46 protein-coding genes, 1 tRNA gene and 2 pseudogenes are annotated in these 48,440 nt (G+C 65.2%); 30 read left to right on the plus strand and 19 right to left on the minus strand.

All coding sequences use genetic code 11. The features are described 5' to 3' along the window. Window positions 1-80: 80 nt before the first annotated feature. From WG922_RS21120 to WG922_RS21165, 10 genes and pseudogenes are all read right to left on the minus strand, one after another. On the minus strand, window positions 81-491 hold the full coding sequence (locus WG922_RS21120) for a transposase (RefSeq protein WP_340285009.1): 411 nt from the start codon (window positions 489-491) through the stop codon (window positions 81-83). Window positions 492-584: 93 nt separating this feature from the next. Then, the gene (locus tag WG922_RS21125) at window positions 585-1,142 is read right to left on the minus strand and encodes an acyloxyacyl hydrolase (RefSeq protein WP_340285010.1); all 558 of its coding nucleotides are present in this window, start codon (window positions 1,140-1,142) and stop codon (window positions 585-587) included. A 113-nt stretch (window positions 1,143-1,255) separates the two neighbouring features. Then, on the minus strand, window positions 1,256-2,191 hold the full coding sequence (locus WG922_RS21130) for a hypothetical protein (RefSeq protein ID WP_340285011.1): 936 nt from the start codon (window positions 2,189-2,191) through the stop codon (window positions 1,256-1,258). A 32-nt stretch (window positions 2,192-2,223) separates the two neighbouring features. Next, on the minus strand, window positions 2,224-3,228 hold the full coding sequence (locus tag WG922_RS21135; RefSeq protein ID WP_340285012.1) for a phospholipase A: 1,005 nt from the start codon (window positions 3,226-3,228) through the stop codon (window positions 2,224-2,226). Between the two features lie 286 nt (window positions 3,229-3,514). After that, window positions 3,515-3,958 carry an SDR family NAD(P)-dependent oxidoreductase gene (locus WG922_RS21140; protein WP_340285013.1) on the minus strand — a complete coding sequence of 148 codons (444 nt, stop codon included), beginning with the start codon at window positions 3,956-3,958 and terminating at the stop codon, window positions 3,515-3,517. A gap of 8 nt (window positions 3,959-3,966) precedes the next feature. Beyond that, a pseudogene (locus WG922_RS21145) lies at window positions 3,967-4,362 on the minus strand (aldo/keto reductase); the annotation flags it as partial. Beyond that, window positions 4,359-5,387, minus strand: a complete 1,029-nt coding sequence (locus WG922_RS21150) for an alcohol dehydrogenase (protein ID WP_340285054.1) — start codon at window positions 5,385-5,387, stop codon at window positions 4,359-4,361. The gene WG922_RS21150 and the pseudogene WG922_RS21145, both read right to left, overlap by 4 nt. A gap of 352 nt (window positions 5,388-5,739) precedes the next feature. Beyond that, window positions 5,740-5,907: a four-helix bundle copper-binding protein gene (locus WG922_RS21155; RefSeq protein ID WP_340285055.1), complete on the minus strand. Its 168-nt coding sequence runs from the start codon at window positions 5,905-5,907 to the stop codon at window positions 5,740-5,742. Window positions 5,908-5,975: 68 nt separating this feature from the next. Next, window positions 5,976-6,233: a hypothetical protein gene (locus WG922_RS21160; RefSeq protein ID WP_340285014.1), complete on the minus strand. Its 258-nt coding sequence runs from the start codon at window positions 6,231-6,233 to the stop codon at window positions 5,976-5,978. A gap of 1,142 nt (window positions 6,234-7,375) precedes the next feature. Next, window positions 7,376-8,302, minus strand: a complete 927-nt coding sequence (locus tag WG922_RS21165) for a LysR family transcriptional regulator (protein ID WP_340285015.1) — start codon at window positions 8,300-8,302, stop codon at window positions 7,376-7,378. A gap of 214 nt (window positions 8,303-8,516) precedes the next feature. Between WG922_RS21165 and WG922_RS21170 the strand changes: the two genes are divergently transcribed. From WG922_RS21170 to WG922_RS21230, 13 genes and pseudogenes are all read left to right on the plus strand, one after another. Further along, on the plus strand, window positions 8,517-9,140 hold the full coding sequence (locus WG922_RS21170) for a cupin domain-containing protein (protein WP_340285016.1): 624 nt from the start codon (window positions 8,517-8,519) through the stop codon (window positions 9,138-9,140). Window positions 9,141-9,144: 4 nt separating this feature from the next. Next, a complete protein-coding gene (locus tag WG922_RS21175; protein WP_340285017.1) occupies window positions 9,145-9,930 on the plus strand; it encodes an alpha/beta fold hydrolase in 786 nt (261 codons plus the stop codon). Window positions 9,931-9,956: 26 nt separating this feature from the next. Then, complete coding sequence (gene dctP, locus WG922_RS21180) at window positions 9,957-11,012, plus strand: TRAP transporter substrate-binding protein DctP (RefSeq protein ID WP_340285018.1); 1,056 nt, start codon at window positions 9,957-9,959, stop codon at window positions 11,010-11,012. Then, window positions 10,957-12,729, plus strand: coding sequence for an MFS transporter (locus tag WG922_RS21185; protein ID WP_340285019.1), 1,773 nt, complete (start codon window positions 10,957-10,959; stop codon window positions 12,727-12,729). The genes dctP and WG922_RS21185 overlap by 56 nt, the downstream gene beginning before the upstream one ends. A gap of 16 nt (window positions 12,730-12,745) precedes the next feature. Further along, the gene (locus WG922_RS21190) at window positions 12,746-14,044 is read left to right on the plus strand and encodes a TRAP transporter large permease (RefSeq protein WP_340285020.1); all 1,299 of its coding nucleotides are present in this window, start codon (window positions 12,746-12,748) and stop codon (window positions 14,042-14,044) included. Window positions 14,045-14,387: 343 nt separating this feature from the next. Beyond that, window positions 14,388-14,633 (plus strand): annotated as a pseudogene (locus WG922_RS21195) (integrase core domain-containing protein); the annotation flags it as partial. 2,067 nt (window positions 14,634-16,700) lie between these two features. Beyond that, window positions 16,701-17,312, plus strand: coding sequence for a MobA/MobL family protein (locus tag WG922_RS21200; RefSeq protein WP_340285022.1), 612 nt, complete (start codon window positions 16,701-16,703; stop codon window positions 17,310-17,312). A 353-nt stretch (window positions 17,313-17,665) separates the two neighbouring features. Then, window positions 17,666-18,115 (plus strand): hypothetical protein, encoded by a 450-nt coding sequence (locus WG922_RS21205; RefSeq protein WP_340285024.1) that lies wholly within the window; start codon window positions 17,666-17,668, stop codon window positions 18,113-18,115. 9 nt (window positions 18,116-18,124) lie between these two features. Further along, window positions 18,125-19,096: a DUF932 domain-containing protein gene (locus WG922_RS21210; RefSeq protein ID WP_340285025.1), complete on the plus strand. Its 972-nt coding sequence runs from the start codon at window positions 18,125-18,127 to the stop codon at window positions 19,094-19,096. A 163-nt stretch (window positions 19,097-19,259) separates the two neighbouring features. Further along, window positions 19,260-20,189 (plus strand): YqaJ viral recombinase family nuclease, encoded by a 930-nt coding sequence (locus WG922_RS21215; RefSeq protein ID WP_340285056.1) that lies wholly within the window; start codon window positions 19,260-19,262, stop codon window positions 20,187-20,189. A 57-nt stretch (window positions 20,190-20,246) separates the two neighbouring features. After that, window positions 20,247-21,188: a recombination directionality factor gene (locus tag WG922_RS21220; protein ID WP_340285026.1), complete on the plus strand. Its 942-nt coding sequence runs from the start codon at window positions 20,247-20,249 to the stop codon at window positions 21,186-21,188. Then, window positions 21,188-21,655: a JAB domain-containing protein gene (locus tag WG922_RS21225; RefSeq protein WP_445322867.1), complete on the plus strand. Its 468-nt coding sequence runs from the start codon at window positions 21,188-21,190 to the stop codon at window positions 21,653-21,655. The genes WG922_RS21220 and WG922_RS21225 overlap by 1 nt, the downstream gene beginning before the upstream one ends. A gap of 990 nt (window positions 21,656-22,645) precedes the next feature. Continuing rightward, entirely contained in the window at window positions 22,646-23,011 is a 366-nt protein-coding gene (locus tag WG922_RS21230) for a hypothetical protein (RefSeq protein ID WP_340285027.1), read from the plus strand. A gap of 413 nt (window positions 23,012-23,424) precedes the next feature. Here WG922_RS21230 and WG922_RS21235 read toward each other — a convergent pair whose 3' ends face one another. Next, entirely contained in the window at window positions 23,425-24,720 is a 1,296-nt protein-coding gene (locus tag WG922_RS21235; RefSeq protein WP_340285028.1) for a hypothetical protein, read from the minus strand. Between the two features lie 9 nt (window positions 24,721-24,729). Continuing rightward, window positions 24,730-24,918, minus strand: coding sequence for a DNA-binding protein (locus WG922_RS21240; RefSeq protein WP_340285029.1), 189 nt, complete (start codon window positions 24,916-24,918; stop codon window positions 24,730-24,732). 132 nt (window positions 24,919-25,050) lie between these two features. Here WG922_RS21240 and WG922_RS21245 point away from each other — a divergent pair, with 132 nt between their 5' ends. Next, window positions 25,051-26,034 (plus strand): hypothetical protein, encoded by a 984-nt coding sequence (locus WG922_RS21245; protein WP_340285030.1) that lies wholly within the window; start codon window positions 25,051-25,053, stop codon window positions 26,032-26,034. Window positions 26,035-26,113: 79 nt separating this feature from the next. Here WG922_RS21245 and WG922_RS21250 read toward each other — a convergent pair. After that, window positions 26,114-26,189: transfer RNA gene (locus WG922_RS21250), tRNA-Arg, on the minus strand. 130 nt (window positions 26,190-26,319) lie between these two features. Here WG922_RS21250 and WG922_RS21255 point away from each other — a divergent pair. Continuing rightward, on the plus strand, window positions 26,320-27,267 hold the full coding sequence (locus WG922_RS21255) for a c-type cytochrome (RefSeq protein ID WP_340285031.1): 948 nt from the start codon (window positions 26,320-26,322) through the stop codon (window positions 27,265-27,267). Here the strand turns inward: WG922_RS21255 and WG922_RS21260 are convergent. The 3 genes from WG922_RS21260 to WG922_RS21270 form a co-directional block, all read right to left on the minus strand. Then, entirely contained in the window at window positions 27,260-27,820 is a 561-nt protein-coding gene (locus WG922_RS21260; protein WP_340285032.1) for a DUF2946 family protein, read from the minus strand. The genes WG922_RS21255 and WG922_RS21260 overlap by 8 nt on opposite strands. Before the next feature lie 35 nt (window positions 27,821-27,855). Next, entirely contained in the window at window positions 27,856-28,614 is a 759-nt protein-coding gene (locus WG922_RS21265; RefSeq protein WP_340285033.1) for a sulfite exporter TauE/SafE family protein, read from the minus strand. Between the two features lie 526 nt (window positions 28,615-29,140). Next, window positions 29,141-30,766, minus strand: a complete 1,626-nt coding sequence (locus WG922_RS21270; protein ID WP_340285034.1) for a GMC family oxidoreductase — start codon at window positions 30,764-30,766, stop codon at window positions 29,141-29,143. 255 nt (window positions 30,767-31,021) lie between these two features. Here WG922_RS21270 and WG922_RS21275 point away from each other — a divergent pair, with 255 nt between their 5' ends. The 6 genes from WG922_RS21275 (at window position 31,022) to WG922_RS21300 (ending at window position 36,901) form a co-directional block, all read left to right on the plus strand. Beyond that, complete coding sequence (locus WG922_RS21275; protein ID WP_445322868.1) at window positions 31,022-32,137, plus strand: MlaE family ABC transporter permease; 1,116 nt, start codon at window positions 31,022-31,024, stop codon at window positions 32,135-32,137. Between the two features lie 61 nt (window positions 32,138-32,198). Then, entirely contained in the window at window positions 32,199-33,011 is an 813-nt protein-coding gene (locus WG922_RS21280) for an ABC transporter ATP-binding protein (RefSeq protein ID WP_340285036.1), read from the plus strand. A 5-nt stretch (window positions 33,012-33,016) separates the two neighbouring features. Continuing rightward, window positions 33,017-33,994 carry an MlaD family protein gene (locus WG922_RS21285; protein ID WP_340285037.1) on the plus strand — a complete coding sequence of 326 codons (978 nt, stop codon included), beginning with the start codon at window positions 33,017-33,019 and terminating at the stop codon, window positions 33,992-33,994. Beyond that, window positions 33,991-34,692 (plus strand): ABC-type transport auxiliary lipoprotein family protein, encoded by a 702-nt coding sequence (locus WG922_RS21290; protein WP_340285038.1) that lies wholly within the window; start codon window positions 33,991-33,993, stop codon window positions 34,690-34,692. Before WG922_RS21285 ends, WG922_RS21290 begins: the two co-directional genes overlap by 4 nt. Before the next feature lie 101 nt (window positions 34,693-34,793). Further along, window positions 34,794-36,314: a class I SAM-dependent methyltransferase gene (locus WG922_RS21295; protein WP_340285039.1), complete on the plus strand. Its 1,521-nt coding sequence runs from the start codon at window positions 34,794-34,796 to the stop codon at window positions 36,312-36,314. Then, on the plus strand, window positions 36,311-36,901 hold the full coding sequence (locus WG922_RS21300; protein ID WP_340285041.1) for a GNAT family N-acetyltransferase: 591 nt from the start codon (window positions 36,311-36,313) through the stop codon (window positions 36,899-36,901). The genes WG922_RS21295 and WG922_RS21300 overlap by 4 nt, the downstream gene beginning before the upstream one ends. A 50-nt stretch (window positions 36,902-36,951) precedes the next feature. Here the strand turns inward: WG922_RS21300 and WG922_RS21305 are convergent, their stop codons facing one another. Continuing rightward, on the minus strand, window positions 36,952-37,698 hold the full coding sequence (locus tag WG922_RS21305) for an SDR family oxidoreductase (protein WP_340285042.1): 747 nt from the start codon (window positions 37,696-37,698) through the stop codon (window positions 36,952-36,954). 243 nt (window positions 37,699-37,941) lie between these two features. On the opposite strand from WG922_RS21305, the gene WG922_RS21310 reads away from it, so the two are divergent. Continuing rightward, the gene (locus WG922_RS21310) at window positions 37,942-38,628 is read left to right on the plus strand and encodes a dienelactone hydrolase family protein (RefSeq protein WP_340285043.1); all 687 of its coding nucleotides are present in this window, start codon (window positions 37,942-37,944) and stop codon (window positions 38,626-38,628) included. Window positions 38,629-38,664: 36 nt separating this feature from the next. Here WG922_RS21310 and WG922_RS21315 read toward each other — a convergent pair whose 3' ends face one another. Together WG922_RS21315 and hemB are read right to left on the minus strand one after the other, a co-directional pair. Continuing rightward, window positions 38,665-39,777 (minus strand): magnesium transporter CorA family protein, encoded by a 1,113-nt coding sequence (locus WG922_RS21315; RefSeq protein WP_340285044.1) that lies wholly within the window; start codon window positions 39,775-39,777, stop codon window positions 38,665-38,667. 8 nt (window positions 39,778-39,785) lie between these two features. Beyond that, window positions 39,786-40,787: a porphobilinogen synthase gene (gene hemB / locus WG922_RS21320; RefSeq protein ID WP_340285045.1), complete on the minus strand. Its 1,002-nt coding sequence runs from the start codon at window positions 40,785-40,787 to the stop codon at window positions 39,786-39,788. Window positions 40,788-41,103: 316 nt separating this feature from the next. On the opposite strand from hemB, the gene WG922_RS21325 reads away from it, so the two are divergent. From WG922_RS21325 to fusA, 8 genes are all read left to right on the plus strand, one after another. Beyond that, window positions 41,104-41,532 carry a CopD family protein gene (locus WG922_RS21325; protein WP_340285046.1) on the plus strand — a complete coding sequence of 143 codons (429 nt, stop codon included), beginning with the start codon at window positions 41,104-41,106 and terminating at the stop codon, window positions 41,530-41,532. 4 nt (window positions 41,533-41,536) lie between these two features. Continuing rightward, window positions 41,537-42,754 carry a VanZ family protein gene (locus WG922_RS21330; RefSeq protein ID WP_340285047.1) on the plus strand — a complete coding sequence of 406 codons (1,218 nt, stop codon included), beginning with the start codon at window positions 41,537-41,539 and terminating at the stop codon, window positions 42,752-42,754. A gap of 27 nt (window positions 42,755-42,781) precedes the next feature. Then, the gene (locus tag WG922_RS21335; protein WP_340285048.1) at window positions 42,782-43,105 is read left to right on the plus strand and encodes a (2Fe-2S) ferredoxin domain-containing protein; all 324 of its coding nucleotides are present in this window, start codon (window positions 42,782-42,784) and stop codon (window positions 43,103-43,105) included. 2 nt (window positions 43,106-43,107) lie between these two features. Further along, complete coding sequence (locus tag WG922_RS21340; RefSeq protein WP_340285049.1) at window positions 43,108-43,734, plus strand: alpha/beta hydrolase; 627 nt, start codon at window positions 43,108-43,110, stop codon at window positions 43,732-43,734. A gap of 19 nt (window positions 43,735-43,753) precedes the next feature. Next, complete coding sequence (locus WG922_RS21345; RefSeq protein WP_340285050.1) at window positions 43,754-44,914, plus strand: D-alanyl-D-alanine carboxypeptidase family protein; 1,161 nt, start codon at window positions 43,754-43,756, stop codon at window positions 44,912-44,914. A 159-nt stretch (window positions 44,915-45,073) separates the two neighbouring features. Continuing rightward, window positions 45,074-45,451 (plus strand): 30S ribosomal protein S12, encoded by a 378-nt coding sequence (gene rpsL / locus WG922_RS21350; RefSeq protein ID WP_340285051.1) that lies wholly within the window; start codon window positions 45,074-45,076, stop codon window positions 45,449-45,451. A 158-nt stretch (window positions 45,452-45,609) separates the two neighbouring features. Next, window positions 45,610-46,083, plus strand: a complete 474-nt coding sequence (gene rpsG / locus WG922_RS21355; RefSeq protein WP_340285052.1) for a 30S ribosomal protein S7 — start codon at window positions 45,610-45,612, stop codon at window positions 46,081-46,083. Window positions 46,084-46,155: 72 nt separating this feature from the next. Continuing rightward, complete coding sequence (fusA, locus tag WG922_RS21360; protein WP_340285053.1) at window positions 46,156-48,258, plus strand: elongation factor G; 2,103 nt, start codon at window positions 46,156-46,158, stop codon at window positions 48,256-48,258. Window positions 48,259-48,440 lie beyond the last annotated feature (182 nt).

Consider the following 48,440-nt stretch of genomic DNA (forward strand, 5'->3'; position numbering starts at 1 on the left):
TACCACCCGCGCCAACGCCGACTCGGTGCCCGCGCGCATGTCCAACGGCTCGCACGCCAGCCATATCGCCTCGATTCGGATCACCGCAGCAGCTCACGCAGCCACAGCGCGCAGTCCGAGGCCGACGACGACGGCCAACTGACCGTGACCTGCAGGTCACCGCGCCGCGCCTCGATGCGCACATCGCTGCCGCACGGCTTGTCCTGCGGCGCGCTGGCCTGCGTTGGCTCTGGCATCGCCAACGCGATGAATCGCTGCTGCCCCGGCCTCACTGCCATCGTGCCGTTGGCCGTGACTGTCTCGATGATCGCGGCGTCCTCACACTGCTTGACCCCTCGACCACGACGCCACTGCCTCACCAAGTTGGCATTCAGGCCGAACGACAAGGCCACTGCAGCGATTGATGCGCCTGGTTCACCACAGGCCGCCAAGACCTCCCGCTTCAACTGCGTGCTATGCCGGCGCCGCGGGAGATTGCGATAGGAATCCATTTGCTGTCCACCTAACTTTGATGGACAGCAATCGTGCGCCCTCAGCGCTCAAACTCAAGATGGGATGCCCGGCCGCTTACCTTTGTCCGGCTGTCAGAACCGCCGTACATAGCGTAGGTGCAAAAAGTCTTCGCCAGGGTTTGGCTTACGGATCCCGGCATTGGACACGTGTACCAAACGCAGTCCCAGCTCATGCTCTCGCTTTTCGCCGAAACTGTGACCAATGCCGAGCATGTCGTAGAAGTTCCAGCGCGTGCTGAAGGCCTTATCGGGCGTGATGTAGTCCTTGCCCAGGTAACTTGCCCCGATGCCGAATTCGATGAACCACGGCGACTCGCCGCGCGCCAGCCGCATGCGCAGTGATGGCAGCAGCACCACCTGGACCAGCCGCTGATTGCCGCCCCCAACGTCATCGGCTCGCCAGCCGCTGACCATCAACTCTGTGTGTGCCGTCAGCTCCGCCTTGCGGCGCAATTGCTGGAACTTCCAGTCCCAGATGACCCCGACGCCCACTGTGTCCACCCCGGCCCGCCCCGCCCCTGCCTGCACCGAGACAGCATCGGGCGTGAAGTCGATAGCGCGCGCGGACAGGAGAGTGCCGGCGAGCAGAACGCCGGCCATCGAGCGAGCGAAGAGCGAAACGCTGGTCATGTTTTGTTCTCGGCCGGTGCACCAGGTATCCGCGATTGGTGTTGGTGATTGTATGTAGACGCCCGTGGCGTAGGCGTCTGGCGACCACAGGGCAATGTGCTGCACGTGCGGCGTCAGTGACGATCTGAGAGGCTGGCGCGCGGGCCCAGCGAACTCTGAGCCGCAGCCAGCAAAGCGAACATCGGCAGAGAGAGTTCGAGCACCTCTTCCGATGCGAGCATGACGTGAAGCAGTGGTGCGGGCGCGTCGGAGACCAGGCCGAGCACAGCAGGCGCTCGGTCTAGCATCTTGGCGATGACCGCAATCGCGATCAGCATTGCTGTGGTGGTCATTGCCACACTCCATTGCGACCAAGGTCGCAGCCAGCGCCGTGCATACCGGTGCAGCAACCATGCAGCTGCGGCGGCAAAGGGCGCTAGGACGCACAACGCGCCCAAGACCTGGTGCGGTGGCGCATCCAGGTAGAACCGCGCCTTCAGGATGCTGATGCCGTACATCGCAGTGTGCAGGTCGGCTTCCCGGGCGCCCATGGCCACCAGCACGACGCTGACCGCGAGCACATCGCGCGAGGGCATCTGTGGACTGGGCAGGAGGTGGATGCCCAGCACCGCCGCCAGGTAGGCGAAGAGGGTCACGATCTCGATCACACCGCCTTCTTCCACGAACTGCAGAGGCACTGTATTTGGTATGGCCAAGCCGATGCACACGGCGACCGCTGCGACAAGCAGTGCGGCAGCACCCGCCGTGCGCGGATGCATCATGACCCTGCCGAGCTGGCGCGCACCAGTACCCGCTATGCACGGGTGACCAGCACCGCGCTCGCCATCGTTCGCCCGTGGCGTCAACGCCGTTTTCGGCTTTCCATCAAGCACTTTGGACCTCAGCCGGTACCACCGACTGCTCATATCTTCGATCACGTTTAGCAATTGCATCATCCGCTCTGGCCGTTGCTTGGAGGCGCCCGTCTCCCAGAGCCGGTCGAACTCGACAATCGCCCTTTGATACTCGGCTCCTCTGTGCAAAAGGGTCTCGATCCTGGTCTCGTTCATGAATCGATCAAAGCGGCAATAGGCCTCCCGCGTCAGAACGCGACACGGAGGCCTAGCCCGAGCACTCTCTGGAAGTCGTTGTAGTCAACAAGGGTGTATCCGTACCCACTGAAGTATTGAACATACCCCTGGAGGTGCTTCGCCAGCGGGAAGGCCCACCCGAACTGGAGTGCCCCCTTGCCAGATCGCGGGTTACAGCGGCCCATCAATTCGTACTCGTGGCCATTTCTGTTTAGGGTTCCCACAATCTCACCCCGGCCCATGTAGCGGACGATGTCCGGGTTGTCATCGTCATCGCCTTCGCTGTCGATGCGGCGCCAGGTCCGGAAGCTGACGGACAGGTCGCCCGCTTCGATGCCGGCTTGCAGATACAAGCGATTCCAGCTACGTGACAGGATTGTGCCCTGCCCATTGGACTGATGAGCCACAGCGAGATTGAGGAATTTGAGCTTCAGATCACCCATGCCCCAGTTCACCGGGAGAACCAGCATCAACTCAGGTTCGTAGTTGGTTTCCCGGAATGGGCTTGATGCCTCTCGATTGCTCGCCTGCCAGAAGCTCCTCTGCGTATACCCGAACCAAAGGTCCAGCGGAGACCCTTGCACGCCCTCCAGGAGCTTCAGCTTGAACCCGAGCTGATAAGCCAACTCGAATTTCGACAAGCCATCCGCCTGGGGGTCCAGCTGGAACAAAGGCCGATAGGGCGTGTTGTTGGGCGACCGGTTGTAAGTCGCAAGCAGGTAGTTCGGCCGGTGCTCTGTGAACCGGAGGGTTCCCTGCTTGTCCTGGGGACGCAACTCCCAGTGTTCGGCGAACTTGGAACGTGCAGGTACGGGCATAGACGGCGCCAAGGGGACCTGTTCGGACGGCGTGCTCGTGTCGTGTGTTGGACCCCCGCGCCCGGCAATGCTGTCATAACACCGTAGCCTCTCTGAATCGCGCGCCATGGCTGCGCAGTCGTCCAGCGAAGCCGCTGACACGCCTTGATAGCTCAAAAAAGCGCTGATGGCAAAGCTTGCACCTGTAATTCTGCTCACGTGGGTTCGCCTCTTTTCTTGTTCTCAGGAACACGCGGTTCAATTGCGTTTTGCCTGCGGCAGCAGTTCGGCTGCACTCAGGATACGATCTCCCGGACGCGGCCTCGCTGCCAGCTACGGCCAGGGTTGCAGAAGGACTCCGCTGGACTAGCGCAACGGATTTTCTCTCGGCTGCACCGAGTGGACGCCAACACTCAATGGCTGAGTTTCCAGCCGGATCAGCCGCGCACCCAGCCCGCATCGTCCAATGCCGCGTTGGGCGTGCCCGCGTCCCAGCGGCTGGCATCTAGCCGACGGCCGTTGATGCGTCGGCAGCGGGCGAGACCAGCCAAAGCAGGGGCGGCACGATCACCTCGGGCGCAAGCAGCTGACTCTTCACCATTTCCGCTAGGCCCGCCGGGATCATACCGGTAGCGGTGGCGCCGCCGGGGAGCAAGGCATTGACGGTGATGCCGCTGCCGGCCAGGTCCTGCGCCCAAATCGCGGTGGCCGATTCCAGTGCCGCCTTGGACGGGCCATACGGCGAGAAGCCGCGGCGGCGCATGGTCTCGTGGTTCATCGAGATGTTGATGATGCGGCCCCAGCCGGCGCGCAGCAGGTGCGGCAGGGCCGCGCGCGCCATCAGAAAGGGACCATTCACGTTAGTCTCGATCACCACCTGCCAGGTCTGCGGGTCCACGTCCCAGAACCGGGTCGGCTCGCTGAGGAATCGCTCGCTGACGTACTTCATGCCGCGCCCGGCGTTTTGGGGTCCACCCGGTGCTGATAGTACGGGTCGATATGGTCGATGCCCAGCCGCTGCAACGACGCATCGCAGGCATGCCGCACGTACTCCGGATCGCCGCGCACACCGAGGAACTCGCCGTTCTCGCCTCGCACGTTGGCGAACTTGGTCGCCAGGACCACTCGGTCACGACGGCCGGCGAGCGCCTTGCCGACCAGGCGTTCGTTGGTGAAGGGGCCGTACATGTCGGCGGTGTCGAGGAAGTTGATGCCCAGATCGAGCGCGCGGTGGATAGTCGCGATCGATTCGGCCTCGTCTCCGGTGCCGTAGAACTCCGACATGCCCATGCAGCCCAGCCCGAGTGCCGATACCTCCAGCCCCTGCCGGCCCAGCGCGCGTGTTTCCATCATCTTCTCCCAACCGGCGAACCATCCATCTTCAGCACCACGCGAAATCGGGCGCCTCCGCTCATCATGCGCTCGTAAGCCTCGGCGGCGCGTTCCAGCGGGTACTCCTCGATCATCGGTCGAACCTGCGCCATCGCGCTGAACGCCAGCGTCTCCGTGGAGTCCTGGGCCGTGCCGGAGGGCCAGCCCTGGATGGATGCGCGGTTCATGATCATTGCGACGGTCGGCACCTGCACCGGCTCCATGGCAACTCCGACGATCAGCAGTTTCCCGTTGCGCCCCAGGCCGGGAATGACAGCGCTCATCGCATCGCCGCTGGTCACGGTCGCAAGGATGACCCTGGCGCCGCCCATTGCCTTGAGGGCTTCGGCCGGGTCTCCGGCCGTGCTGTCGATGTAATCGTGAGCACCAAGCTGCCGGGCCAAAGGCTCCTTGTCCTTCCCACGTGCGATCGCCACCGTGCGGAATCCCATCTTCGCGGCGTACTGCACACCTAGATGGCCGAGCCCGCCGATCCCATGGATCGCCACCAGGTCGCCGGCGCGCGCGCCGCTGTTGCGCAGCGCGTTGAAGGTCGTGATGCCGGCGCACAGCAGAGGCGCAGCATCGACATCCGAAAGGTCCTGCGGGATGCGCGCGAGCGCATCCACCGGAGCCACCATGTATTGCGCATAGCCGCCGTCATAGCTGATGCCCGGCACCTGGCCTTGCTCGCATACAACGAAGTCACCGGAACGGCAGGCGGCACAGCGCCCGCAATGGCCGCCGTACCAGCCCACGCCCACTCGGGCGCCGGTCTGCCACCCTTCGACGCCGGGGCCCAGGGCGTCGATGACGCCGGCGATCTCGTGGCCGGGCACCCGCGGATACTGCAGCCCTGGCCACAGTCCCTCCTTGGTGAGCGCATCGCTGTGGCAGATGCCGCAAGCCTGGACCTTCACCAGCACCTGGCCGGCACCCGGCTGCGGCACGTCGCGCTCTACCACCTGAATAGGGCCTTTGGGTTCGGTGATGACAGCCGCCCTCATCTTGCGCACGGAGAACTCCTTGGATTTGGTGGTCAAAAGGTCAAAACAGTAGGCGCGTGAGAGGGAACGGTTTGTAGGTGTGTGCCGCGTCAGCATTGCCGCCCGGCAACGGTCCAGCTGTGCACACGCCGAGCGCGGCGCCGGAAGGCATGCGACCCGTCCGGCCCGGCTTTTGCGCCACCTCCATCAGGTGATCCACCGTGTCGTCGATCCGCCGCAATAAGGAGCATGCCGTGCGGCGCCTGGCCGTGTCGGGGGAGGCGCGGCAAGTCAACCTGCGAAAGTGTCTGCATGAGACGACTGCTGATCCTGTACAGGCGCGCGGGCTTGCGCGTGCGCGCCCGCTGAACCGTCAGACCGTAGCGGCCATCCTGCGGCACTCATCGGCGCACCGCTTGCAGGCTTGCGCACACTGCTGGCAATGGTCCATCTGGTGCTTGGCGCATTCCTCGCCGCACATCTCGCAGACCTCCGCGCAAGCCCGGCACACATTCTTTGAAGACTCGCTTGCACGAGCCATGACAGCCGCGGCCAGTTCACAGATCTGAGCGCAGTCGATAGCCACTCCCTTGATCCAACAATTCGGTTTCAATCATGAGCGCGGCATCGCCTGGCCTGCTTGGCGGGTGGCGTCCACTGCGTCAGCGCTCTTTCGCCGGGGGAGATCAGGTCGTCCACGAAGGATTGGACTTGAGGCCGGTTGGCGGCGCGGTCGGGCTCGTCGATGTTCGCGAACAGGTCCGCGATGCTCGCCGCGATCACACGCGCGGAATCGGCCGGCCACCACTTGCTCAACTCCTCAAGGATTCGGTCCTGCTGGATCCCATCGCCGCCGAAGACGAGCATTGCGCGCGCGAGGTAGTGCAGTTCCGGTCCACGCTGGCGAAAAGGTATCGTGTGCTTCCGTCCGTCGCCTAGTTGGCGCGGCGCACGAAGTCGCTCAGATGGATAGTGTCCCAAGCGGCATTCTTCGTCCCTTCGATCGTGCGGCCCCGGTCCGGCGACTGCAATTGCTTCAAGAGGCCCTTGCGAGCAGGCGAGTTCGGACGAAGTAGATGCACGCAAGCATCGCCGCGGGACCAGCGACCATGAAGTCCCGGTGCATCCACTGCAGGAGGGCCATGATGCTATCCAAGTGCGGCAGGCCGCCAGCTCGAGCTCGCCAATCTTTAGGGCGACGATGTAGTTCCGGCGCCAACGTCGGATCGGCTCGGCTAGGGTCCAATTCGTCGATGGAAGCCGGCGAGCAGTCTCGAAGGCGTCGCCGTCCCTCTTCTACTCCAATTTCTCGCGAAAGCCGTAGGAAGGGGCTTAGGGTCCGGTGAGGCTCTTTACTCATCCACTGTGAGAACTACCCGCGTGTAAAGCTCTACTGATGAGCAACGGTCAGTGCCCATCTATGCAATCCTGCCGCCCGAACGAGGAGCAGCATCGATGGGTGAGAGCGAAAAGGAACGGAGTTCTGGGGAGGGCGCAGAGTCAGCTTTGGAGCGGATGAGGCAGCAACGTGGAGCCCGCGAGAGGGGCTCTCCTGGCCGAAAGCAGCAAGCGCAGGACACAAACCAAGGCAGCACTTCCAACGGGAACGACGCAGGTGACGGCGGAGGCGACTAGCGCAGGAAGCAAAAGGGCCCTGAGGGCGCCCTGAAGGTGCTTTCCAGTGGTGCGCCACCAGGTCCTTCCAGCTCCACGTCCAGTACCGCTCGAAGTCCTTGCAGCGGATGAACAGTGAGCACCGACGGAACTCCATCCCGAAGTACTTGCCGCGAATGATCGTTATGTTCGGCAATGATACTCAAGGTGACCGTGTATGGCTACGCCGCGTGGGTTGTCAGCGCAAGATTGGCCGCAAGCTACACGAGGATCTCGCCTCTCGCGTTCTCATCCTCGCAAGTTCCCCGTGCATCGCATCATCAGCGACTTCCGAACCTTGCACGCCCACATGCTCAAGGCCGGGAACTTGCGATGCAGCCGCTCCCCTCCCCTGCTTAACTCGCCTCGTCCAGCGGCCCTGCGCACAGTTCGACAACCTGCTGGCGGAACCAACGGTGCAGTGGGTTCGTGTGCGTACGTTCGTGCCACAGCAGCACCACGTTCAGGGGTTCCAGCGCGAGCGGCGGATCGAAGATGTCTACTTTCGTGAAACGAGCGAAGCCGCGTGCGACACGTTCCGGTAGTGTTGCGAGCAAGTCGGTTGCTTCGACGATGAAAGGCACTCCCAGAAACGTCGGTTTGGACAAGACAATCCGCCGGCTGCGGCCTTGACTTGCAAGCCGCTGATCGAGGAGAGCGTTGTACATCGTCGCCTCTCCCGGCTCTACCGTGACGTGCCGGTGCTTGCAGAACGCGTCCAGGTCGCTGACCTGGCCAAAGAAGGGATGGCCCCGGCGTGCAATCCCGACCAGCCTGTCCGTGAATACGGGGCGAACGCGCAGGCTTGCTGGAGGATTGGGGAAATAGGACACTGATACATCGACTTCCCCCGCGCTGAACACCTCGCCAAGGCGCTTCGGGTTGGGCCCCACCACGCGCAGCACCACTCCCGGGGCCTTGTGGGACATCAGCTCCACGAGCAGAGGCACCAACACAAAGTCGATGTAGTCCGTGACGATCAGCGTGATGGTGTCGCGTGCATGGGCGGGGTCGAAGTCCTGCTGTACGTGCAGGAGCCCCTCTACGTTTCGCAGAGCCTCCGAAAGAGGAGCAGCCAGTTCACGCGCCTGCGCGGTGAGCACCAACCCGTTGCCGCCCTTGACCAGCAGTGGATCGTTGAACAAGGCGCGCAGCTTCGAAAGCGCCAGACTCATGGAAGACTGACTCATGTCGAGGCGAGCGGCCGCGCGCGAGACATGCACTTCTCTCAGCAGCGCATCCAGCGCAACCAGCAGATTCAGGTCGAGATCCCGCAGTCGCATGTCGAAACTCCGATAGGGACCATCGGCGCAGCGAATTGCGCGGCAGGTGCTCACTCGACTTTAATTGATCCAGATCAAGAAGCTAGGAGACAAGTAGTGGCTGCAATTTCCGGGTTTCAGCGAGCGCTGCGCAGATCGCGCCAGCCCGGACGCGTGTAGCTCTCCCCTTTCCTCCCCGATCCTCATTTTTCAATGGTTCCGCAGCATCCGCTGCGTGGGCACGCGCACCCGCGCCGGTGTCCGATCTCAAGGAGAAAACGTGATGCAACCCAAGATTCCGACCATCCGCGTTACCCGCGAAGAGATGCGCAAGCGCGTGGCCTTCTTCAGCGAGATCCAAGGCCATGATGGAGGTCTGCCAGACAGCCGCCATCCGACGGCGCTGCGCAAGCTGTACAACATCATCGGCTTCCAGCCGCCCGCCCGGAACGAGGGCGGCCTGCCCATCGTTTCTCCCGTGGGTGACGAGGCCGCGGAGCACGCGCACATCAAGATCAGCGAGGGGTTCAACCTCGGGTTCTGCGAGACATCGCCGGGCAAGGGCCCGATGATGCACAACCACGACACGAACGAAACCTTCATGCCCATGACGGGCAAGTGGCGCTGTTCATGGGAAGTCGATGGAACGGTGGAGGCCTTCGATCTAGGTCCGTTCGATGTGATTTCCTTTCCGCCGGGCGTGCAGCGCCGCTTCGAGAACATCACCTTCGACGAACCGGGCAAGACACACTGGCTGCTGTTCGTGATTGGCGGCGATGCGCCGCAGGCCGAATTCTCGCCGCAGGCGCATTCGCTCCTGGTGGAAGAAGGCTTCATGACACCCGACGGGAAGTACTGAGCGAATGCACGACCTGATCGATAGGCTCGAAAGCCGCTACCGCTGGTCGTCCCTCGACTGCGAAGGCGTCACATGGCGCTGGCTTGATACAGCCGGCCATGGTCCTGCCGTGATCCTGCTGCCCGGCTCCGTTGGCGACGCCGCCATGTTCGTGCGCACCATCCTGTCTGCAGGCGAGCGGATGCGCCTGATCGCGATCACGTACCCGGAGCTTCCCGATCCGCGGCGTCTGAGCGCCGGTCTGAAGGCGGTTTGCGAGCATCTGGGGCTCCCGCCGGCGGTCGTCGTGGGCTCGTCGTTCGCAGCGTGGTGGATCCAATTTTTTGCGCTGCACTACCCGGAGCAGGTGCGAAAGCTCGTGATCGGCAACGGCTTCACCGACGGCAGCGACCTGGCGGCCAACCCCCTGTTCGATGCCGCCTGGGTTGGCAGTGTGTCGCCACAGGCGCTGCACGCAACATGGTTGGAACGCGTGCAGAAAACCCCCGTTTCGCCGCTTCAACAGCTACAGAAACTCATGCTCGAACAGCGGCAGTCGCCCGAGAACCTGTACGCGCGGTTTCTGGGTGTCGTCAAGGCGCAGGCTTGCCCCGAGCTTCCAGTGGCGAGCAAAGACATCGTGGTACTCGACTGCCTCGACGATCCGCTGATTCCTCCGGCGGCGCAGGAGCGGCTGCGCATGCGCTATCCCAATTCCAGGCATGTCCGCCTGCCTTCCGGGGGACATTACCCCCACGTTCTTAATCCCGATCGCTACGAGGGCGTCCTGCTCGACGTGGCTTTCGAATGACCTCGTAGAAAACATAGGAGACGATGATGAAACTGATTCCTTCCCTCTTGGCCGCGGCGGCCCTTGCCGCGAGCGCCGGCGTCGCGAACGCCGAAACCTTCACGCTGCGCATGGGCGGTGGCCACACCACCGGTACCACTTACGTAAAGGTGTTCGATACGTTCTTCGCGGACGAAGTCGCGAAACGGGTGAAGGCACAGACGGATCACGAGGTCCGCTTCATCAAAGCTTGGGGCGGAAGTGTCGCCAAGGTCGATGGCGCGGTCGAGGCCGTTCAGAAAGGATCGCTGGACATCGGCCTGTCGCCCATCGGCTTCGAACAGGCTCGCGCCGGACTCCTGAACTACAGCGCCTACATGCCCTTCACTTCGGACGATCCGGTGCTGCAGCAGAAGGTTGCCACCCGCATGCTGAAGGAGGTGCCGGCGCTGCAAGCGAGCATGAAGCCCTACAACGCGCACGTGCTCGCGCAGATGGTGACAGAGGCCTACAGCATTGCCACCACGTTCGATGTCCAGAAAATCGAGGACCTCAACGGCAAGCGCATTGCCATGACTGGTACGAATGCGCCGTTATTCATCCCGACCGGCGCCGTCCCCGTGACCCTGGGTATCGGCGACCACTACCAAGCCATCCAGAACGGCCTGGCCGAAGGCAGCCTGTTCTGGGTTTCGGGCATGGAAGCCTTCAAGCTCCGCGAGGTAGCCAAGGTGTGGACCAAAACGGGCTTCGGCTCCTACAGCACTCTGGCCGCGTTCATGAATCTGGACACGCGCGCCCGTCTGCCCAAGGAGGTGGTTTCCATCATCGACAAGGTCGCTGCCGAGGCGACAATCAAGGTCGCTGAAATGAGCAAGCAGCGCGATGCCGATGTCGAGGCCGCTATTCGTGACAAGGGCGTAAAGGTCCACACCCTGAGCACCCAGGAACGGGGTCGCTGGGCCCAGCTTATCAAGGACCTGCCGTCCAAGGCCGCCAAGGAGCTCGATGCCAAGGGTCAGCCGGCTACCGAGGTCTTGAAGACCTATGTGCGCTTCCTGGGCGAAGCCGGGTACAAGTTCCCGTTCGAGTACCCGCTCTGAGCTTGGTCTATCAAGCTACGTCAGCATGAGTGCCTCGGGCCGCCTGGCCGCCGAAACCCTGATTGCGCGCCCCCCGAGCATGCTTTACGTGGCTTCGGTGGCAGCACTGTCTCCGATGGGCCTGAACGCCGCCGTTGGGCTTGCGCCCGTCCTGGATGGCGCGCCGCTCGACGGAGCCAGCAGGGCAGCGACAGTGGCGCTTTTTACGCTCGGTCTGGGGCTCGGGCAGCCGCTCTTCGGCGACCTGGCCGACCGGTGGGGGCGGCGCCCCAGCCTTCTTGCAGGGCTGGCCTTGGCCAGCGTCGGCGCCATTCTCGCGGCGGCTGCAAGCGATTGGCTCGTGCTGCTTATCGGGCGCTTGGCTACCGGCCTGGGGCTTTCCACCTGCCTGGTGGTTCCGCGTGCGCTCATGCGAGACCTGCACCAAGGTGCCGAACTGCAGCGAAACATGGCGGTCCTTGCCTCTGTTTTCGCATTGATGCCGGCGATCACGCCTCCCATTGCATGGCTGCTTGGGGCTACGTTCTCCTGGCGGGCTCCCATGGCGTTGGTGGCCGTGCTGGTTCTGCTGCTGGCTGCGGTGGCGTGGCGCACGCACCGGGAAACTCGGCCAAGCGCAACCCTCGTGCCTGGGCGGGCGGCGTGGACGGCGCTCGCGCGCAATCGCGGCGTGCAACGCGCGACCCTCGCTTTCACAGGCGCGGCCGCGCCTTTCTTCGTCGTGGCCGCCGCCGGCCCTCAGGCGCTGCGGGATTCCACCGGCGCCAGCGAAGGGCTCGTGGCCGTCGTGCTGGGCGCGACCTATCTCGGCTTCGGCGCGGGCAGCTACTGGGTTCGCCGCCTGGCGCGCTTACCCGGTGCGTTTCACATGAGTTGCGGTCTGGGCCTCGTGGGCGTGGGCTGCGCGCTGCTGCTCGCCACGCTGGCATGGCCCGCGCTCTGGCTCTGGGGGCTCGCGCTGGCGCTGCATGCGGTCGGACACGGAATCGTCTTCCCTGCGACCTTTGCGCTGGTGCTGCAGCATGAGCCGCGGCAATCAGGTCTTGCCACCGCGGCGGTGGGTACCGTGCACATGAGCGGCGGAGCGCTCGCGGCCACCGCTGCCGGCATGCTGCCGCTGTCCACTCACCTGTCAGTGGTTGTTATGGCCGCGGCCATGGTCGCCGTCGGGTGCGCGGCCTGGTTCCTGCTCCCCCCCGAAGGATCACTCATGAATTCCTGGATCGACCGCGCGATGCTGGCGCTGCATGCGCTCGGCGCCGCAGTTCTGGCCGCGATGGTGGCTGTCATCTGCTACGACGTACTCGGACGACTTCTTTTCAATAGGCCGTTCGCTGGGACGGCCGAGCTCACCGGGGCAGGGCTGGTGCTGGTGACTTTCCTGCAGGCACCGCACGTCATCCGAGAGGGCAAGCTGCTGCGGGTGACCTTCCTTGTTGAGCGGGTGCCGACGGTGCTGCGCAGTGCGCTGGGCGTGCTGGCCTGGAGCGTGGGTGCAGCCGTGTTCACGGTCTTTGCGCTCGCCGGCTGGGAGCCCGCGCTGTCGGGTTGGGCCCGCGGCGAGTTCTACGGAAACGACGCGTTCCGCCTTCCGGCTTCGCCGCTTCGCTTCGCTACGCTGATCCTCTGGATCCTGGGCGCCGCCGTGTGCATCGGGCTGGCCGTCAAGGCCGTGCCGGGTCGCGGTACGACAAAGTCCAGTCCTCCGCACGCCTGAAGAGAGGAGGCAGGACATGTTCATCGAAACCTGGGCGGCCGTATTGGTGCTGGTGGCGCTGGTTGTCGCGGGCGTACCCGTGGTGTTTGCCTTTGCGGGTAGCTCTCTTTTCGGTCTGGTCATCGCGTTGGGCGGGGCGTGGCCCGCCATGGACCTGGTGGGACAGACTGCGCTGAGCGGCATCAAGGACTACAACTTCGTCGTCATTCCGTGCTTCACCGTGATGGGCATGCTGATCGCACACAGCGGGGCGGCCAGCGACCTGTTCAACGTCGTGAATCGTCGGCTGCGCGGCGTGCCTGGCCGCCTTGCGGTGGCTACTGTCGGCGGCAATGCTGTCTTCGCTGCAGTGACAGGCGTGGGTGTTGCGGCCGCCGCCGCCTTCAGCCACGTTGCCTATCCGGTCATGCGCGCAAACCGTTATAGCCGCAGCTTCGCCACGGGCTGCATCGCAGGCAGTTCGGTTCTCGGACTCCTCATCCCTCCTTCCGTCTTCATGATTGTCTGGGCCATCCTCACCGAGCAGTCGGTGGGCCGCCTGTTCGCCGCGGGCGTCGTGCCTGGACTGCTGCTGGCGGGGATGTACGCGCTCTACTGCGCGGCCTTTGCCACCTTGCGTCCGGCGTCGGCACCCGAGTCGGAACGCGTGGTGCAGGCGCCTTCGAGAAGCGAGAGCCTCGGCGCGTTGTATGTCGGCCTACTGATCGTCATCACGCTGGGGGGCATCTGGTTTGGCTTTTTCACGCCCACCGAAGGTAGCGCGGTCGGGCTGGTTGGCGCACTGCTGGTGGCATGGGCGAAGGGGATGCGCTGGCGCGGCATTCACCAGGCGTTCATCGAATCCGGCCGCACGGTGACGCCGATCATGTTGCTGCTACTGACCGCCACGATGTTCAGCAAACTGGTGGCCCTCAACGGCTTGCCGCAGGAAGTGCAAAGCATTCTCGAATCCTGGGGACTCGGGCTCAGCGGCACGATGATGTTCATGGTGGCCGTATGGTTCATCCTCGGCTGCATGATCGACAGCATCTCCATCATGCTGCTCACGGTGCCGATCTTCTGGCCGATCGCCACGTCTCTTGGGATCGACCCCATTGTGTTCGCGCTGGTCGGCATTTTGGTCATCGAAGCGGGAGTTTTGACTCCGCCCTTCGGGATGAGCATCTTTGTCGTGAAGGCATCGGTCCCCGACGCAGAGTTGACGGTGCGCGAAATATTCATCGGGGTGGCGCCCTACTGGGTGCTGATCCTGTTCCTCGCCTGGCTTATTTATGCCTGGCCCCCGCTGGCGACCTGGCTTCCGTCGCGGATGTAGGCCTTATGGGGCACCGGCGGATCGAGTGAAAGGGGAACTGGAGCTGTGCATTGCGTAGACGGGTAGCGATTCAGGAGTCTGCCTGCGGAGGACATGCCGCCAAGTGCTCCGGCAAGCCACAGAGGCGTGCCCCGCTTGGATTCGGGTCGGGTATGCGTGCCCGGAGGGCCCGAGCCGCCGCGACGGTGCGACGATGGTAAGTGAGCCAATCCACATCGCGCATCGACTGGAGCGAGTTCGTGGAACGCGTCGGAGTGCCTCGTTCCCGGCGACTCATCTCACCGGATGGTCGACAGCGAAGGTGGCGCCAGCCGCAACGATGGACGCTGTTGACGAGGGATGGGAGAGCTTCAACAGTCGATTCCGAGACGAGTGTCTGACTCAGCACTGGTTCGCCAGTCTGGGCCACATGCGCAGCGTGATCGACAACTGGCGCCACGACTACAACCACCACCGGCCGCACAGCACTCTGGGGTACATGCCGCCTGCGACGTTCGCCGCGCAGTGCCGCCAGCTCGCTGGCGGCACTGCGCAATCAGATCAACCCATTACGATTCAACCCACGGACTCTGAATCGTCGTGTTGCTGATCCTGGGGGCAGCGCAGAGCGGAGGAGCAGGTCAGCGCGCTAACTAAGATGAACGACCAGCTGACGGCGGCACTTAGGCCAGAACAAGAAAAGCTGTGAGATGACGGGGCTCGTACCGATACGCAACAAGGTCAAGCTGAAGCAGGTGCAGCTTTGCGTTCGCGCTGAAGCTCTCAACTGCTGCGGGCAAAACCTTCGGTCCCGCGTTCCGCTTGGGGACGCCGAACGTCGCAGCGAACATATCAGTTAGCGAGTCAACTGAACCCGTCACGCCTGCGGTCCGGGTGAGTGAGACTGCAGCTGAGCAGCAGGGGTCGAACATGCGCAAGGGGCAAAGTCTAGCCGCTGGGGCGGCAGGCTGGATGCCTCCGGCTGGAGTGTTCCATAGCGCGGAGGCGGGCGACACGCCGCCGCCCGCCCGGGCGAGGTGCTCGTCACCGCTTGCGCCGCGGCTGCACGCGAAGTTTCCCATCCTCCTGAGACCCGCGCTTCTGGAGAATTGGGTTCTGCTGCACCTGTCCGACTTAGCGCAGCTAGCAGCGCGGCTCGGTGTCGCACCTGTCACACGGCCGCGGGAAGCAGTACGCTTGCGGGCAGACACCAGGAGGTCCGTCGTGGACGAGAGCAGTCGCAGCAGTGACCGCCGGCAGTGGTCTGAGCACCAGGCGTGGTGCAGGCAGAACGCCTTAATGCATCCAGGCGAAATGGCGGCTCGCACGGCGGACCTCCTGCGGGCAGGCAACTTTTATGCGTTGAGGTTGACGGCGAAGATGGCTAAACCTGACAAAAAGGCGATGCAGTGACCTTGGAACTGATGCATTTCATCTACGGCTCACTTGGCGTAGTGGTTCTGGCGTGGTTGTGGCTTCGAACAGTTCAGATTCGAGCGGAGGAGCAGGTCAGAGCAATGACCAAGATGAACGAGCAGCTTATGGCTGCACTCAGGCCAGAGGAAGAAAAGCTGCCAGACGACGGTGCTCGAACCGATAGGCTCTAAGCGCGTGGCCAAGTTCGCTTTGCATCTGCGATGGGGCACCTTCGACTACTGTGCGCCTGCGCTCCCAGTGCGGGTGCCTGGTCGAGGCGCATGGCCCGGCGCCTTGACTGCTGCGGGCAACTTCGATCCTCGTTTCGATTGGGTCCGCTTGGATAGCGGAGATGCGGGGTCTCACGCAGTGGTGCCCAATACGATCACCGGAAGACTGAATGGGTCTGCTTTCGGTTAGGAGCGGCCCTGCAGCGGTCGCCCAGCCGCCATCGATTTTCCGACAACTGGACCACGTCCACCGCGACCCGATACACCATTCAGCATCTCTCGGCCGACGATGTGCCATTGATGGAGGCGCTGCTCTCTGTGTTCGGCGTGGCCTTCGCTTTCCGCAGAGCTACGAAGCGAAACGTTCGGCTTACGCATACCTTGGCCGGCTGTTGGCGAGCGACTCTTTCATGGCCCTGGTCGGCCCCAAGGGCATCGAAGTGGTGGGTGGTCTTGCCGCCTATGAATTGAAGAAGTCGGTATCCGTCTCACGCAGCAAGCGCTCTCGGGAGCCGGTTTGCAAGGCTCGCCGCGAAGTTGTTCTTTTTTTGAGCGTGCGGGCCGCGGCCCTTGTCGACGCGTCGGAACGGCTGGCGCCCATGCATGCTGCGGGTGGAGACGCGGGATCCCGAACCTGGGATAACGCGGCATTTGCCGCGGGTTCCGTTCGAGTTGAAGGCTCGGACCTACACAGAACTGCGCGATGCGGCCTGGTGAATGAGCGGCGAGGCCGAGTCGCTCAAGGTGCACTTCCGATCCTGCGATAGGTAGCTGCAGGCCGAACACCGGCCACTTTGCCGGAAGGTAAGGCTTGCGCCTGCGCTATGTGAGGCTGCGGCTACGCCGTAGCCACCGACGTCAATTCGTATACATATGCACGTACGCAGTAATTTCTTACCGCGTACCTCAAGAGTATGGAACGACTCGCTCACGTCTGCGTGAACGCAAGTGTTGGTCGATCCTGGGTGACTGGGTGTGCCTGACCATTACCCTTTCTCCAATCCTCAACTCCCAGCAACAGGAATACTCACATGGCGATCTTCAATTGGCACATCGGCAGCTACCAGAAGGGTAGGGCGACATCACAATCCAACTACATCTGGCGGCGAGAGGAATTCAGCTACCTGAACGATCTTGTCGCCACAGGCTGCGGCAACTTGCCGCCTTGGTGCAACGGCGATCCGGCAGTGTATTTTGCGGCTGCCGATCTTTACGAACGAAAGAACGGGTCAGCTTGCCGGCACCTCACGCTAAGCCTTCCTCGCGAACTGACCCTCCGTGATTGGATCCTCCTTGTCGAGGAGTACATTGCCCGTGACCTCGGGCCCAAGCCGTATCAGTACGCGATTCACAACGTGCTCGCAGAAGGGCAGGGACACCCACACGCGCATATCCTCTACTCTGATCGAGTTTCAGACGGGCTCGAACGGTCGGCCGACACCTTCTTCCGACGTGCGAACCCGAAGTCGCCAACGCTTGGCGGCTGCAAGAAGGACAGCGGCGGGCAATCGCCCAAGCAACTGAGCCTTGGCGTTATCACCCGCAAGAAACTTTGGGAGGAGGGACTGAACCAAGCTTTGGAAACAGCCGGACATGGTGCGCGTGTCCATTACCAGTCTGGCAAGTGGACGCCGAATATCTGACGGTCCCACGCGCATTCACCTGATGCAGAACCCCTGCGTGAGGATTGCGACACCAGCTGCCTCGCCGAGACGATGGCGTGTCCTGGCAGAACGCCGAGTGACCGATATGCGTTGGCGAAAGCTGGTTTAGGGTCATAAGCAAGGTTGCTGGCGGGCTGAGTTGCGGATGGGTCATGCATCTACACGCGCGCGCTGCGGCGCGGAGAGGCGAGCAGTCCCCGCACTGCTGCGACCGATGCGCATGCTGCAGGATTCCTCGGCGTTTCAGACACATATCACTCCCGTGAGCTGTCGAGTCACTTGCGAATGCTGACTCGCCCCAGCTCGTTCAACAACTCACTGGAGCATCCATCATGAAATGTCCTCGTTGCGGATCCACGCACATCTCCAACCGTGAGGTTGGCAAGCGCACCGGCGCCACCGTCGGAAGCCTTGTCGGCGCGGCGGTTGGCACTGCCAGCGCACTACGCACTGTGCAGGTGGGCGCCTCTATCGGTGCCCTAGCAGGTCCAGTCGGCGCGGTCGCTGGTGGCCTGAGCGGTGCGGTCGTCTCCGGCCTGCTGGCGGGCTCTGCCGGCTGCGCCTTGGGCTCCGTCGCCGGCAACTTGGCCGACGCCAACTTCCTCGACAACCGCGCCTGCCTGGACTGCGGTCACAGCTTTCGCGAGGACGTGGCACCCACCTCGGTGAACATGGAGTTCACCGCGGCCGCGCCTGGTGGCGAAGCTCGCGCAGCCCGCTCGCAGCCGCCCAGGGGTCAGCCCGGCACCAGCACCTTCGATATGCACTTCCACGAAGAGTGAGGCGCAGGTATGGCTCACGCAATCGAGAAGATGGCCTACGTCGGCCAGACACCGTGGCATCAACTGGGGAGCGTCTTGCCGCCGCGCCAGCCGATCGAAGTCTGGATGCAAAAGGCCGGAATGGACTGGACCATCCGCGAGACGCCAGTGCGCTTCATGACCGGTGAGGCCGGCGCACTCGGCTCCATTCAGACTTTCGAAGAGCAGAAGGTGCTCTATCGCAGCGACACCAGCGCGCCCTTGTCGGTGGTGAGCAACCGCTATCAGGTGGTGCAGCCTCGCGAAATCCTTGAGTTTTATCGGGACCTGACGGAGATCTCCGGCTTCGAGCTGGAGACCGCAGGGGTGCTGAAGCAGGGCCGCAAGCTCTGGGCGCTGGCGCGCACTGGCAAGGAAGCCAACCTGAAGGGCAATGATCTGGTCAAGGGCTACGTGCTGCTGGCCACGTCGTGCGACGGCACCCTGGCCACCACGGCTACGCCAACCACCATCCGGGTCGTGTGCAACAACACGCTCACGATGGCGCTGAACGCAGCAGCCGCCGCGGTGAAGGTGCCGCACAGCACCGCGTTTGACGCGCAAGCGGTAAAGCGGCAGCTTGGAATAGCCGTGACGGCCTGGGACGCTTTCATGTACCGCATGAAGACCCTCTCAGAACGCAAGGTGAAGAGCCACGAGGCGATGAACTACTTCCTCAAGGTCGTGTGCCAGAGCAATGACCACCCGCATTCGGCGAAGGCGCTGGTCAATGAGCGTGCTCTGAAGCGGGTGCAGGCGATCTATGACGGCTCGGCGGGCAAGGGTGCGGAGCTCGCTTCCAGCCAGGGCACGGCCTGGGGGCTGCTCAACGCCGTGACCCAGCACGTGGACCACGAACGCCGCGCGCGCACGACGGACTCGCGCATGGACAGCGCGTGGTTTGGCGCCGGTGCAGCGCTCAAGCAACGCGCCCTAAACCAGGCCCTGCAGCTGGTCAGCTGATCGTCGTCAACTGCGCGGCATAGGGCTGGGTCCGCTCTAGCGGATCCAGCCCCTTATGCCTTGTGCATTCCATTTCACCGAAAGGATCGCTGTGCAACACGCAGCAGGACACATCACGCCCGCTTCCGCCAAGCCCGCGTTGAAGCTGGTCAAGACGAAGAACATGAACCGCAAGGAATGGCTCGCCGTGCGTCAGCGCGGCATCGGCAGCTCCGATGCGGCGGCGGCCGTAGGCCTGAACCCGTACAAATCACAGCTGGCACTGTGGATGGAGAAAACAGGCCGAGCCGGCAATCTCGCCCAAGAAGATCCAAACGACGAAGCCAGCCCGCTGTACTGGGGCACGCTGCTCGAGCCGATCGTAGCGGCGCACTACACCAAGCGCACCGGCCGCCGGGTGCGGCGCATCAACGCCGTGCTGCAGCACCCGCAGGAGCCCTGGATGCTGGCCAACGTGGACCGCGAGGTGCTGGGTGACCAGGAGGTGCAGATCCTGGAGTGCAAGACCGCCGGCCTGAACGGCGCGCGCCTGTGGAAGGACGGGGTGCCCGAGTACGTGCAGATCCAGGTGCACCACCAGCTGGCTGTCACGGGCAAGCAGGCCGCGGACGTGGCCGTGCTGGTCTGCGGGCAAGAGCTGCGGGTGCATCGGATCGAGCGGGACGACGCCCTGATTGCACGGCTGGTGCTGCTGGAGCGCCAGTTCTGGCGCTACGTGGAGGAAGACCGGCAGCCGCCGGCTGACGGCAGCGAATCGGCCCACGAGGCGCTGCGCACCTTGTATCCGCAAGACCAGGGGCAACTGCTGGATCTGCGCGCGGACGCGCCAATGAACGAGGTGTTCGCCGAGTTGCTGGCCGTGCGCCACCAGCTTGCCGAAGCAGCGGCGCGCGAGCAGCAGCTCAAGCAGCAGATCCAGCAGCGGATGGAGGACGCCAGCCGTGCGCTGTTCCTGGCCGGGGAGGTGAGCTGGAAGCGGGCGCAGGACAGCCAAAAGCTGGACACCGACCGCCTGCTGCGAGACCGGCCCGAGCTCGAGGGGCTCTACACCCGGGTGCACCCCGGTTCGCGGCGATTTCTCGTCGTTTCCTAGTGCCACCTGCCGGTGGCGCTATATGCCGTGCATCAACCAATCTCAAAGGAGCTGACCATGCTCAAAGGACTCGCTTTGACACCCCCAATCCTGGGCCGCATCACCATCGGCAAAACCGTCGAGCGCAACGGCAAGCGTCTGCCGGACAAAGACGACGAGTTCACCATCACCAGCCAGGTGCACGGCCCCGAGGGCTGGGTACGCCATCCGCTGGACGAGGTGCTGCGCAAGCCGGGCACCAAATTGCGAAGCATTCCGGTGTGGCTGCTGTTCAACGACTCGGAGTTGTCCCTGCGGGCCAACTACAGCCTATTTGACCGCAGAACGGGCCGGCCGCTATGCGTGGGCAATGGCACTACCTGCCGACGCTCGACGGCCGCAGGTGTGCAGACGCTGCCATGTCCCTCGCCGGAAGCCTGTGAGCTGGCTGCCGGCGGCGCCTGCAAGCCCTACGGGCGGATGAACGTCAGGATCGGCGAGGACGATGAGCTGGGAAGCTTCATCTTCCGCACGACTGGCTTCAACAGCATTCGCACGCTCTCGACCCGGCTGAAGTACTTCCATGCGGTTTCGGGCGGGCAGCTAGCGACCCTGCCGCTGGAGTTGCGCCTGCGAGGCAAATCGACGACGCAGTCGCACGGCAGCACGATCTACTTTGTGGACCTGACCACCCGGGCGGGCATGACGATCGCCGAGGCGGTTGCGCAGGCAAGAGTGCAGGCGCAAGAGCGGCTTGCCGCTGGCTTCGATCAGAGTTTTCTGGACGAAGCCGCCCGTCAGGGGCTGGCTAACGGCGCATTCGAGGAGTCGGCGGAAGAGGGCGCTGCTGTGGTGGAAGAGTTCTTCCACAGCGGCGGCGCGCCGGACGCGATTGCACCGCCTCGAGCAAGTGAAGCCGCTGCGGCTGCGACCCTGACGGAGAAGCTTGCGCGCAGGTTGGACGAAGCGGTGCTTGCCCAGACGCCTCAGACGGCTTCACCGCGGACGGAGCAGGCGTGATGAACCCGGCTGACCACGTGGGCACAGAGCCTTCGGACGAGGAGGTGATCCTGCAGGCACTGCGCATCTTGCGCGCGCGTTTCCAAGAGCGCGACGTATTCGCCAGTCCCGACTCCGTCAAGGACTACCTGCGCCTGCAGGCGCAGGGACTGCCGTACGAGGTGTTCGCGGTCATGTTCCTGGACTCGCATCGTCGGCTGCTTGCCTACGAGCCGCTATTCCGTGGCACGTTGTCACAAACGGCCGTGTACCCGCGCGAGATCCTCAAGCGGGCACTGGCCGTCAATGCCGCGGCGGTGGTGCTGCATCACAACCATCCAAGCGGCGTCTGCGAACCTAGCCGCTCGGACGAGCTGCTCACGAGCACCGTGAAGGCCAGTTTGGCGCTCGTGGATATCCGGGTTCTGGACCACATTATCACGAGCGACTTCGGCGCGCTGTCGATGGTTGAACGCGGTCTGCTGTGAGCCTTGGCATGATGAGTGAGGTGCGCTGAAGATCGGTCAGACGACAGGCGAACAGTGAGCTGCAGACACGTTCGCCGGGAGCAGGGCATGCGAATCCGCTGTGGGATGGGGGCTGTTGAAAGACCTGGCTTCCATCGCCAGCGCGGCTTCGATTGCCAGCGCCATGCCTACTCCAAGCATCGCCTGCTGTCAGCGGGACAGCGGTGAGATGTGGCATGGTCGCGGCGCGATTTTCCCCCCGGACCCCCCTGAGATCTTCCTCGCCTTCCTCTCACTCCTCCTGTGAAGAGGAGTTCTCTTCTTCCTTCTCTCTCTTATTAATTAACAAAATAGACGGACTGGCGTAGCCCTGACTTTGTATGCCGGGTGCACGGCAGCACCCCTGCGCCGTACATAACATGTGTTGTGCGGTAAAAATTTACTTGAATGGGCCTATACAGACCGCATGACCCGGGCACTTCTGGCAGCACTTACATTGCTACGGCGTTAGAAGGCATCGAGCCAAGCGCTCAGATCCTTTGCTGACTTTGCAGACCTGACCCGTTGCCTTGGATCGCGTTAATCTTCACCATCTATGCTTGCCAGACCTTCGGATCTGGCATCTGCGTGGCCAGCTTCTTTTTTTGCGGGTGAAGCGCTGGCAGAGGCCCTCCTCAGAGGCCGCTTTCCCACTTGTTTGGACATAGCAAACGTAGAAGGAAGGGCGGTGTGCAGTCGTGTCTTGATGAGTGGCCTAATCTGAAGTCGCCCTCTCGGAAATGGGACGGGCGGGCGAAGCAGCGCTTCGCCACGCCACGGGCAAGACGGCATAAAGCGAAGCCGACAGCTTCGCAAATGACTCATCAATGTGGTTGGGCAAAAGGAACTCCGGGGCGCCGTTGCCGACGCACGTTCCTTTTGCCGCGGCCGCTACGGCACGCTCTCTCACATGAAGGAGGGTGTCCAGTAAAAATTGCCTGACATCAAGCGCAGCAGCGCTGACGAGATGCCATGGCTCCGCCCGTTCTTGCGGTCCTCGATTGCGTTCTTTCGGGATCCGAGCGGTCGCTTGTAAGCCTCGGTGATGTAAACCTGACCCACTGCGCCGAAGTGACCTACCTGGGCAACGATGGCGGCCTTTTCGCCATCGATGTTGACCGAGGGGCAAGCACGCTGAAACGAGAGCCCGTGCTGGCGCTGGGCAGCGGATTGCCTGAGAAGGTCAACTCCCACCGTGACATCGGTGGCGCAGCCAATGCGCAGATGAACCGAGGGTTGTATGTCGCTTTGGTTGCCGTTGTCCCACCCCTTCTTTGGTGGCTACTGGGATTCGCCGCCCGACGTGGGAAACTGTCTGTCCCCAATGCCGCGTATTGATTGGCACCTGAGCGGCGAGGGGATATTGAACGCCTGGTTATTCGCTACGGGGCAGCGCTGCCCGTGGTGCTGTCCGGTTTCTTTTGCTTCACGTTCTGGCTTGCCACGGAGACGAATTCCGCGCCACGAGGCATGGCCCGGATGGATCGCGCGCCTTCTTCTTCGCACTGTTCATCTCCCTCATCGCCGTGCTGACTTGGTTGACAGCCCTGGGCCGGCACTTGCGCGCAGACGCTGCCAGACGCATCGGAGAGCTGCTGAGTGCGGCGCAACGCAGCGGCAAGTGGGACACCCTCGCCCAAAGGAGTAGCCTCTCTTGCCGGCGCTGTCTTTGCCGCGAGTCAATGCGCCGCTTCCAGGCCGGAGGTACCGGAAGTGGCCCCACTTCCGGTACCTCCGGCACGTGCCGCGCATCAAAAAGGGATGTCGCCATCCCGCAAGTTGTTCGGCAAGTACATCCAGCTCGGGATTTGCGTCACGCCGGGGATGATCCAGAACGACCTGCCATCGAAGCTCCGGCCTGCGCCAAGGTAGCCCAGGAGCTTGGCGACAGACAGTGCGTCCCTCATCGTGGTCGGTGCGATCCCGCGATGCAGCTTGCCCGCCGCCTGCAACTCCCTGCTGCTGGTCGGCCCGTGGTGACGGATGATGTCCACTGCTAGTTCCACCGCGGCGCGTTGCGCAACTGTCAGGTCGATGCTTTCCGCCATTCGAAAGGCCTCCCGAGGATCTCCGTATCCGACGACGCCCCACGTGATGCTGGTGGTCTCCACCAGATCCACCGCGGGAACGAGAAAGAAGCGGACATTAAGGGAGTGCGGAGAAGCTTGCGCAAGGCGCATCAACATGAACTCCGCAGGCGCACCCGCCTGCGGTGCCAGTGTCTTGGAGCGCAGCGGAACCGCAAGCAGCGTGCCGCGCACGCCCCGCAGCGCTTTGGGAATGCGTTCGAACGGATCCACGCTCCGGTTTGTGGATTCGACGACGACGAGCACCAGGCAATCCGCCTCCTCGGCCACCTTGTTCATCGCCTCAACCGCTGCATCCACACAATCGTCACGGAGTCCCTGCGGAAAGGGGCCGGCATCGATGATCACTGCAGCAGTTGCTCCTCGCGGCTGACCGGCCAAGGCCTGTTCCAGTACGGTGATCGGCTCCTTCCAATTGAAGCGGCGGGGCGTGCATCGCGTGAGCACCTTCTTCTCACTGGGAAAGAGTGACGAAACAGCAGCTCGCATGGCCCGGTCGAGGTCGGGCGTGTGCGTGGTGAACAAGACGTCGCCCGGATAGTGGGCGGCCCCGAATGGCACCATCCCTCTGCCGGACAGGAACGCGCCGAAGTAGGCGGGCAGTGCGAAACTGCATGCGCCTGGCGCGGTGACCAGGAGAGTGACGCCCTTTTTTTTCAGCAGGTTCACCGACTGCCAAGGTGCCGGCTCGTAGGGTACGTTCTCGAGCGGCTGGAAAGCGACCGTTTCCGGGTTGTGATCAGGCGCGGCCGACGGCGCTGTTCCGCGAGGCGCGTCGGCACTGGAGGGCTGCTTGTCAGCAGCACTTTCGCCCTTCACGCGCTCCTCGGACGCTGATTTCGGCGCTCTCGTGGGTGTCGGTACGGACCTGCTGTTCACGCGCCGCTTCTTCCGGACCTCGACGTGAATAGTCCGGGTCTTGGGCGTCCCACGATCTTCAGGAGTTTGGTTCTGAGTCATGTTGATCCTTCAGCGCTTGACCACCACTACGTTGGGCCAGTCCCAGCGATTGTTGGCCAGCTTGACCGGAACCACGCCGTGATACCCGCCGGTCTTGCACAGCTGCTTCAGCACGGTACCGGGCTTCACGTGATTGCGCGCGGCAAAGCGCTCGGTGGGCACCCTTTCAGGGTTCGTGTCTACAACTTCCTTCGTCATTGCACTCTCCTTGCCGCGATCTCCGTCGGGACGATTCGCCGACGTTCACGGGTATGGAGAACTGTAGAAATCGATGCACTACCTGACGAGGTAGTCTCCGGAAGCCCCAACCCTCCCCCAAGTTCCCGCCCCATGACCAAGCCGAAATACGAAGACGTTCTGTACTCGTACATCCAGAGAAATGTCCGCAATGCACTTGAACTCGAGTACGTCAGCAGAGCGTGCGAAGTGGTCGACCCCCAGGGAATGAAAGCGCTGAGAGATCTTTCAGCCGAACTAGAGGCGTTTTGGCGTGCTTTTGGCTTCTCTGACACTCAAATACACGGTGAGCACCTCTTGGACCTCGCCTGGGACACACTCCAGGTGGGATTTCCGATGACAAGGTTGCATACCCGCGGCTTCAAACCAGAGTTCCTGGAGGCCATTGACAAGGGGCTCAGTTCAGTGCGAGCAGCGTTTTCCGCCCGCATGCACCTGCTGGACATCCCAGTGGCGCGGTTCTATCGGGTTTGCGATCTGCTCTCCAGAACCGATCTTCCCGCCGTCATCGTAAAGATTGAAAAGGGGCTTCGCGTTGCACGCAAGTACACGCAGAACGACGACGTCCCGCTCGAGCATTTTCAACTCAATCTTCGCGAACCGATTCATCTGCATCCATCGTTCCGCTACACGACGTACAACGTGGACGGCACCAAGGCATTCGGCATCGAAGTCGACCTTGCCGGAGAGTTTGATCTCTTTGCTTGGCAACGGCAGCTCAACGAATTTCAGTACCAGTACGCCTTCAGGAGGGGGTTGGTCGCCGGTTCACATGACGCAACCACGCGGCCACTGATCCAGGATTTCCTGAAGAGAGAGCATGAAGGCAGTCAGAGCAGGTACGACGTGCCCAGCTTTCCCCGCTTGTTGCCGCTCCTGACCGGACTGCACTGCTGGGACCGGAACAAGCGCGATCGCATACCGTTGGAGATTGCGTTCGACGAAACGAGGGCGCTTTTCGACGGTGAGAACGTGGTGGGCAACCATCGGACGCACTACCGGGAGGCGAAGGCACGCATCCAGGAGACGGCAGCTCGGTTGAGGGCGGAAGCCGCTCAGCTGGATCGCCCGAAGTGAGATCGCGGTAGCGCGTACACAGCGCTTACACGAAGCTAGTAGCGCTCGCCGAAGAATTCGACGAGGCCGGTGTTTTCATTGGCGCGGCTGGCGGGGATCGAACCCACGACCCTTGGCTTCGGAGGCCAATACTCTATCCACTGAGCTACAGCCGCATTCGGGAAGCGGCGATTATCACCCAAGCGCAGCGTCCTGCTGCCGGGCGGCAGGTCAGCGAAAGGCACAAGGGCCGCCGCCTATAATCGAGGGTTTGTTTTCACAGCCCCCGCATTTCCCGAGGACGCCATGAGCGACAGCACGCAGGAAGAGAACCACACCGGTCCGATCAAGACGCCCCTTCAGTTGCTCTGGGCCGCGTTCTTCGCTTTCGTCGTGCCTGTGTTCGTCATCATTGGTTTGGTCGCCTATGTGGTCTCGGACAGCCAGCCTTCGGGCAGCAACATGTCCGTGCGGCACGAGCTCGGTGGTGTGACTGCAGACGCCTTGCAGCGCAATTTGGCCGAGCGTATCCAGAAGGTCGGAACGGTCGAAGTGCGCGACGCCAACCGGCCCCTGGCTTCCGGTGAGACGGTTTTCAAGGCGCAGTGCGCTGCGTGCCACGTCACCGGTGCCGCCGGTGCGCCCAAGCTGGGTGCCAACGCCGACTGGACCGCGCGTATTCGCACCGGTTTCGAGGCGCTCGTGACCTCCGCGCTCAAGGGGAAAGGCGCGATGGCACCGCAGGCGGGTGGCGACTTCGAGGACGTGGAGATCGCCCGCGCGGTGGCGTATCTCGCGAATTCCGCCGGCGCGAACTTCGCCGAGCCCGATCGGCCTGCCGCGGGTGCGACCACTGCAAGCGCACCGGCTGATGGAGCAGCAGCTGCTCCTGCTGCAGCCGCTGCGCCTGCGGCGACTGCTGCGCCCGCTGCGCCCGCTGCAGCCGCTGCGCCTGCTGCAACCGATGCACCGGCGGCAGCCGCACCCGCCGCATCCACCACCGTCGCAGCCGCGGGTGGCGGTCAAACCTTCTACAACCAGGCCTGCGTCGCCTGCCATGCCGCGGGCATCGCAGGGGCGCCCAAGCTCGGCGACAAGGCTGCGTGGGCCCCCCGCCTGTCGGCTGGGGTCGATGGCCTGCTGCAGTCCGTCATCAAGGGCAAGGGCGCCATGCCTCCCAAGGGTGGCGCTGCGACGGCAACCGAGGCGCAACTAAGGGCGGCCGTCGAGTACATGGTGGGTACTGTCAAGTAGGCTCGCGCTGCGGGGCTGCAGCCGCTCCAAGCTGCCGCTCGCGGGCGGGGCTGCGCACAAATCCGAACCGCCGCGGCAAGTCCGCGGCGTTTGTCATTTCCGGCTGCCAGATTCCGGCTTCCACCGCGTCCGCCGCGATGCCCATGTCGAGCGTGTGCACGAGGCCGAAGCCGATGTCGGAGTCGAGGTAGAGCCGGCCGAGTTCGTCGGTGACGCAGGCTCCAGCTTGCGCGGACTGACCCGTGTGGGCGCGCAGGCGCAGATCGGCGTCCAGCCGCCAGATCAGCGGCGTGCACTCCAACTCCACGTAGACCCGCTGAGGTCCGTTCTGAAAGAACCAGTGGCCGAGTTCGTCCCGTGCGTAGTTGCGGTGGATGAACTCGATCAGTTTGTCGTGCCGCAGCAGCGAGCCCTTGTGCTGCGGAAAGGGGCCGGCCGCCTGCACGCGGTCATCGCGCATGTACCAGCCGCCACGGGCGTCCAGTCCCAGCCACCCCCAGCAGTGCGGCACGTTGGGCCACTTGGCCATCGCTTGGCGCACGATATCGTCCATCGACGCATTATCTGGCGCGTCGTGCGCTGTGAGGCTCAACCGCCGAACGCGTCCCAGCCGGTCTTGAGGATGAGGGCCGAGACCACCACGATGAAGACGCCGCGAACGAACGACGCGCCGTGACGCAGCGCCATGCGCGTGCCCAGCAGGCTGCCCACGACGTTGGCGATCGCGAGGGCCAGGGCGTAGTGCCACCACACGTGGCCCTTCAGCGCGAACAGCGTCAGGGCAGAGAGGTTGGTCGCGGTGTTCAGCAGCTTGGCCGCGGCCGAGGCGTGCAGGAAGTCGTAGCCGAGCCAGCGCACGAACAGGAACACGAAGAAGCTGCCGGTCCCCGGGCCGAAGAATCCGTCGTAGAAGCCGAGCACCAGGCCGATGCCACCGGCTACCAGGCGCTCTGCGCCTCGCCCGAGCGCCGGCGCATGGTGGCGGCCCAGATCCTTGCGCGCGAGCGTATAGGCCAACACGCCCAGCAGCACCAGCGGCAGCAGCTTGCGCAGGAACTCGCCAGAGACCACCGTCACCGCCCATGCGCCTACGAAGCCGCCGATCAGCCCGGCACCGGCTGCGGGCAACAGTGCGTGCCAGTTCATGTGCACCCGCCGGCTGAACTGCAGCGCAGCGATCGAAGTGCCCCATACGGAGGCACTCTTGTTGAGGCCGAACAGGCTCGCGGGGGCGGCGGTGGGGAAGATGGCGAACAGCGCCGGCACCAGGATGAGACCCCCTCCGCCGACGATCGCGTCCACGAATCCCGCCAGCAGCGATGCGGAGGTCATCAGCAGCAGTTCCATCCGCGGGATTGTGGCACTGGCTCAGCCGTGCAAACTTGGACTTGGACTTGGACTTGGACTTGGACTTGGACTTGGACTTGGGCTTGGGCTTGGGCATCGTGGCGACACGGACGGCGTGAGGCGCGTCAAGGCGCATGCTCTGCCTGCGCGCCGCGAGGCGGGCTCAGCGACCCCAAGGTGACCTTCTGCTGAAGACCTGTGCAGAGGTGACGTCCGGCTTCCGTTTTCGAGGTGGGTAGCAGGTGCACGGGCCCGCCTTGCCTCCATGGCATCGATGTCGCGAAGACACCGCGCCGCTGCGCGTTGGCGTCGGAAGGCGCGACTCCAATGACAAAGGCGCCCGAGGGCGCCTTTGGCGGGCATCGTTCTTGATGCCGGGTGAGCATTCGCTCTTTTCGCTTGTCTCCTCGGACCTCTCGACTGTGCGCCGGGCGACCGTCGCGAGATGGGTGGACTGTACCCACCATGGTGCACCACAGCATCGGGAATTTCCCGTTAACCCCTTTGCCTTACCGGGCGTGCTGCATCACGGTGCATCGAGCATCCATTCGGCGGCCTTCTCGGCCATCATCAGCGTCGGTGAGTTGGTGTTGCCACTCGGGATGGTCGGCATGGCGCCGGCATCGACCACCCTCAGCCCCTGGACGCCGTGCACGCGCATGCGGGAGTCGAGCACCGCCATCGGGTCGTCGGCGCCTCCCATGCGGGTCGTTCCGACGGGATGGAAGATGGTCGTGGCGATGTCTCCGGCCAGGCGGGCGAGTTCGTCGTCGGTCTGGTACTGCGGGCCCGGCTTCCACTCCTCGGGCTGGTATTTCGCCAGCGCCGGCTGCGAGACGATGCGCCGCGCCACGCGCAAGGAATCGGCCGCGACCTTGCGGTCTTCGGGCGTGCTCAGGTAGTTCGGCGCGATCATGGGCGCATCGGCAAAGCGCGGACTGCGGATGCGCACCCATCCGCGGCTGGTGGGGTTCAGGTTGCAGACACTCGCCGTAAAGGCGTTGAAGGTGTGCAGAGGCTCGCCGAAGGCATCGAGGCTGAGGGGCTGGACGTGGAACTCGATGTTCGGCCACGGGTGTTCCGGTCCGCTGCGCGTGAAAGCGCCCAGTTGCGACGGCGCCATGCTCATGGGGCCGGTGCGTCGCAGGGCGTATTCGAGACCGATGCGCGCCTTGCCCCACCAGCTCGAGGCGAGCGTGTTGAGGGTGCTTACGCCCTGCACCTTGTAGACCGCGCGGATCTGCAGATGGTCCTGCAGGTTGGCTCCGACACCAGGCAGATCGTGCAGCACCGGGATCCCGTGGGCCTGCAGCAACTCGCCCGGTCCGATGCCCGAGAGCTGCAGCAGCTGCGGCGATCCGATGCTGCCGGCCGACAGCACGGTTTCGCGACGCGCCCGCACCGTGACCAGTTCCTTGCCATTCCACACCTGTGCGCCGGTGCAGCGCAGCGCCCCGTCGGGGCCGGGCTCGAGCGTCAGATGGGTGACATGCGCCTGCGTCCACATGGTGAAGTTGGGGCGACGCGTGCAGATCGGGCGCAGGAAGGCCTTGGCGGTATTGAGCCGCCAGCCGTTGCGCTGGTTCACCTCAAAGTAGCCGACACCCTCGTTGGTTCCGCGGTTGAAGTCGGGCGTCGGCGGAACGCCCGCTTCCTGGGCGGCGCGCACGAAGTCGTCGAGGATGTCCCAGCGCAGGCGCTGGCGCTCCACGCGCCACTCGCCGCCGGCGCCGTGCAGCGCGTCGGCGCCGCCGTGGTAGTCCTCGTGTCGCTTGAAATAGGGCACGCAGGCTTCCCAGCGCCAGGCGTCGTCGCCGGTCGCGGCGGCCCAGCCGTCGTAGTCGCGCGCCTGCCCGCGCATGTAGATCATCCCGTTGATGCTGGAGCTGCCCCCCAGCGTCTTGCCTCGGGGATACCGCAGCACGCGGCCGTTCAGTCCTGCGTCGGCCTCGGTCTGGAACAGCCAGTCGGTGCGGGCGTTGCCGATGCAGTAGAGATAGCCCACCGGGATGTGGATCCAGTGGTAGCTGTCCTTGGACCCCGCCTCGATCAGCAGCACGCGCGTGCCCGGGTCGGCCGACAGCCGGTTGGCCAGGAGGCAGCCGGCCGTGCCTGCGCCGATGACGATGTAGTCGAAGAAAAGGGTGCTCATGCGCAACGAGGATGGGTGCCGCCGGAGCCCGCCAGGCGTGCGCGCCTTGTGCGGCCCGCCCGCGGCCGGGCATCGCAGTCTAGGGCGCTCGGCGTTGCGAGGGGATAGAGTTTGCCCGCTGTGGAGCTGGCCATGGCCGGGGAAGCGGCCGCGCGATGCATCCGCGCGAAGCGTCCCGTGCATCACGTGTGCTTCGCGCCGTGGCGGTCTCTCCTACAGCCCCTGCGCCGCTGAGCCTCTACCATGGGCCGCAGCATGGTGGATGCTGCGCCCCGACTCGAGCCCCCCCGCGCGCCTGGCGCGGCTGCCTGCCTGCGCGGGCAGTGGACGGCTGCGCAGTTCGCCCGTCCGCGGCAGCTGCGAGACCTGCTCGCCGCCATGGCCGCCGTGCCCCGCAATGCCGGCTGGGACCTGCGCGAGGCACAGCAGCTCGACCACATCGGAGCCCAGGTGCTCTGGGAGCACTGGGGCCGCCGCTGGCCTGACGCAATCGAGGCGTTGCCTGCGCAGCGCGCGGTGCTCGAGCGCGTGGCGCGCTACACCACCGATGTGCCGGAGCCGGCGCGACGCGGCCTGCGCGCGCGCTACTTCGAACTCGGCGCCGGCGTGCTCGGTGCACTGCACGCGTTGCGGCTGTTCGTCGTGCTGGTGGGGCAGCTCGCCCTCGACCTGCTGACGCTCGCCCGGGCGCTGCGACGAGGCCCCTGGAAGGACTTCTCGGGTCATCTCTATCGCATCGGCGCCACGGCGGTGCCGATCACCGCCCTCGTCGGCGTGTTGATCGGCGTCGTGCTGGCCTACCTGACCGCACAGCAGCTGCGAACCTTCGGCGCCGACGCGTTCATCGTCAATATCCTCGGCATCGCAGTGATCCGCGAGCTCGGGCCCATGCTGGCAGCTATCCTCATCGCCGGTCGCTCGGGCTCGTCGATCACCGCGCAGATCGGGGTTATGCGTGTCACGGAGGAACTGGACGCGATGCGTGTCATGGGCATCTCGCACAGCTTTCGGCTGGTGTTGCCGCGCACCATGGCGCTGGCCATCGCCATGCCGCTGCTCAGCACCTGGACGACCCTGTGCGCGCTGGCCGGGGGAATGATGGCAGCCGACCTGTCGCTGGGCATCTCGCCAAGCTACTTCCTGTTCGCGCTGCCCGATGCGGTACCGGTCGGCAACCTGGTTCTGGCGTTGGGCAAGTCGGTGGTTTTCGGCGTGCTGATCGCCCTCATCGCCTGCCATTTCGGCCTGCGCGTACAGCCCAACACCCAGTCCCTCGGCGAAGGTACGACCGCCTCGGTGGTCACCGCCATCACCGTCGTCATCGTGGTGGACGCGCTGTTTGCCGTGGTATTCCAGGACGTGGGGTTATGAGCCGCCGTGCCGCTCCCAAGGCGCATGGCGCCGCAATGCGCAGCACGCAGGAGGCTCGCCCGTGAATGCGTCTCTACCCATCGCGCAGCCCGTCGTCGATATCCGCAAGCTCTGGACGGTGTTCGAGGGGGGCGGTCGGCGAGCCGTCGTCCACAAGGATCTGGACCTGCGCGTCTTGCCGGGCGAGCTGTTGTCGCTGGTGGGCGGATCGGGAACCGGCAAGACCGTGCTGCTGCGCCAGGTGCTGGGGCTGGAGCGTCCGGATCGCGGCGACATTGAGGTCCTGGGCGAGCCCGTCGATCGCATGGGAGGCCCAGGTGCTGCCAGCCGCATCGGGATGCTGTTCCAGCACGGTGCGCTGTTCTCGGCCTTCAGCGTGCTCGAGAACATCGCCTTTCCCCTGCGCGAGCTGCGCACGCTCTCGCCCGTGCTGGTGCGCGACGCGGCCATGGTGAAGTTGCGCATGGTGGGCCTGCAGCCGCAGGACGCCGACAAGATGCCATCGGACCTGTCCGGCGGCATGATCAAGCGCGCCGCACTGGCCCGCGCCCTCGCCATGGACCCGCCGCTGCTGCTGCTGGACGAGCCGACCGCCGGACTCGACCCCGACAGCTCGGACGCCTTCGTCGCGCTGCTGCGCTCGCTGCACCGCGATCTGGGGCTGACTGTCATCATGGTCACCCACGACCTCGACACCCTGTTCGAGCTCTCCACCCGCGTCGCGGTGCTGGCCGAACAGCGCGTCGTGGTGAGCGGCTCGCCGCAGGAGGTGCCCTCGTTCGACCATCCCTTCGTGCGCGATTTCTTTCTGGGCGAGCGTGGCCGCCGCGCGATGGGCGTGCTGCGCGATGCGCCCGAACCCCTTCAGGAGTAGCTGCAATGGAAAACAAGGCACATGCCCTGGCCGCCGGCCTGTTCGTGCTGCTGGTCGCGGCGCTGTTGCTGCTGCTCGGCGCCTGGCTCACCCGCGACACCGCGCAGTACCAGACCTTCGAGATATCTACCCGCGAATCCGTCACGGGGCTGCAGGAACAGGCGCCCGTGCGCCTGCGCGGTGTGGACGTGGGCAAGGTGGAGGACATCTCCTTCGATCCACGCCAGCCGGGCAACGTGCTGGTGCGGCTGGCGGTGGACCCGCGTGCACCCGTCACCGCCGACACCTTCGCCACGCTGGGCTTCCAGGGGGTCACGGGGCTGGCCTATGTGCAGCTGGACGACCAGGGCCGGGCCGGGGCACCGCTGCAGGCGCAGGACGGCGCCACGCCACGCATCCCGCTGCGGCCCGGGCTGGTGAGCCGCCTGGGCAACCAGGGCGAGGACATCCTGGCGCAGGTGGAGCAGCTGTCCAAGCGTCTGAACCAACTGCTCGATGATCCCAACCAGCAGCGCATCGCCGCCGCGCTGGAAGGTGTCGAGCAGGCCGCGCAAGGCATGGGCCGGCTGGCCGATCAGGCGACGCTGGTGCTGAACGCGCAGCTGGGGCCCGATCGCGTCAGCCTGCCCGAGGCGATCAAGAGCGTCACCGCTGCGGCCCAGGCCCTGCGCACCACGGCTCTGGAGGCGCGCAACACCCTGCAGCCGCTCGGCCAGGCGGCACAGCGGCTCAATGCCGAAGGCGGCGCCGTCGATCGCCTGACCGAGGGCGCAGCGGCGCTCGCGCAGGCTGCCGGATCCTTCAACGGTTCCACCCTGCCGCGCATCAACGAAATGGCCGAAGAGGCCACGCGCGCCGCGCGCCAGCTGCAGGGGGCCGCCTCCGGCCTGCAGGAGAACCCGCGCAGCCTCCTCTTCGGCCCGAGGCGCCTGCCACCCGGGCCGGGCGAGCCGGGATTCGTCGAACCGGGAGGTGCGCCATGAGCACGTCACGCGCCGATCAGGTCGAAGCGCCTTGGCACGCCCTGCTGTCGCGGCTGCGGCTGCGGCGCGGCGCGGTGCTCTGCGCGCTGGTGGCGGCCTGCGCGGGCTGCACGAGCATCGTGAGCGCGCCCGAGCAGCCCACGCTGTTCGACCTGGGGCCGCTGCCGGCTCCGGCCGCCGCCCCTGCCGACGCGGCCGCACCCCTGGTGCTGCCCGAACTCGAGGCCAGCGGCCTGCTGGACCGCCGTTCGATCCTGTATCGGCTCGACTACGGCGACGGACGGGCGCTCCTGCCCTATGGCGCCTCGCGCTGGAGCGCGCCGGTCGCCGAGCTGGTGCACGAGCGAATCGCCGCGCACCTCGCCCGCGAACGTACGGTGCTGCGGCCGGGCGAGATGACGGCCGTGGCACGCGCCGGCGCGCAGGCACCCCAGGTGCTGCGCCTGCAGCTGCAGGAATTCGCCCAGCATTTCGATGCGCCCGGCCGCAGCCACGGCCGCGTGCGGGTGCTGGCCACCTTGCTGCAGTCGAGCCCGACGGGCGACCGGCTGCTCGGGCAGCGCGCCTTCCGGGTGAGCGCCCCTGCGCCTACGGGCGACGCCGCGGGCGGTGTCGCCGCCCTGTCGCAGGCGGTGGACGCACTCGCGCTGCAGCTCGGCCAGTGGCTACAGGAGCACAGCGGCCGAAGGGCCCCGTGAACGCCGGGGTCCTGGATCTGATGAGATGCAAAGTTCCTGTTGATCTATTGTTGAGTTAACTTTCTAATTCAGCTTTCCATCGGAGAACGAAGGAGTGCTGAATGCATCACAACTGGTCGGGCGGATACGTGGCGGACATGACCTACTCGCATGGCTACTACCACGAGCTGGCTCCCTCCTTCATCCGGTTCTTCCTGCTCATGAACGGCTACGCCAACGCCTCGCAGGGAGGCTCCTACAACTACTGCGAGCTGGGCTACGGGCAGGGCGTCTCGTGCAACCTGCACGCGGCCGCCAACCCTCGGGGCCGGTTCGCGGGCACCGACTTCAATCCCGAGCACGCGCTCTTTGCCCAGGCGCTGGCCGGCCAGGGCGGGCTTCGGCCCGAGCAGGCCGACTGGCGCGCGCTGGGCTTCCCCGACATGCTCGAGGTCGAGCTGCCGCAGTTCGATTTCGTCACCCTGCACGGCGTCTGGTCCTGGATCGACGGGGCCGCGCGGCACGCTCTGGTGGAATTTCTGCGCCGCCGCCTCAAGCTCGGTGGCGTGGTCTATCTCAGCTACAACGTGATGCCCGGCTGGTCGGCCGAGAAGCCCCTGCGCGACCTGCTGTGGCTGCATACGCGCCAGGTCGGCTCGCGGGGCGCGGGAACCGCTGCCCGCATCGAAGGCGCCCTCGCGTTCGCCGACGCGCTTCGCAAGGGCAAGGCGAGCTTCTTCAATGCCAACCCGCCGGCGAGCCAGATGCTCGACGACATGCTGCGCGACGACCGGCACGTCGTTGCCCACGAGTACTTCAACGAGGCCTGGCACCTGACCTACTTTGCCGACGTGGCCGAGGCGCTCGACGCCGCAAACCTGTCCTTCGCATGTTCGCTGCATCGCAGCGACCTGACCGGAGACGTGTTCCAGCGCACGCAGGCGCTCGGGCTGAACCGGCTTCCCACGGCCTTGCGGCAGACGGCGAACGACTTTGTCCTCAACCGCCGCTTTCGCCGCGACGTCTTCGTCCGCGGCGCCGCGCGCATGGACGCGTCCCAGCGCGACGCCGCGCTGCGTGAGGTGAGTCTCGTCCTGCAGCGGCCGGCCAGCGCCATCGTGCCGGCCCTGCAGACGCCGTACGGCACCGTGTCGCTGGACGCGGCCATTACCCGCCAGATCGCTCGCGTGATGGCGGAGATCTCGCGACCCATCTCGATCGGCGAGCTGATCGCGCAGGCGGATCTCCACTCGGTTCAGCTCGAGCGGGTGTTCGAGGTGCTCGCGGCGCTGGTCGCCCAAAGCCAGCTGGCGCCGGTGTTCACCGACGATGCCGCGTGCGCCGGCGACGCGCGGTGCGAGACGATGAACCGCCATGTGGCTGCGCGCGCGCGCCACGATGACGTTCTGCGCTATCTCGCCTCGCCGGTCACCGGGCAGGCCGTCGAGGCGAGCCGGACCGACCGCCTGTTGCTGCTGGCGTGGACGCTCGGCGCGCGCAGCCCCGAGGCGCTGGCGGCGCTCGCCATGCGCGAGGCCGGCGATGCCGCGGCCGAGTGCGCTGCACGGGCCGAGGAATTCACCGCTTCCATCGTGCCGCTGTGGCGGCGTCTCGGTATCCTTGCGGAAGGCAGCGCAGCATGATGAACCTCAACACCGACGGCATGGGCGCCAGCGTGCAGGCGACGATCTGGCTGGAAAACGAGCACTGGTGGCTGTATGCGGTGCACCCCAGCTTCGCCGGCCTGTACGCACGCTTTCACGCGCGCAACCGCGAGCACCTGCAGATGGCCATGACCCAGACGCCCGAGCTCGAGCGCACCGAATACTGGGAGGGCGAACTGCCGCGCCGGCAGGCGGCGATGGAAGCCGGTCAGGCGGTCCACCTCGTGGGCTTTCCCAAGGAAGGCGGCGACGGCGAGATCGGCTGCCTCAACAGCTACTGGGCCATCGAACACGGCGACTTCCGCGCCTGCACCATCAGCTTCATGGTCGAACACTCCCTGCAAGGGCGCGGGCTCATGTATGCGGCGGCCGCACCGGCGTGCCGCGAGGTCCTCAGCCGCTACCGGCTCCACCGCATCATGGCCACGCACCTGCCCGAGAACCTGCGCAGCGCCAAGCTGCTGCGCCGCCTGGGCTTTGCGGTAGAGGGCTATGCGCGCGACTTCATCATCATCAACGGCCAGTGGCGCGACAACGTGCTGCTGTCGCTGCTGGAAGATTCCTGAGGCGGCTCGCCGCGGCGACCGCGCCCACTTCGCGCACGCGTAGCCTTCGCTCAGCGGCCGCCGGACACCTCGAGCAGGCTCATCGTCGTGTAGCTCGCCTCTTCCGATAGCAGCCAGACGATGGCGTGAGCCACTTCCTCGGCCGAGCCACCGCGTTGCATCGGGACCTGGTGGGATAGATCCTGCACCCGTGCCGCCCAGCCGCCCGAGGCGTGGATCTCCGTGTCGATCAAGCCGGGGCGCACCGCGTTCACGCGGATTCCGTCTGCGGCGACTTCGCGCGCCAGGCCGAGCGTGAAGGCATCGATCGCGCCCTTGGCGGCGGCATAGTCCACGTACTGTCCCGCCGACCCCAGGCGCGCCGCCGCACTCGACACGTTCACGATGGCGCCACCGCCGCCGCCGTGTCGGCGCGCCATGCGGCGCACCGCTTCGCGCGCGCAGAGCATGGAGCCGATCACGTTGATGTCGAACATGCGCCGCCACCGCTGCACGGTCATGGCATCGAGGCGTGCCGCGACATCGACGACGCCGGCGTTATTGACCAGCGCCGTTAGGCGACCCCATTTCGCGTCGATGCGCTCGAACATGGCCAGCACCTGGCCTTCGTGCGCCACGTCGGCCTGCACGGCCATGGCGATGCCGCCGCTAGCGCGGATCCGCCGCACCACCTCGTCGGCGGCGAGCGAGTTGGCGGCGTAGTTCACGGCAACCGCATAGCCGCGCCGCGCAGCGAGAAGCGCCGTCGCCGCGCCGATGCCCCGGCTGCCACCGGTAACCAGAATCACCTTGTCCATCCGTAGCTCCCGTGCCGCGACCCGGCTAAGCTTGCTTCCCCGAATCACCGAACCTGGCGTCACGCAGCCGGGTCCTGGGGACCGCCGTGCGCCAGCGCATCGATTATTTCCTTGCCGCCGTCGGTCCCTGGGACCATCCCGGAACGCCTGGTGCGGTTCGCGCGCGAGGCCGATGCAATCGTCCCGACCTGCCGGCGCTGAAACTCTCGAGACCAACCCGATCCAACGCAAAGGAGCAAGCTCATGGGTGACTTCATCGATCTGAAGGCTGCAGATGGCCAGGTGTGTGCCGCCTATTTGGCGCGACCGAGCGGCACGCCCCGCGGTGCCGTGGTGGTGCTGCAGGAAATCTTCGGCGTGAACTCGCATATCCGCTCGGTGGCGGACGGCTATGCCGCCGACGGCTACCTGGCCCTCGCGCCGTCCACGTTCCAGCGGGTCAAACCGGGCGTGGAGCTCGGCTATTCCGAGGCGGACATGCAAGCGGGCTTCGCCTTGAAGACCGCGGCCGAGGCGCTGCCGGCGCCGGGCGTGCTGCAGGACATCCAGGCGGCGATCAGCCGCGCCGGGGAGGGCGGCACAAAGGTGGGCATCGTGGGCTACTGCTGGGGCGGCCTTCTGTCCTGGCGCGCCGCGTGCACGCTGGAAGGCCTGTCCGCCGCAGTGGCGTACTACGGCGGCGGCATGACCACGCCGGACGAGCGCGCGCGCACGCCGCGCGTGCCGGTCATGGCCCACTTCGGCGATCAGGACCACTGGATCCCGCTGGACAGCGTGGAGGCCTTCAGGCGCGACCATCCCGAGGTCGAGGTGCACGTCTATGCGGCCAACCACGGCTTCAACTGCGACCAGCGCGGCTCGCACAACGCCGAGGCAGCGCGCATGGCGCGCGAGCGCAGCCTCGCATTTTTCGCCCGGCATCTCGGCTGAGAGCGGCTGCAGCGGCACCGGCGTGGCAGGCCGCTTTCAGCGGCTCGCGCGTGACAGGTAGCGCTTGCGCCAGAAGACCACGCCGAGACTCACGGCCAGCACCACCATCGCGGCGATCGCGATCCAGAACCCCTGGTCGCGGTGCAGCAGGGGCATGGCATCGAAGTTCATGCCGAAGATGCCGGTGATCAGGTTCAGCGGCAGGAAGATCGCCGTGAGCGCAGTGAGGGTGCGCATGATGTTGTTGGCGCGGTGGCTCTGCGATGAGAAGTGGATCTGCACCGCCGCCTCCGCGCCCTGCTCCATGCGACGCACCTGGTGCGCGACGCGGCGGATGTGCTCGATGATGTCGTTCGCCCGGGCCACCAGCACGTCGCGCTCGGCCTGTGCGAGCGTGGCGGACGGCTGGGCACGCACCGTGTCCAGCCACTCTTCGACGGCATCGTTCTGCTCTTCGCACAGGTCCTCGAGCTGGTGCAGTTCAGCGCGAGCGACCATCAGGGCCTTCCAATCGGCCTGGTTCGCGCCCGGCTGCAGCAGTGCGTCTTGCCACTGCCCGAGCTCGGCTGCGAGCAGCTTGCGCAGCTCCAGGTAGCCATCGACCATCTCGTTGATCAGGCGCAGCATCAGATCGGCCGGACCGCTGGGCTGGCGGCTGCGGCCCACGACCACCACCGCCTCGGTCTGCGCAGCCTCGGCGATGGTGCGCTGGATGTGGAGGCGGGCCGTCTCACAGCCGGCCGGATGCACGGACACCAGCAGCCGGTCGAACACCGCGAAGCCCACCGCACGCGTGCGTATGCGGTGGAAGCTGGCCAGCGTGCTCGGATGCCGGGGCGCCGCGGTGGCACCGTCCACCTGCAGTTCGGCGTCGATCTCCGCCGACGTGGCGAGGCGACGGAACACCACCAGGTCATACACGGACGTGTAGTCGTAGTGCGAGGGGTGGGCGCGGTTTTCGAGGTCCTTGACGTGCAGGTCGAGCAGGCTCGAGCCGCCCAGCCGCAAGGCCGCCGACTGCAGCTGCGGCAGGTGCTCGCGCAGCTCGTCGCGGCTCAGGTAGACCCAGACGAAGCCGCGCGCCGGCGGCGCGGCCGGCAGGCAGTCCAGGAAGCGCAGCGTGCCTTCGGTGAACTCGACGATCTGCACGGGCGGTGTCAGGCGCGCAGGCGCTCGGCCGCGTCGAGCGCGAAGTACGTGAGGACGCCGTCGGCACCGGCGCGCTTGAACGCCAGCAAGCTCTCGAGCATCACCGCATCGTGGTCCAGCCATCCGTTCTGCGCCGCGGCCTTGAGCATCGCGTACTCCCCCGACACCTGGTAGGCGAAGGTGGGTACGCGGAAGCTGTCCTTGACCCGGCGGACCACGTCGAGGTAGGGCATTCCGGGCTTGACCATCACCATGTCCGCGCCTTCCGCGATGTCCAGGGCGACCTCGCGCAGGGCCTCGTCGGTATTGCCCGGGTCCATCTGGTAGACCTTCTTGTCGCTCTTGCCCAGGTTGGCGGCAGATCCGACCGCGTCGCGGAAGGGCCCGTAGAAGGCGCTCGCATATTTGGCGCTGTAGGCCATGATCCGGGTGTGAACGTGCGCGCCTTCCTCGAGCGCGCGACGGATCGCGCCGATGCGGCCGTCCATCATGTCGCTGGGCGCGACGATATCCACGCCCGCTTCGGCCTGCGCCAGGGCCTGTTGCGTGAGCACGGCGACCGTTTCGTCATTGAGGATGTAGCCCGTCTCGTCGAGCAGGCCGTCTTGCCCGTGGCTGGTGAAGGGGTCGAGCGCCACGTCCGTCATCAGACCCAGGCCGGGGAACCGCTTCTTCAGTTCCTTCACCACCCTGGGAACCAGGCCCTGCGGATTGAACGCCTCGCGCCCGTCCGGCGTCTTGAGGGAAGGCTCGATTACCGGGAACAGCGCCATCACTGGAATTCCAAGGGCGACACAACGCTCGGCCACCGGCAGCAACAGGTCCAGCGTCAATCGCTCCACGCCAGGCATCGAGGCGACCGCATCGCGCCGCCCGCTGCCGTCCTGCACGAATACCGGATAGATCAGGTCGTGTGCACTCAGGCGATGTTCGCGCACGAGGTCGCGCGTGAAGGCGTCTCGGCGCAGCCGGCGCGGTCGGCCCAGGGGGTACGGAGCGAAGGAGGTCATGGCGAAAATTGTGCCGTATCGGCCAAACGGGGCGCGTGGCGCCAGTTGCTGTTTAGTTCCAAATGATTCATTTATCGCGTACTACAGGCGAATTGCATTCTTGCCGCTTGAAAGCACGACGGCTGTTTGTTAAATTGCGCACGGGCGGCTTGCCGCTCCCCGCTTTTCCTCCCTGAGCGGGCGCCTTAATGTGTGACAGCAACAAGGCTTCCCACCCCGGCTTGCAAGCCGGGGTTTTTTTTTGTCCGTGCGAGAGGCGTTTCAGTGGCGATGCGTCGTGCTGGGCGCCGCCCAGCCGCTCACTACACTCGGTCGCATGCTCTGGGTCAAAGCCTTCCACATCGTCTTCATCGCCAGCTGGTTCGCCGGCCTGTTCTACCTTCCCCGCATCTTCGTCAATCTCGCCATGGTCGAACCAGGCTCGCTCGCCGAGCGAGAGCGGCTTCTCACCATGGCACGCAAGCTCCTGCGCTTCACGAGCTTGCTCGCACTGCCGGCCGTCGGGCTCGGTCTGTGGCTCTGGCTCGGGTGGGGCATCGGGCGTGGCCCTGGCAGCGGCTGGATGCATGCGAAGCTGGCGCTCGTCATCGTCACGCTGGGCTACCACCATGCCTGCGGCCTGCTGCTGCGGCGTCTCGCTTCCGGCCGCGACACGCGCAGCCACCGCTGGTATCGCTGGTTCAACGAGATGCCCGTGCTGCTGCTCACCGGCATCGTGGTGCTCGTGGTGGTCAAGCCTTTCTAGGCGAATGGGCCCTGCGCACAAGACATCGGCCTGGCCGCTGGCGCACGCCTACGGTGCGCTGATCATTTATGCGAGCCTGTACCCCTTCGAAGGCTGGCGCACCCAGGGCATCTCGCCGTGGGCCTTCCTGCAAAGCCCCTGGCCACGCTGGTGGACGCCGTTCGACCTGGCGGCCAACGTCCTGGGCTATGCGCCTTTGGGCTTCCTCCTGGCCCTGGCCTGGTTGCGCCGGGATCCGGGCGCCGTGCAGCCCTCCCGGCGCTCGGCCATCGGGGCGGCCGCACTGGCCGGCGCGGCCCTGTCGTTCGCTATGGAGTCGCTGCAGACCTACCTGCCCTCGCGCGTTCCGTCCAACCTGGACTTCGGCCTGAACCTGGTCGGTGCCCTCATGGGCGCGGCCCTGGCTGCTGGCCTGGAGCGCGCGGGTGCGATCGCACACTGGAGCCGGTGGCGGGCCCGCTGGTTCGTCTCGCATGCTCGCGGCGCCCTGGTGCTGCTGGCCTTGTGGCCTCTCGCGCTGCTGTTTCCCGCGTCGGTTCCGTTCGGACTCGGCCAGGTGTTCGAGCGCGTCGAGACAGCGCTGGCCGACTGGCTGCTGGACACGCCCTTTCTCGAGTGGCTGCCGGTGCGCGATGTCGAACTGCAACCGCTGGTGCCCGCCGTGGAACTCGCATGCGTTGCGCTCGGAGCGCTGATTCCGTGCCTGCTCGGCTATTCGGTCATGCACTCGGTACGCCGGCGTGCCGTGTTGGGCGCTTGCACCATCGCCGCCGGTCTCTGCGTCACGGCCTTGTCCGCCGCCCTGAGCTGGGGCCCGCTGCACGCCTGGGCGTGGATCAGTCCGGCGGTGCGGGCCGGCACGGCGGTGGGGCTGCTGCTGGCGCTTGCCGCCTTGCCGGTGCCGCGGCGCGGCTGCGCGGCGCTGCTGCTGCTCGCGCTGGTGCTGCATCTGACCTTGTTGAACCAGGCTCCGGCCAGCGCGTACTTCGCCAACACGCTGAGCACCTGGGAGCAGGGCCGCTTCATCCGTTTTCATGGCGTGGCGCAGTGGCTCGGTTGGCTCTGGCCCTACGCCACGCTGCTCTACGTGCTGCTGCGGCTGTCGCGCAGCGAAACGGGTGGTGCGCCGACGACCGATGCTTCCGACGGTGCGGCGCATGTCCGCGGCACGGCCAGGGCCGAGGCACCGGATGCCGGTGAGGCGCAGCACCGTCACCGATAATCCGGGGCCGCCCCAGGTCCCCCATCGATGTACTACAAGCACCATATCTTTTTCTGCCTCAATCAGCGTCCCGGCGGCGAGGACTGCTGCGCGCAGCACCGGGCACAGGAGGCCTTCGACCACTGCAAGTCGCAGGTCAAGGCGCAGGGGCTCGCCGGGAAGGGGCAGGTCCGCGTCAACAAGGCCGGCTGCCTCGATCGCTGCGCCGGAGGGCCGATTGCCGTCGTCTATCCGGAAGGTGTCTGGTACAGCTATGTCGACAAGCACGATATCGACGAGATCGTCGAGTCGCACCTGAAGAACGGCGTCGTGGTGGAGCGGCTCGTGACGCCGCCGCATCTCGGCCGCTGAACATGAACGTGCACAGCGAGCGCTTCACGATGAGCGGTCCGGCAGGCGCGCTCGACGTGCTGCGCGACGAGCCCGCGCCCGGGCTCCTGCGGCGCGGCACCGCCGTCATTGCGCACCCCCATCCGCTGTACGGCGGCACGATGGAGAACAAGGTCGTGCAGACGCTGGCACGTGCCTTCGTCCAGTCTGGCTGGACAGCCGTGCGATTCAACTTCCGCGGGGTCGCGGGCAGCGCCGGCACCTATGACGAAGGCGTAGGCGAGCGGCAGGACATGGAGGCCGTCGTGGCGGCGCTGGGAGGCGATGGAGCTTTGTGCCTCGCGGGATTTTCCTTCGGTGCGTTCGTGGCGAGTCACGTCGCGGCCGCGTCTTGGCCGACAAGACCGTTCGAGCGACTGGTGCTGGTCGGCGCAGCGACCTCGCGCTTCGATGTCGCGCCTCTGCCGCCCGAGTCGCACGAACGCACCCTGGTGGTTCACGGCGAATCCGACGATACGGTGCCCCTCGCATCCGTTCTGGATTGGGCCCGCCCGCAGTCACTCCCCGTTACGGTCGTGCCAGGAGGCGAGCATTTCTTTCACGGACAATTGCCGCTGCTGAAGAGCCTGATGGTCCGCCACCTCCGTTGATCCTTCCCCACCGAATTGCATGAATAGTCGTCTCGCCCGCGCGCTGGCCGCGCCGCTGCTCGCCCTGGCCTGCCTCGCCAGCCATGCCCAGACCCCCGAAGCCCCTGAGATCGCAGCCCGCAGCTATCTGCTGCTGGACCTCACCGCCAACCAGATCCTGGCGGGCCGCGACATCGACACGCCGGTGGAGCCTGCGTCGCTGACCAAGCTGATGACGGCCTACCTGGTGTTCGACGCCCTCCGCGCCAAGAAGATCGACCTGAAGCAGACGCTTCCGGTCAGCCAGCGCGCCTGGAAGATGCCGGGCTCGCGCATGTTCATCGATCCGAAGATGCAGGTGCCGGTCGAGGATCTGATCAAGGGCATGGTCGTGCAGTCGGGCAACGACGCAACCGTGGCCCTGGCCGAAGGGGTGGGCGGCAGCGTCGAGCGCTTTGTCGAACTCATGAACGACCAAGCCAAGGCGCTGGGCATGAAGTCCACCTCCTACCGCAATCCGGAAGGCCTGACGGCGCCGGGCCACACCACCACCGCGCGGGACCTGAGCATCCTTGCCGGACGTCTCCTGCACGACTTCCCCGAGTTCGTCGGCTACTACGCGATGAAGAAGTACCGCTACGAAGGCACGCCGGCGGCCAACGACACCAACCGCAACGTGCTGCTGTTTCGAGACCCGACCGTCGATGGCTTGAAGACCGGGCACACCGCGGCTGCGGGGTATTGCCTGGTCGCGACTGCCAAGCGCGAGTTCCCCAACCTGGGCTCGCGGCGGCTGCTGTCGGTGGTGCTGGGCGCCGGCAGCGAGAACGCCCGCGCGAACGAATCGCAAAAGCTGCTGAACTGGGGGTACACGGCCTACGAGGCGGTGAAGTTGTTCGATGCGAACCAGGCCGTGGTGACGCCCGCCGTCTGGAAGGGAACCCAGTCGCAGGCGAAGCTCGGCCGCGCCGAACCCATCGTGGTTGCCGTTCCCGCCGGAACGGCGGCACGCATCCGCACCGAAGTGGTGCGACCTGATCCCCTGGTGGCGCCCCTGGCAAAGGGCCAGAGCGTCGGAACGCTCAAGGTGCTCTCTGCCGACCAGGTGCTGCAGGAGGTCCCGCTCATGGCCCTGGAACCCGTCGCGCAGGCCGGCGTGCTCGGCCGCGCCTGGGACGCACTGCGCCTGTGGATCAAGTGATGGGACGGGGCTAAGCCCCACCATCAGGCAAGGCCTTGCGCCTTGCGCTGAAGCTCGCCGGGCTATACTGGAGGGCTTTTCCGCTATTGGGGCGGGAATTTCGCGTGCCGCATCATCTGGCGGCGCTTCAAAGAGATCGAAGACGTTTAGGGACGTTCAATGCCAACCATCAACCAACTCGTGCGTCAGGGCCGGGAGGTCGAGAAGACCAAATCCAAGAGCCCCGCGATGCAGGATTGCCCCCAGCGCCGTGGCGTCTGCACCCGCGTGTACACCACGACCCCCAAGAAACCGAACTCGGCCCTGCGCAAGGTTGCGAAGGTTCGCCTGACCAACGGATTTGAAGTCATCTCCTACATCGGCGGCGAAGGCCACAACCTGCAGGAACACTCCGTGGTGCTCGTGCGCGGCGGTCGTGTCAAGGACCTGCCTGGCGTGCGCTACCACATCGTGCGCGGCTCGCTGGACCTGCAGGGCGTCAAAGACCGCAAGCAGTCCCGCTCCAAGTACGGCGCCAAGCGTCCGAAGAAGGCCTGATCCGTTTCGTTTCCATCGGTGCCGCGACCGCCTGGCAGGCGGAGCCGGCGTAGTGACCCCGAGCGGACATGGTGTCTGCGGGTCGAGTAAGTGAGGGCCCTGATGGCTCTCGCGGCCCCCGGAAGGGTGGCCAACTGAAGCAATTGAAGAGGTAAGAAATGCCACGTCGTCGTGAAGTCCCTAAACGTGAAATCCTGCCGGATCCCAAGTTCGGCAATGTCGAGCTCGCCAAGTTCATGAACGTGATCATGCAAGGCGGCAAGAAAGCAGTGGCCGAGCGCATCGTCTATGGCGCGCTCGAACAGATCGAGCGCAAGAATCCGGGCAAGGATCCGCTCGAAGCCTTCGTCATCGCGATCAACAACGTGAAGCCCATGGTCGAGGTCAAGTCCCGGCGTGTGGGCGGCGCCAACTACCAGGTGCCAGTGGAAGTGCGCCCGGTGCGCCGCCTGGCCCTGTCGATGCGCTGGATCAAGGAAGCTGCCAAGAAGCGCGGCGAGAAATCCATGGCCATGCGTCTGGCCAACGAACTCATGGAAGCCACGGAAGGCCGTGGCGGCGCCATGAAGAAGCGCGACGAAGTGCACCGGATGGCCGAGGCCAACAAGGCCTTCAGCCACTTCCGCTTCTAAGCACCTCCCCCTTCCCGGACATGCGGGCCCGCCACGAGCGGGCCCGAATCCGTTCAACGAAAGAGATTCATCATGGCTCGCAATACGCCCATCGAGCGGTATCGCAACATCGGCATCTCGGCGCACATCGACGCCGGCAAGACGACCACCACCGAGCGCATCCTGTTCTACACCGGTGTGAACCACAAGATCGGTGAGGTGCACGATGGTGCCGCCACCATGGACTGGATGGCGCAGGAGCAGGAGCGCGGCATCACCATCACGTCCGCCGCCACCACCTGCTTCTGGAAGGGCATGGACCTGTCCTATCCGGAGCACCGCTTCAACATCATCGACACCCCCGGACACGTGGACTTCACGATCGAGGTGGAGCGCTCCATGCGCGTGCTCGACGGTGCCTGCATGGTGTACTGCGCCGTGGGCGGCGTGCAGCCGCAGTCCGAGACGGTCTGGCGCCAGGCCAACAAGTACAAGGTGCCTCGGCTCGCGTTCGTCAACAAGATGGACCGCACCGGCGCCAACTTCTTCAAGGTCTACGAGCAGATGCGTCTGCGGCTGAAGGCCAATCCGGTTCCGATCGTCATCCCGATCGGCGCCGAGGAGAACTTCAAGGGCGTGGTCGATCTGCTCAAGATGAAGGCCATCATCTGGGACGAGGCTTCGCAAGGCATGAAGTTCGAGTACCACGAGATCCCGGCCGAACTGCTCGCGTCCGCCAAGGAGTGGCGCGAAAAGATGGTCGAGGCCGCCGCCGAAGCCAGCGAAGAGCTGATGAACAAGTACCTCGAAGAGGGCGAACTGAGCGAGGCCGAGATCAAGCTGGGCCTGCGCACGCGCACGATCGGCACCGAGATCCAGCCGATGCTGTGTGGCACGGCGTTCAAGAACAAGGGCGTGCAGCGCATGCTGGACGCGGTGATCGATTTCCTGCCGTCGCCCGTGGACATCCCCCCGGTGACCGGTACCGACGACGACGAGCAGCCGACCAGCCGCAAGGCCGACGACAGCGAGAAGTTCTCTGCCCTCGCGTTCAAGCTGATGACCGACCCCTTCGTCGGCCAGCTCACCTTCGTGCGCGTCTACTCGGGCGTGCTGTCCAAGGGCGACACCGTGTACAACCCGGTGCGCGGCAAGAAGGAGCGCATCGGCCGGATCGTGCAGATGCATGCCAACAACCGCCAGGAAGTCGATGAGATCCGTGCGGGCGACATCGCCGCCTGTGTCGGCCTGAAGGACGTCACCACCGGCGAAACCCTGTGCGACCCCGATGCGATCGTCACCCTGGAGCGCATGGTCTTCCCCGAGCCGGTGATCCGCCAGGCCGTGGAGCCGAAGTCCAAGGCCGACCAGGAAAAGATGGGTATCGCGCTGGGGCGCCTGGCCGCCGAAGACCCGTCCTTCCGCGTCAGCACCGACGAAGAGTCCGGCCAGACCATCATCGGCGGCATGGGCGAGCTGCACCTCGAAATCATTGTCGATCGCATGAAGCGCGAGTTCGGTGTCGAAGCCAACGTGGGCAAGCCGCAGGTCGCCTACCGCGAGACCGTGCGCAAGCAGGTCACCGATGTCGAAGGCAAGTTCGTGCGCCAGTCGGGCGGCAAGGGCCAGTACGGTCACGTCGTCTTCACGCTCGAGCCGCAGGAGGCCGGCAAAGGCTTCGAGTTCGTCGATGCCATCAAGGGCGGCGTTGTACCTCGCGAGTACATCCCGGCCGTGGAAAAGGGCGTGGTCGAGGCGCTGAACAGCGGCGTGCTGGCCGGCTACCCCGTGGTGGACGTGAAGGTCACCCTGACGTTCGGTTCGTACCACGACGTGGACTCGTCCGAGCAGGCGTTCAAGATGGCCGCCATCTTCGGATTCAAGGAAGCCGCGCGCAAGGCGAGCCCCGTGATCCTCGAGCCCATGATGGCCGTGGAAGTGGAGACGCCCGAGGACTACGCCGGCAACGTGATGGGCGACCTGTCGTCCCGCCGTGGCATGGTGCAGGGCATGGACGACATGGTCGGTGGCGGCAAGGCCATCAAGGCCGAGGTGCCGCTGTCCGAGATGTTCGGCTACTCGACGACGCTGCGCTCCATGTCGCAGGGTCGCGCGACCTACACGATGGAGTTCAAGCACTACGCCGAAGCTCCGCGCAACGTGGCCGAGGCGATCGTCGCCGCGCGGGCCAAGTAAGCGGTTTCGCGTTTTGCCCGCCAGGGCGTCGTCTGCGGACTGGCTCGATTAGTCTCGCGGGCGGCCCTTCGCGGCAGTCTTGTCTTCGGCGCCACGCAAGTGGTTGGCCCGCTGCCCGTGGCGCGGCCAGTGCCGGAGACGTTAAACCGTCACGGGCGACGCTCTTTATTGAGGATTCGAGT

Origin of the sequence: Ramlibacter sp. AN1015, from assembly GCF_037726105.1 — a bacterium.
In the GTDB taxonomy this organism is placed as follows: domain Bacteria; phylum Pseudomonadota; class Gammaproteobacteria; order Burkholderiales; family Burkholderiaceae_C; genus Ramlibacter.

What these genes read in the sequence shown, in the direction of transcription:
- WG922_RS21120 (WP_340285009.1), bottom strand. Translation starts at nt 491, where the DNA reads ATGGATTCCTATCGCAATCTCCCGCGGCGCCGGCATAGCACGCAGTTG.
- WG922_RS21125 (WP_340285010.1), bottom strand. Translation starts at nt 1,142, where the DNA reads ATGACCAGCGTTTCGCTCTTCGCTCGCTCGATGGCCGGCGTTCTGCTC.
- WG922_RS21130 (WP_340285011.1), bottom strand. Translation starts at nt 2,191, where the DNA reads ATGAACGAGACCAGGATCGAGACCCTTTTGCACAGAGGAGCCGAGTAT.
- WG922_RS21140 (WP_340285013.1), bottom strand. Translation starts at nt 3,958, where the DNA reads ATGAAGTACGTCAGCGAGCGATTCCTCAGCGAGCCGACCCGGTTCTGG.
- WG922_RS21150 (WP_340285054.1), bottom strand. Translation starts at nt 5,387, where the DNA reads ATGAGGGCGGCTGTCATCACCGAACCCAAAGGCCCTATTCAGGTGGTA.
- WG922_RS21155 (WP_340285055.1), bottom strand. Translation starts at nt 5,907, where the DNA reads ATGGCTCGTGCAAGCGAGTCTTCAAAGAATGTGTGCCGGGCTTGCGCG.
- WG922_RS21160 (WP_340285014.1), bottom strand. Translation starts at nt 6,233, where the DNA reads ATGCTCGTCTTCGGCGGCGATGGGATCCAGCAGGACCGAATCCTTGAG.
- WG922_RS21165 (WP_340285015.1), bottom strand. Translation starts at nt 8,302, where the DNA reads ATGCGACTGCGGGATCTCGACCTGAATCTGCTGGTTGCGCTGGATGCG.
- WG922_RS21175 (WP_340285017.1), top strand. Translation starts at nt 9,145, where the DNA reads ATGCACGACCTGATCGATAGGCTCGAAAGCCGCTACCGCTGGTCGTCC.
- dctP (WP_340285018.1), top strand. Translation starts at nt 9,957, where the DNA reads ATGAAACTGATTCCTTCCCTCTTGGCCGCGGCGGCCCTTGCCGCGAGC.
- WG922_RS21185 (WP_340285019.1), top strand. Translation starts at nt 10,957, where the DNA reads ATGTGCGCTTCCTGGGCGAAGCCGGGTACAAGTTCCCGTTCGAGTACC.
- WG922_RS21190 (WP_340285020.1), top strand. Translation starts at nt 12,746, where the DNA reads ATGTTCATCGAAACCTGGGCGGCCGTATTGGTGCTGGTGGCGCTGGTT.
- WG922_RS21200 (WP_340285022.1), top strand. Translation starts at nt 16,701, where the DNA reads ATGGCGATCTTCAATTGGCACATCGGCAGCTACCAGAAGGGTAGGGCG.
- WG922_RS21205 (WP_340285024.1), top strand. Translation starts at nt 17,666, where the DNA reads ATGAAATGTCCTCGTTGCGGATCCACGCACATCTCCAACCGTGAGGTT.
- WG922_RS21210 (WP_340285025.1), top strand. Translation starts at nt 18,125, where the DNA reads ATGGCTCACGCAATCGAGAAGATGGCCTACGTCGGCCAGACACCGTGG.
- WG922_RS21215 (WP_340285056.1), top strand. Translation starts at nt 19,260, where the DNA reads ATGAACCGCAAGGAATGGCTCGCCGTGCGTCAGCGCGGCATCGGCAGC.
- WG922_RS21220 (WP_340285026.1), top strand. Translation starts at nt 20,247, where the DNA reads ATGCTCAAAGGACTCGCTTTGACACCCCCAATCCTGGGCCGCATCACC.
- WG922_RS21225 (WP_445322867.1), top strand. Translation starts at nt 21,188, where the DNA reads ATGAACCCGGCTGACCACGTGGGCACAGAGCCTTCGGACGAGGAGGTG.
- WG922_RS21230 (WP_340285027.1), top strand. Translation starts at nt 22,646, where the DNA reads ATGGCTCCGCCCGTTCTTGCGGTCCTCGATTGCGTTCTTTCGGGATCC.
- WG922_RS21235 (WP_340285028.1), bottom strand. Translation starts at nt 24,720, where the DNA reads ATGACTCAGAACCAAACTCCTGAAGATCGTGGGACGCCCAAGACCCGG.
- WG922_RS21240 (WP_340285029.1), bottom strand. Translation starts at nt 24,918, where the DNA reads ATGACGAAGGAAGTTGTAGACACGAACCCTGAAAGGGTGCCCACCGAG.
- WG922_RS21245 (WP_340285030.1), top strand. Translation starts at nt 25,051, where the DNA reads ATGACCAAGCCGAAATACGAAGACGTTCTGTACTCGTACATCCAGAGA.
- WG922_RS21255 (WP_340285031.1), top strand. Translation starts at nt 26,320, where the DNA reads ATGAGCGACAGCACGCAGGAAGAGAACCACACCGGTCCGATCAAGACG.
- WG922_RS21260 (WP_340285032.1), bottom strand. Translation starts at nt 27,820, where the DNA reads ATGGACGATATCGTGCGCCAAGCGATGGCCAAGTGGCCCAACGTGCCG.
- WG922_RS21265 (WP_340285033.1), bottom strand. Translation starts at nt 28,614, where the DNA reads ATGGAACTGCTGCTGATGACCTCCGCATCGCTGCTGGCGGGATTCGTG.
- WG922_RS21270 (WP_340285034.1), bottom strand. Translation starts at nt 30,766, where the DNA reads ATGAGCACCCTTTTCTTCGACTACATCGTCATCGGCGCAGGCACGGCC.
- WG922_RS21275 (WP_445322868.1), top strand. Translation starts at nt 31,022, where the DNA reads ATGGTGGATGCTGCGCCCCGACTCGAGCCCCCCCGCGCGCCTGGCGCG.
- WG922_RS21285 (WP_340285037.1), top strand. Translation starts at nt 33,017, where the DNA reads ATGGAAAACAAGGCACATGCCCTGGCCGCCGGCCTGTTCGTGCTGCTG.
- WG922_RS21290 (WP_340285038.1), top strand. Translation starts at nt 33,991, where the DNA reads ATGAGCACGTCACGCGCCGATCAGGTCGAAGCGCCTTGGCACGCCCTG.
- WG922_RS21295 (WP_340285039.1), top strand. Translation starts at nt 34,794, where the DNA reads ATGCATCACAACTGGTCGGGCGGATACGTGGCGGACATGACCTACTCG.
- WG922_RS21300 (WP_340285041.1), top strand. Translation starts at nt 36,311, where the DNA reads ATGATGAACCTCAACACCGACGGCATGGGCGCCAGCGTGCAGGCGACG.
- WG922_RS21305 (WP_340285042.1), bottom strand. Translation starts at nt 37,698, where the DNA reads ATGGACAAGGTGATTCTGGTTACCGGTGGCAGCCGGGGCATCGGCGCG.
- WG922_RS21310 (WP_340285043.1), top strand. Translation starts at nt 37,942, where the DNA reads ATGGGTGACTTCATCGATCTGAAGGCTGCAGATGGCCAGGTGTGTGCC.
- hemB (WP_340285045.1), bottom strand. Translation starts at nt 40,787, where the DNA reads ATGACCTCCTTCGCTCCGTACCCCCTGGGCCGACCGCGCCGGCTGCGC.
- WG922_RS21325 (WP_340285046.1), top strand. Translation starts at nt 41,104, where the DNA reads ATGCTCTGGGTCAAAGCCTTCCACATCGTCTTCATCGCCAGCTGGTTC.
- WG922_RS21330 (WP_340285047.1), top strand. Translation starts at nt 41,537, where the DNA reads ATGGGCCCTGCGCACAAGACATCGGCCTGGCCGCTGGCGCACGCCTAC.
- WG922_RS21335 (WP_340285048.1), top strand. Translation starts at nt 42,782, where the DNA reads ATGTACTACAAGCACCATATCTTTTTCTGCCTCAATCAGCGTCCCGGC.
- WG922_RS21340 (WP_340285049.1), top strand. Translation starts at nt 43,108, where the DNA reads ATGAACGTGCACAGCGAGCGCTTCACGATGAGCGGTCCGGCAGGCGCG.
- WG922_RS21345 (WP_340285050.1), top strand. Translation starts at nt 43,754, where the DNA reads ATGAATAGTCGTCTCGCCCGCGCGCTGGCCGCGCCGCTGCTCGCCCTG.
- rpsL (WP_340285051.1), top strand. Translation starts at nt 45,074, where the DNA reads ATGCCAACCATCAACCAACTCGTGCGTCAGGGCCGGGAGGTCGAGAAG.
- rpsG (WP_340285052.1), top strand. Translation starts at nt 45,610, where the DNA reads ATGCCACGTCGTCGTGAAGTCCCTAAACGTGAAATCCTGCCGGATCCC.
- fusA (WP_340285053.1), top strand. Translation starts at nt 46,156, where the DNA reads ATGGCTCGCAATACGCCCATCGAGCGGTATCGCAACATCGGCATCTCG.